General features: G+C 42.3%; 41 protein-coding genes (2 of these 41 cut by a window edge). 35 read left to right on the top strand and 6 right to left on the bottom strand.

The window, feature by feature from the left end:
• Positions 1-489: the 5' end (the start) of a DUF418 domain-containing protein gene (locus NQ117_RS00395; RefSeq protein WP_258276058.1), read on the bottom strand. It extends 681 nt beyond the left edge of the window; only the first 489 of its 1170 coding nucleotides appear in the window; the start codon lies at positions 487-489; its stop codon lies beyond the left edge, outside the window.
• Between the two features lie 185 nt (positions 490-674).
• On the opposite strand from NQ117_RS00395, the gene NQ117_RS00400 reads away from it, so the two are divergent.
• The 26 genes from NQ117_RS00400 (at position 675) to gntK (ending at position 40917) form a co-directional block, all read left to right on the top strand.
• Positions 675-1355 (top strand): response regulator transcription factor, encoded by a 681-nt coding sequence (locus tag NQ117_RS00400; RefSeq protein ID WP_258276059.1) that lies wholly within the window; start codon positions 675-677, stop codon positions 1353-1355.
• Positions 1352-3181, top strand: a complete 1830-nt coding sequence (locus tag NQ117_RS00405; protein WP_258276060.1) for a sensor histidine kinase — start codon at positions 1352-1354, stop codon at positions 3179-3181. The genes NQ117_RS00400 and NQ117_RS00405 overlap by 4 nt, the downstream gene beginning before the upstream one ends.
• A gap of 225 nt (positions 3182-3406) precedes the next feature.
• Complete coding sequence (locus NQ117_RS00410; protein WP_258276061.1) at positions 3407-4843, top strand: spore germination protein; 1437 nt, start codon at positions 3407-3409, stop codon at positions 4841-4843.
• Between the two features lie 11 nt (positions 4844-4854).
• On the top strand, positions 4855-5964 hold the full coding sequence (locus NQ117_RS00415; protein WP_258276062.1) for a GerAB/ArcD/ProY family transporter: 1110 nt from the start codon (positions 4855-4857) through the stop codon (positions 5962-5964).
• A 42-nt stretch (positions 5965-6006) separates the two neighbouring features.
• A complete protein-coding gene (locus tag NQ117_RS00420) occupies positions 6007-7113 on the top strand; it encodes a Ger(x)C family spore germination protein (RefSeq protein WP_258276063.1) in 1107 nt (368 codons plus the stop codon).
• Positions 7114-7236: 123 nt separating this feature from the next.
• A complete protein-coding gene (locus NQ117_RS00425; RefSeq protein ID WP_258276064.1) occupies positions 7237-7458 on the top strand; it encodes a cold-shock protein in 222 nt (73 codons plus the stop codon).
• A gap of 192 nt (positions 7459-7650) precedes the next feature.
• A complete protein-coding gene (locus NQ117_RS00430) occupies positions 7651-10794 on the top strand; it encodes a GNAT family N-acetyltransferase (RefSeq protein ID WP_258276065.1) in 3144 nt (1047 codons plus the stop codon).
• 3 nt (positions 10795-10797) lie between these two features.
• The gene (locus NQ117_RS00435; protein WP_258276066.1) at positions 10798-11658 is read left to right on the top strand and encodes an amidohydrolase family protein; all 861 of its coding nucleotides are present in this window, start codon (positions 10798-10800) and stop codon (positions 11656-11658) included.
• Between the two features lie 274 nt (positions 11659-11932).
• Positions 11933-13357 carry an aspartate ammonia-lyase gene (aspA, locus tag NQ117_RS00440; protein ID WP_258278115.1) on the top strand — a complete coding sequence of 475 codons (1425 nt, stop codon included), beginning with the start codon at positions 11933-11935 and terminating at the stop codon, positions 13355-13357.
• Between the two features lie 217 nt (positions 13358-13574).
• Entirely contained in the window at positions 13575-14330 is a 756-nt protein-coding gene (locus tag NQ117_RS00445) for a DUF4184 family protein (RefSeq protein WP_258276067.1), read from the top strand.
• Between the two features lie 145 nt (positions 14331-14475).
• Positions 14476-15189 carry a GTP pyrophosphokinase gene (locus NQ117_RS00450; RefSeq protein WP_258276068.1) on the top strand — a complete coding sequence of 238 codons (714 nt, stop codon included), beginning with the start codon at positions 14476-14478 and terminating at the stop codon, positions 15187-15189.
• A 476-nt stretch (positions 15190-15665) separates the two neighbouring features.
• Complete coding sequence (locus tag NQ117_RS00455) at positions 15666-16994, top strand: lysine N(6)-hydroxylase/L-ornithine N(5)-oxygenase family protein (RefSeq protein ID WP_258276069.1); 1329 nt, start codon at positions 15666-15668, stop codon at positions 16992-16994.
• 1 nt (position 16995) lies between these two features.
• On the top strand, positions 16996-17325 hold the full coding sequence (locus NQ117_RS00460) for a cupin domain-containing protein (RefSeq protein ID WP_258276070.1): 330 nt from the start codon (positions 16996-16998) through the stop codon (positions 17323-17325).
• A 17-nt stretch (positions 17326-17342) separates the two neighbouring features.
• Entirely contained in the window at positions 17343-18887 is a 1545-nt protein-coding gene (locus tag NQ117_RS00465; RefSeq protein WP_258276071.1) for a class I tRNA ligase family protein, read from the top strand.
• A gap of 38 nt (positions 18888-18925) precedes the next feature.
• Positions 18926-27043 (top strand): non-ribosomal peptide synthetase, encoded by an 8118-nt coding sequence (locus NQ117_RS00470; RefSeq protein ID WP_258276072.1) that lies wholly within the window; start codon positions 18926-18928, stop codon positions 27041-27043.
• A 73-nt stretch (positions 27044-27116) separates the two neighbouring features.
• Positions 27117-28859 (top strand): ABC transporter ATP-binding protein, encoded by a 1743-nt coding sequence (locus tag NQ117_RS00475; RefSeq protein ID WP_258276073.1) that lies wholly within the window; start codon positions 27117-27119, stop codon positions 28857-28859.
• A complete protein-coding gene (locus NQ117_RS00480; RefSeq protein WP_258276074.1) occupies positions 28849-30627 on the top strand; it encodes an ABC transporter ATP-binding protein in 1779 nt (592 codons plus the stop codon). Before NQ117_RS00475 ends, NQ117_RS00480 begins: the two co-directional genes overlap by 11 nt.
• A gap of 17 nt (positions 30628-30644) precedes the next feature.
• Positions 30645-31652, top strand: a complete 1008-nt coding sequence (locus NQ117_RS00485; RefSeq protein ID WP_258276075.1) for a BtrH N-terminal domain-containing protein — start codon at positions 30645-30647, stop codon at positions 31650-31652.
• Entirely contained in the window at positions 31652-31891 is a 240-nt protein-coding gene (locus NQ117_RS00490; protein ID WP_258276076.1) for an acyl carrier protein, read from the top strand. Before NQ117_RS00485 ends, NQ117_RS00490 begins: the two co-directional genes overlap by 1 nt.
• A 13-nt stretch (positions 31892-31904) precedes the next feature.
• Positions 31905-33173 carry an APC family permease gene (locus NQ117_RS00495; RefSeq protein WP_258276077.1) on the top strand — a complete coding sequence of 423 codons (1269 nt, stop codon included), beginning with the start codon at positions 31905-31907 and terminating at the stop codon, positions 33171-33173.
• The gene (locus tag NQ117_RS00500) at positions 33170-34225 is read left to right on the top strand and encodes an NAD(P)/FAD-dependent oxidoreductase (protein WP_258276078.1); all 1056 of its coding nucleotides are present in this window, start codon (positions 33170-33172) and stop codon (positions 34223-34225) included. The genes NQ117_RS00495 and NQ117_RS00500 overlap by 4 nt, the downstream gene beginning before the upstream one ends.
• 49 nt (positions 34226-34274) lie before the next feature.
• The gene (locus NQ117_RS00505; protein ID WP_258276079.1) at positions 34275-35858 is read left to right on the top strand and encodes a discoidin domain-containing protein; all 1584 of its coding nucleotides are present in this window, start codon (positions 34275-34277) and stop codon (positions 35856-35858) included.
• A 258-nt stretch (positions 35859-36116) separates the two neighbouring features.
• Entirely contained in the window at positions 36117-37013 is an 897-nt protein-coding gene (gene gnd / locus NQ117_RS00510; protein WP_258276080.1) for a phosphogluconate dehydrogenase (NAD(+)-dependent, decarboxylating), read from the top strand.
• Between the two features lie 141 nt (positions 37014-37154).
• The gene (locus tag NQ117_RS00515) at positions 37155-37832 is read left to right on the top strand and encodes a GntR family transcriptional regulator (protein WP_258276081.1); all 678 of its coding nucleotides are present in this window, start codon (positions 37155-37157) and stop codon (positions 37830-37832) included.
• A gap of 93 nt (positions 37833-37925) precedes the next feature.
• The gene (locus NQ117_RS00520; RefSeq protein ID WP_258276082.1) at positions 37926-39287 is read left to right on the top strand and encodes a GntP family permease; all 1362 of its coding nucleotides are present in this window, start codon (positions 37926-37928) and stop codon (positions 39285-39287) included.
• 82 nt (positions 39288-39369) lie between these two features.
• Positions 39370-40917, top strand: a complete 1548-nt coding sequence (gntK, locus tag NQ117_RS00525; RefSeq protein WP_258276083.1) for a gluconokinase — start codon at positions 39370-39372, stop codon at positions 40915-40917.
• A 193-nt stretch (positions 40918-41110) separates the two neighbouring features.
• On the opposite strand, the gene NQ117_RS00530 is transcribed toward gntK, so the two are convergent.
• On the bottom strand, positions 41111-43180 hold the full coding sequence (locus NQ117_RS00530) for a DUF5693 family protein (protein WP_258276084.1): 2070 nt from the start codon (positions 43178-43180) through the stop codon (positions 41111-41113).
• Positions 43181-43468: 288 nt separating this feature from the next.
• On the opposite strand from NQ117_RS00530, the gene NQ117_RS00535 reads away from it, so the two are divergent.
• From NQ117_RS00535 to NQ117_RS00560, 6 genes are all read left to right on the top strand, one after another.
• A complete protein-coding gene (locus NQ117_RS00535) occupies positions 43469-44722 on the top strand; it encodes a glycoside hydrolase family 5 protein (RefSeq protein WP_375163041.1) in 1254 nt (417 codons plus the stop codon).
• Between the two features lie 40 nt (positions 44723-44762).
• On the top strand, positions 44763-45746 hold the full coding sequence (locus NQ117_RS00540; RefSeq protein WP_258276086.1) for a polysaccharide biosynthesis protein: 984 nt from the start codon (positions 44763-44765) through the stop codon (positions 45744-45746).
• Positions 45743-46816 (top strand): undecaprenyldiphospho-muramoylpentapeptide beta-N-acetylglucosaminyltransferase, encoded by a 1074-nt coding sequence (locus NQ117_RS00545; RefSeq protein WP_258276087.1) that lies wholly within the window; start codon positions 45743-45745, stop codon positions 46814-46816. Before NQ117_RS00540 ends, NQ117_RS00545 begins: the two co-directional genes overlap by 4 nt.
• 68 nt (positions 46817-46884) lie before the next feature.
• Positions 46885-47496, top strand: a complete 612-nt coding sequence (locus tag NQ117_RS00550) for a flavin reductase family protein (RefSeq protein WP_258276088.1) — start codon at positions 46885-46887, stop codon at positions 47494-47496.
• A 131-nt stretch (positions 47497-47627) separates the two neighbouring features.
• A complete protein-coding gene (locus tag NQ117_RS00555; protein WP_258276089.1) occupies positions 47628-47843 on the top strand; it encodes a hypothetical protein in 216 nt (71 codons plus the stop codon).
• Positions 47844-47945: 102 nt separating this feature from the next.
• Positions 47946-48500: an NADPH-dependent FMN reductase gene (locus NQ117_RS00560; RefSeq protein WP_258276090.1), complete on the top strand. Its 555-nt coding sequence runs from the start codon at positions 47946-47948 to the stop codon at positions 48498-48500.
• 82 nt (positions 48501-48582) lie between these two features.
• On the opposite strand, the gene NQ117_RS00565 is transcribed toward NQ117_RS00560, so the two are convergent.
• The 3 genes from NQ117_RS00565 to NQ117_RS00575 form a co-directional block, all read right to left on the bottom strand.
• Positions 48583-49674, bottom strand: a complete 1092-nt coding sequence (locus NQ117_RS00565) for a GerAB/ArcD/ProY family transporter (RefSeq protein ID WP_258276091.1) — start codon at positions 49672-49674, stop codon at positions 48583-48585.
• A 276-nt stretch (positions 49675-49950) separates the two neighbouring features.
• A complete protein-coding gene (locus NQ117_RS00570) occupies positions 49951-51114 on the bottom strand; it encodes a Ger(x)C family spore germination protein (protein ID WP_258276092.1) in 1164 nt (387 codons plus the stop codon).
• A gap of 4 nt (positions 51115-51118) precedes the next feature.
• Entirely contained in the window at positions 51119-52621 is a 1503-nt protein-coding gene (locus tag NQ117_RS00575) for a spore germination protein (protein ID WP_258276093.1), read from the bottom strand.
• 432 nt (positions 52622-53053) lie between these two features.
• Here NQ117_RS00575 and NQ117_RS00580 point away from each other — a divergent pair, with 432 nt between their 5' ends.
• Positions 53054-54718, top strand: a complete 1665-nt coding sequence (locus NQ117_RS00580) for a glycoside hydrolase family 19 protein (protein WP_309137837.1) — start codon at positions 53054-53056, stop codon at positions 54716-54718.
• Between the two features lie 166 nt (positions 54719-54884).
• Here the strand turns inward: NQ117_RS00580 and NQ117_RS00585 are convergent, their stop codons facing one another.
• A complete protein-coding gene (locus tag NQ117_RS00585; RefSeq protein ID WP_258276094.1) occupies positions 54885-56093 on the bottom strand; it encodes an acyltransferase in 1209 nt (402 codons plus the stop codon).
• A 214-nt stretch (positions 56094-56307) separates the two neighbouring features.
• Between NQ117_RS00585 and NQ117_RS00590 the strand changes: the two genes are divergently transcribed.
• The gene (locus NQ117_RS00590) at positions 56308-57525 is read left to right on the top strand and encodes an ABC transporter substrate-binding protein (RefSeq protein ID WP_258276095.1); all 1218 of its coding nucleotides are present in this window, start codon (positions 56308-56310) and stop codon (positions 57523-57525) included.
• A 105-nt stretch (positions 57526-57630) separates the two neighbouring features.
• Positions 57631-57671: the start of an ABC transporter substrate-binding protein gene (locus NQ117_RS00595; protein WP_258278116.1), read on the top strand. It continues 931 nt past the right edge of the window; 41 of the gene's 972 nt are visible here — the first part of the coding sequence; it begins with the start codon at positions 57631-57633; its stop codon lies off the right edge, out of view.

Here is a 57671-nt window from a genome sequence, read left to right on the forward strand (position 1 = left end):
CAGTGGTTTGTCTACGATATCGAGTGGCCTGAGTAATAGGGATATGATAGGCGCAGACAACCAGATGAGAAGTGAGCTCACTAGCAAAATCTTAGGTTGACATTTTAAAAATAGAAGAAGGAGAAATCCAGATGCCCCATACGTAGCTAATATATCACCTTGCCATAAATAGAGATAATGGATAAGTCCTAATCCAAATAAAAAGAGAAAACGCCGCAAAAAGGTTAGTTCTACACGTAATCCTCGTCTCTCCAAACTGCGAAACAAAATAACAAAGCCTACCCCGAACATAAAAGAAAATAAAGGACGATAGCTGCTGCTGGTGAAAATTTGCACGAAATCAGTTAGTACTTTATCAAAGTTGCTTAGCTTTGCGATTTCCTCTGGTGTTGGGTACTGAAACATAATGATATGCAGCAATAAAATACCGAACAATGCAAATCCTCGTATCGCATCTAATACTGGCAAGCGTTCCGTTCTCAATCTCATCACTCTCCACTCCAAATAGACTCTCTCTATTCTCGAACACTATCATCATAAGTGCTGTCGATGTCTATGATGTGTCAGTCAACAACTAAAAAAGACACACAAAAAACACAACAATCGATTACAATATTTTGGAAGGAATATAGAATAAGCCCTTTCATGGCTATCACAAAAGGGGAGAACATAAAATGGGGTATCGTGTATTAATTGTTGAAGATGAGAGTCGGATTCGGGAAATTGTGACCGATTATTTTGAACAAGAAAATTGGATCGTTCATGAAGCAGAGAATGGGAAGGAAGCGATGAATATGCTCCTTACCTTGACTGTGGATTTAATCATCGTCGATATTCTCATGCCTGAAATGGACGGGTGGAGTGTATGCCGCCAAGTTCGCAAGCGCTCGGCTGTGCCGATCATTATTTTGACAGCGCGAAGTGATGATGATGACAAGTTAATGGGATTTGAGTTGGGAGCAGACGATTATGTCACAAAGCCTTTCAGCCCTAAAGTACTCGTTGCAAGAGCAGAAATGTTAATGAAGCGAGTTGAAGGTACGGTAGGTATGGAGCATCAAATGATTAAATTCGGCAATATTTCGATATTTAAGCAGGGCCGACACATTGAAGTGGATGGCCAACAAATGGAGCTAACGCCGAAGGAATTCGATATTCTCATGTATATGTACAAGCACAAAGGGATTGTAGTTGCTAGAGAGACGCTGCTTGATCATATATGGGGCTATGAATACGATGGGGAACTGCGCGTTGTGGATACACATATTAAGAAGCTGAGGGCAAAGCTAGGAACAGGAGCTTCCCATATACGTACCGTGACAGGCTCTGGCTATAAGCTTGAGGTAAAGGGATGAAAAAGCGTAGCATTACGTTTAAGCTATTTGCGCTCACCTCTGTGATTTTTGTGCTGTTCTACGCATTACTCACCGCAGGACTATTTATATTTTTTGAGCAATTTTATGAAAAACATAACATTAAAACGGTGAAGGACAGTTTGTATTCGTATATTAAAGAATCATATGAAGAGGAAACCGGTGAAGCTCAATACGTATTGAAGAACGATGCTCTTCTTGCCATACTTGAACCAGACGGCAGCAACATTTACACTAATCCCTTTGTTATTGAAATTCTTGTAAAAAATAAAGGGAGTTATCTCGTTCCTCTTTTTATGTTCTACAACAATAAAGAGCTGCTTGAATCGGGTATGAAAAATGGAGATTTTGTTACGCTGACAGGGCTGCAGGGAGAAAATGCTACGGTTTCTGAAAAAATGAACAGACGCTTGTTTTATCCATACATCATTACTTATAAAGATAACGTTATTAAAGGCGGACCTGAGGAGAAGGTAGACACAAGCGGGATGACGCAATTGTCGGGGGTGATTACAGGAATCCAATATCCCGATCAACCGTTTATAGACGCACCATATGACGAACGTAATCAGATTATTGCAGAAGCGATTGATAGGTTGTTCCCATTAACGGATGCTCAGCTTAGTCTGCTCGGATCAGGCGAATCCATGGAAGTTACATGGTTGGACAGTAAGACTGGGGTCGATAATCTCATTGAAATTCAACCTATTCTACAGCATGGAAATTTAAATGAACTTATATTTTCCGTTTCCGCTCATCAAGAAATAGGAGAGAGCTTCGATGCGCTGAAGACGTATTATATCTACATAGGCATTGGCGGATTCGTTGTTATCATATTGTTATCCTTTATGTTCTCCAAAATTGTAAGCCAGCCGATTTTGAAAATGAATCATGTTGCTTCCCGGATGGCACGGCTTGATTTCTCTGCGGTCTCTGAAGTTAACAGTTACGATGAGATTGGAAGCTTATCCGATAGTTTAAATAGCCTTTCCAACAACCTTCAGCGTTCCATGAATGATCTTCAGGACGCGAACGAACAATTGCAAAAAGATATGGAACATAAACAAAAGATGGAACAGCTTCAGAAAGAGTTCATCGCCAATGCCTCTCACGAATTAAAAACGCCGCTAAGTATTGTGAAAAGCTATGCAGAAGGTTTATTGGACGACGTAGTCGCACATAAACGGACTCGCTATACAGAAGTTATATTGGATGAAGCAGGTAAAATGGAGACACTTGTAAACGATATGCTGGAACTAGCTAAACTGGAGTCACCCGTAACGAGATTGAAGTTGGAAAGCTTTTCACTTATCGATTTGCTGCAAGAGATTATCGACAAACTCACCAAACATTTGAGGGAGAAACATTTACATATCATCATCCATACCCATGATGAGGCAGAGCAAGCTTGGGCAGATTTGAAGCGTATCGAGCAGGTTCTTACCAACATCCTTGTCAATGCGATTCGTCATTCGGATGCCAGTAGCACAATTTCGGTGACGCTCAAGCCTGAGCAGGTAGATGGGAGCCAGCATGTGCATGTACGAATTGATAATTATGGAGAACATATTCTAGAGGATCAGTTGGCATTTATTTGGGATCGATTTTACCGTGGAGAGCAATCCCGTAATCGTAAAATGGGCGGAACGGGCCTAGGTCTCGCCATTACGAAACATATTTTGGATTTGCACGGTAGTCGATACCTGGTGTTCAATACAGGCCATGGAGTGGCATTCACATTCACTATTCCAGCCGAGCATAAAAATGATAATACCTCACAATTGATGATTAGGGACGGGAACATGTAAGTGAGGAGCAGGTAAGAAATAAATAAATCAAACAAGTAAGAAAGCATCTTAAGTGTGATAAGAGGTTCCAAATTCTTATCTGACTACTAAGATGCTTTTTTATATGTAATCACGCAAAAGCAATCCGACTCATTTTATTGAGGTTGAGGTGCCTTTTTACTCATTCATCAATATTTTCTAGCCGGGGAGCCCATAATAAGGGTACAAATGAAAGCGGTGGTGAAAATGAGCATACTCAATCGTCTGCATGATGTATTTGCGGAAAACTGCCAATGGACATGCAGATTCTTTAGTATTCATGGCAAAACGGTTCATGTCATGTTCTTAAACAACGTGGCAGATGACGAACTGTTAAGCGAAGGAATACTAAGGCCGTTGCAAAAGCTTGATGTAAAAGCTGTAGAACAGTTGACGCCAGACCTTTTGCTTGGGCAGCTCCCGCTCAAAAAAGGGGAATTATCGCACGATCTAGATCAAATCTGTCATAAGCTCATGCTAGGTTGGAGTTATGTATGGATTCAAGATTGTAGTGAAGGACTCTTAATGTGTACAGCAGCCCATCACGAACGTACATTGAGCAAAGCCGAGATCGAATCTGATGAGTATGGACCGCAAGTCGCTTTTGTTGAGGAATTGTCCACCAATCTGGCTTTATTATATAAGCTGCTTCCCGATTCCAAGCTCTGTGTCAGTTCTTTGGAAATGGGAAATGTATCGAAAACAGTGGTTAATATCGTTTATTTAAAAGAATACGCGAATGAAGATCAAGTGGCCCTATTGCGGTCTAGGATTTCATCCCTTCAACATATTAATGGCATGCTCGATTCGCTGAAGCTAGCGCAACTCCTTGATGATAATGTAGCTACACTATTTCCAACGATGCTGCATACAGAACGTCCTGACCGGGTATGCCAAGGCCTGCTGGCAAATAAAATAGCACTCTTTGTAGATGGCAGCCCATTTGCCGTTCTTTGTCCTGTTACGATCTATGAGTTTTTTCATGCTGGCAGCGATATGTACCAGCGTTGGATCGTAGGCGTGCTGCTTCGTTTGCTGCGCATGTGCGCCATCATTGCGTCGGTATTCGTGACTTCCATTTATGTAGCAGCCATTACGTTTCACTATCAAGTCATTCCACCTGAACTGTTGAAGACGTTAATCGAATCCCACAGTAGAGTCCCATTTCCACCTATACTGGAAGCGCTCTTGCTGGAAGTCATGATAGAGCTGCTTCGTGAATCCAGTATACGGATGCCAAGCAAAGTGGGACAGACGATGGGGGTTGTAGGCGGTATCGTTATCGGACAAGCTGCTGTGGAGGCGGGATTTATTAGCAATATTTTGCTCATGATCGTAGCGTTAGGCACCTTGTCATCTTTTGTGGTTTCTAACTTCGCTATGGGTAATTCGCTGCAAATTATTCGCTTCCCACTTATTATACTTGCAGGTACGTGGGGAGGTATCGGAATTGTCGTGGGAGCTAGCTTCATTATTATTCATTTAGCTAGACAAACTAGCTTAGGTGTCCCGTATTTGCAACCTATGAATGTATTGGATAGCAAAACAGATGAACATTCGGTGCTGCGGATGATATGGAAATTAATGAAGCGTGAGAAAAGCAGTTATCGTATCCGTAAGCCTAAGGAAGATTTTGCAGAGTAGGGGTTAAACATATGAGCAATAAAGAGGTGGAAAGTCCGGCACTCCTTCACCCCATGTTTACAATGGTGTTTATGTTCGTGACCCAAATATCCATTGGTATGTTGGCTTTTCAAAAATATGTGTACCGTGAATCCGAGCATGATGCGTGGATTTCTGTCGTCGTTGCGGGATTATTTGCTCATATCATTCTGTTTCTCATCATGAAAACGTTAAAGCGATATCAATATCAGGATTTGTTTCACATCCATGTCCGCTTATTTGGAAAATGGTTTGGCGGGGCATGCAATTTAATTATTATTTGCTACTGGTTCAGTGTCTCCGTCTATATTTTACGTAACTATATTGAGGTACTGCATATTTGGATTTTTGCAGAAGTGCCGGTTTGGGTTTTTACCGCCATATTTTTTGCGTTGATTATATACGCGCTGTCAGGTGGATTAAGAGTGATTGGTATTGTATCCCTTGTAAATCTCCTGTTAGTAGGTTGGATGGCGGTACTGCTTTATTTACCAATAAGACAAGCAGAGTGGAAGCTTCAACTGCTGCCTATTATGCAGGCAAGCTTGGGAGAAATCATGATGGGGTCTTTAGCGATGGGTGCGACGTTAGGCGGATTTGAGGTTGTGTACTACGTGAGTCATCGCATGAAGCAGCCGCATCGAATAAGTACATATGCCCAATTGGGATTGCTGTTCGTTAATATACTATATGTCATTGTCATGCTCGTATCCATCGGATACTATAGTGAGCACCAAATTTTGAATAACTCTTGGGGGACGCTATCTTTGTTTAAAATTGTGCAATTTGCGTTCCTTGAAAGACTGGAGTTTGTGTTGATTATGCTGTGGCTGCTTATTATTGTGGCAAATTTGCTTGTGAACTATTGGATTATGACGCAGGGGCTTCATCGAGTGTTTCACGTAAAACGCAAATATGCTTGTATCGTTATTATGTTAATGGCCTTAGTTTGCAACATGCTGCTGAAGACAGGTGATCAACTAGCTGTTGTCTCTGGACTCGTCGGTAAGTTCTCCATTTTGTTTTCGTTTGTTTATCCAGTCGTTATTTATATCATTGCTCACATCGTAGAGGGTGTAAGATCTCGGGCAAAGGAAGCGTGATGACGTATCAAAAATAGAGAGAGGAAAGGAATTTGTTTCGTAGTGTTTACGCTGCTTATCCTAATGGTGGTGACGGGGTGTGCAGAATCAAAAATTATTGATAAGTTGGGCATTTTAGTTGCCGTTGGTTACGATTTGACGGAGCAGGACAGCAATGATCGAATACGCACTACCGTTTTATCTTATAAGCCGGGTGCTACATCTACCAATACCGTTCCGACTAGTGCTTCTAATAATACAAGTAAAGGGGTTCGTGAAAAACTTAGTCTTCGCACATCGACGAAGGAAGTAATTGGACAGCTGCGGGTAGCTGCTTATGGGGAGCCGCTTGTGAGAGAGGGCATTATTACGCTTACAGATACATTCCAACGAGATTCTGAAATTGGGACCAGTGTCTATCTTGTCGTGGCAAAGGATTCCGCAGAACAATTGTTGAACGCTAAAAATAAGCAGCGCGCGAGTACTGGCGATTACTTATATGAATTAATTAAAAAAAATATAGAATCGGGCATTGTACCATCACCAACGCTCCATAATTTTTTGAATGCGTACTATCGAGCAGGTAAAGACCCAATATTGCCATATATCGAGGTGAAAGGAGATGAAATTCTCATCTCCAAGCTGGCTTTAATGAAAGATGATCGGATGATTGGCAGCTTGAACTTGTCGGAAAGCTTTCTCGTTAAAGCGATGATGGGGAGCAATCATTTTTTGACACACGAGATTGAATTGAATACGGATCGCCTTCGTAAATACTATGAGCCGACGTTCGATAAGCTCTATGTTACTCTTTCTCATATCGTGACGAAATCACGTATTAAGCTTATCCATAAAGACACTCCTGAGTTTCACATCCAGATTCAGCTGAAGGGAGAAATGGAGGAAATTAGTGATCTGGTCAATCTTGAAAAAGCAGAGGTTATTCATGCATTGGAGCGGGAAGCAGAACAAACGCTGAAATCGGAATTTGAAGATGTTATGAAGAAGCTTCAGACGAAACAAGTGGACCCAGTTGGATTTGGCAGCCATTATCGATCTTCAGTACGGGTCAAAGATTTTACTGCTAAGAAGTGGCGGGAAATGTTGAAAGAGGCAAGGTTCGAATATGATGTAAAAGTAACCTTTGTTAATGTTGGTATAACAAGTTAAGTATAGGTCGTTGTGCTTAGGGAATCTTATAAAAGACCTAGGAAATCTTTTGACTTCTAGCGTGAAGAAATGATATATTTATCGATATTATTTTATTCGTTAGTTGAGAAGGGATGTACGCAAGTGACAGCAAGTGAAGACATTAAGCCGGTTTTAACACCTACTAAAATCTTAAAATGTAGAAATGCTGAATGCAAAGTATGGGTACGTGATGAATTTGCAACTACGGAACAAACTTGTCCGATTTGCAAAGGGCCAATGATTAAAAGTATTAAACATTTACCTGCTGTACAAAACAAAATTAAACGTCAGCCACGCAAGCCGAAGTCGGAATTTGATTTTTAACATTTGCTTGCTGCTAATAATTAACGAGCATCTATATAATAGATGGCTCGTTTTTTTAATATTCTATTAAAGCTTTTCTACAAAAGTACATCAAATAATTGAAAGTCTACTAGATTATCATAATATGGAAACTATATTGAGGTGCATGCGTATTACTATTATTTCCACCTAAACAACAGTGGGGTGAACGTAATGTCTAGTATAGTGAGCATCGCTGCTTATCATCCAGATTATGCGGATAGTATCGCGGAAATGTGGAATCGCAGCCAAGAGCATTGGGGAGGCAATACTTCCATTTATACGGGTGCACAGATAAGGAACGAGGAAGAAAACTCCGACGCACTGATTGTGTTTTTAGCCATTTGCGATGAACAAGTGATCGGTTACTGTAGTGTATGTGAATATCGAGAAGATACAGGCGCATTATACATACACATTCTTAATGTTCGTCCTGATTATCATGGCCACAAGATTGGCAAGCAGCTCGTACTTCGTGCTGTGGAAGAGACGATTCAACGCGGTTGGCCACGCATTGATCTATATACTTGGGAATCGAATATGAAGGCTGTACCGTTGTACAAAAAATGCGGTTTCTTTTGGGAGGACAGAGAAGATACGACACACTTCATGAACTTCATTCCTCAAATTATGAATTGTGAAGCTCTTGCTCCTTATATGAAAGGAATCGATTGGTATAATGACTCGACACGTACGATAGAAGTTAATCGTGATGGACAAGAAAAGAATGGATTCCAAACGTATACATATTCTTGGAGTAAGGACGAACGTAATGTCCGTGTTGATATTGAACGAAGAGGCAGAGGCATTTGCCTTATAGAAACCGATGATTATAAGATATCTGCGGAAGCCGAGCAGGCCAAGCCTGTGTTCGGAAAAGCTTACAGCATTCAATATAAGCTTGAGAATAAGTCAGGTGCACCTTTGCATGTTGAACTTGCAGGAGAGAATGATCGCAATATCCAGTTTAATTGGCAAGAAAATGTCCATGTGGCGACCGAGCAAAGTTTGACAGCTTCTTATTTTGTCGGGGCAATCGAGGAAGAACAGAGTGATTGGCGTACATGTCCGACGGTTCGGACTCGTATTCGCATTAACGGTGCTGAGGCCATGCTGCAAGTAGGTGTTGTACCAAAACACCCTGCCAAAATCGTACTGAAGGCACCTGATATCCTTCATGCCGTAGGTGGAACATATACGTTCTATCTGGATATAGAAAGCCATATGCCAGCACCAGCTGTGTTCTTGTTTGAGCTGCCGGAAGTGTCATGGTTAGGCTTAGAAGAGAGAGTGTTTCGTATCCGACTCGATGAAGCCGAACGGGCATCGATTCCAGTCCCGTATCGCCTGTTGGACTATGGGTTTTATGAAACGAAGCTAATGATTCGAGCTATTCCCGACAACGGGCCAGAAGTAGAGTTTTACCGTGAGATAGGTGGAAAGTTCAGCGGCCCTGGCGCGATGATTACCGGGATGGATAACGAGGGACATTGGGCTGTAAATGGAAAACATGTGATCAAGTATGACAAGGAGCATAGTCATACCTTTATAACATGTATTGGAAATGCTAAGGACCGTATCCGTGTTCTATTCCCTAGAATAGGCAAGCCTTATGCGAGTGAGTTTTCCAAGAAGAGTCCATCGTCTACGGAGTGGCTGGAAGAGCGTGGAGCTGTAGGTATTAAGCATACGTATCATTCTGACGCATACCCGGGCATCATTTTATACAATTATGCGCTCGTGCATGGAGATGGGACGGTTAAGTTGTGGCAGGAGTTAGAGAATGCGGGTGATACCGCTGCCTCTACTTCATTTTCATTGTCGCAGCGCATTTCTCAAGATATGCATCGAGTCGTATTGCCTTATGAAGGGCGCTACATAGAGACTGCGAATTCCCACAGCAGCGACTATGATTATTGGGATGGAAGCAAAATTACAGAGCCTTGGATATATTCGAGAAGAAGCTCTACTAGCATAGGTTTGTGCTGGCCTGATACTTATCAATTGAATCTTGCAGATTGGCTCACAGAACTTGAGTATGAAATGGGCTGTCTGGCACATGGAGAAAAGCGTTCGAGTGAAGCGATCACGCTCTCTATTGGCGGATTCGACAATTGGAAAGCGTTTCGTGCTTACGCACTCAAAAGCAGCGAGGATGACAGTTTACTCCAATTAACACCGGATATTGAATATGTAACGAATGGTGGTAATTCATTCATCGATCCTGATTTGTCAGAAATGCAGGTCAAGTTTAATGATGTGAAGCAGAATGTGTGGGATGGCGAAGTAAGTGTCGGGTATTTGAATAAGGGGGAAACTAGTCAAGTTCTTGCTATTTCTGTACTATCAGACGAAGATGAAGAGTCCGAAGTGGAGATGAGCATACCCGTATTTACTGACAAAGCGCATCTTGTACAGTTGAGCGCTAAGCTAGGCACTTTGCAATCCCAGTTTTATTCTGTCTTGTTCCCAGTCTCTGCCGAACCTGTCCGAGAACGAATTTACAGTCGAGATGGTTACTCTCTGCATGAATGCTTTAATGGCCGAATCCGAATCGAAGCAGCAAGTGATTATTATCCCGGCTTATGTAGAGTGGAAGTAGACGGTCAATCGTGGCTTGTTTCTGCTTTGCCAAACTATGAACCTAAATCTTGGTGGAACCCGTGGCTAGGCGGAATGAGCGATTCATTTGAGGATCTGCATGTGAACGCTGTGTTGAAGGCTGAACGTGGAACTTCGTTTGTGAAAATGAAAGATAGCGTGGGCAATCTTTGGTCAGGCATTCGAGTGTCCTTCAAGCTTAAAGAGCATGAGGCGTATAAAGGTCTAACTTGGATTGGGTACTATCTTATGCTGCCTAATGTACCTGTGTTGGCTTATATATCAGACATTCATCAGGAGACGGGTACATATTGGAATGGCAAGGGGATTACAACGGATCTATGGCTAAATACGAATGCAGAGCAGTCTGCCTGGCTGCGTACGTTCCAAGTGGATGGGGAACCGATATACTATCGTCTTGGTGCAGGAGAGCTAGACGTGAATGAATATGAACATTACGCTATTGGCATGGGAGAAGGCAGTAATATCCTGCATGTGGTGACGGATGAATCGCTTCTCAAGCCTCATATGTATTCCAATCATGATGTTACGGTTTTATCTTTTGCGAGAACTGTGAGTATAGCGAATGGCAGCTTACAGCGAAGTATGCCTGTGTTTCTAGCTTTCCATGATCAACTGCTTCCACGTAAAGCGCTTGAGCAGCTGAGAAATCTTACTTTTCCACAACGTTGTGAGCTAGACGATAAAGGAGTGTAGCAGATGAAAATCATCGATGCCCATATGCACTTATCACATATTGATTCTTTTCGTACGACTGCATTGGAGCGTTCTCATGTCGATTATTCGGTATCAGGATTGCTGCGTGAATATGAGGAGAATGGAGTTGTTCTTGGGATTGGTATGGGAGTAACAGAGACCGCTGCTGGCGGATTCCCAGATCGAGAAGCGAATACGCCGATGAGATTGGATATGCTGGAACAATACCCTCGACAATTCGCATACTGCCCAGGTGTTAATCCTTTTAAGCTTGACCAGTCCAATCTAGATGCATTGGAGCGGGACTTACAGCGGCCAGAGGCGGTAGGGATCAAAATTTATTTAGGCTATTATCCGTTCTTTGCTTATGATGATGTGTACCAGCCGATATATGAATTGGCGAAGCAATATAAAGTACCTGTCGTGTACCATACAGGGGATACGTATTCAGAGCGCGGTTTATTGAAGTATTCCCATCCGCTGACGATTGATGAAGTTGCTGTTCAGCATCGCGAAGTTAACTTTATGATGGCTCATTTTGGTGATCCGTGGGTACTGGACGGTGCTGAAGTCGTTTATAAAAATCGAAATGTATTTGCGGATCTATCTGGTCTGATGGTGGGGGACGCGGCAGAGTGTGCGCGCCTGAAGGACTCGCCGCTCTTCTTCTCTCATCTTCGCCATGCGGTGACGTACTGCGACCATTATGAGAAGATGCTATTTGGTACGGACTGGCCTTTGGCTCCGATACAACCGTATTTGCAATTTGTACAGGAGCTAATTCCAGCAGCGTACCATAAGGCAGTATTCTATGAAACAGCACTGCAGGTATTTCCTAAGATTCAGCCTATTGTGGAATCATAGATCGTAACATAGACGGTGGAATAAACAGCGCTGTGCAGCGTGTAAAATACAACAAAATATCCTACTTCGTGAGCATGGCAGGTTGTATGTACTCTGCCATGTTTTTTTATGAAGCATACAAATTTGATAGCTAAAAAATTAGCTAATAAATATTAATTTTTGGATAGATATTTACGATCATTAGATATATAATGAAGTTGTAATTAACATGATTTTATATTTTTAGCATAGTAAGCGTTTTACAATATGAGAGAGAAAGAAAGGGATTCCCATGATGATTACGAGTCAATCCAGAGTAGAACGAGATTCTCTAGGGGAAAAGGAAGTCCCACTGAATGCTTATTACGGCATTCAAACGTTGCGTGCAGTTGAAAACTTCCCGATAACAGGTTACCGCATTGACGAGGAATTAATTCGTGCTTTAGCTATTGTGAAGAAGGCAGCTGCCATTGCAAATATGGAAGTTAAGCAGCTTCAGCCGAATATGTGCGATGTCATCGTTCAAGCAGCGGATGAAATCATTGCAGGCCAGTGGCACGATCAATTTATCGTTGATCCGATTCAAGGCGGAGCAGGCACTTCTATTAATATGAATGCCAATGAAGTTATAGCTAACCGAGCGTTGGAATTGTTGAACAAGCCTAGGGGAGAGTACGCATCGTTAAGTCCGAACAACCATGTCAACCGTTCGCAGTCTACGAACGATGTATTCCCGACAGCGATTCATCTTTCCGTACTTACTCATTTAGATAAATTGCTTGTCACGATGCATGAACTGCATAAGGCAATGTGCTTGAAGGCAGCAGAATTCGACCATGTTATTAAGATGGGTAGAACACATCTCCAAGATGCGGTTCCGATTCGACTTGGCCAAACATTTGAAGCTTACAGCCGTATGCTGGCACGAGATATTAAGCGTATTGAACGTACGAAAGAACATTTATATGAAGTAAATATGGGAGCAACCGCAGTAGGAACAGGTTTGAATGCCGATCCAAGATATATTGAACGGGTTGTGGCACTGCTTGCAGAATTGTCTGGCTTCCCAATTGTACATGCAGAGCATCTCATTGATGCGACTCAAAATACGGATGCGTATACAGAAGTATCTGCCGCGTTAAAAGTATGTATGATGAATATGTCTAAAATGGCGAACGATTTGCGCTTACTAGCTTCTGGACCGCGCGCTGGCTTTGGTGAGATTCGCTTGCCTGCTCGTCAGCCGGGTTCCTCTATTATGCCAGGTAAGGTAAATCCGGTTATGTGTGAAGTTGTGAATCAGGTGGCGTTCCAAGTTATTGGTAACGACCATACGATCTGTCTTGCATCCGAAGCTGGTCAGTTAGAACTGAACGTGATGGAGCCGGTTCTTGTATTCAATTTGCTGCAATCGCTAAGCATGATGAGCAATGTATTTACTGCCTTCCGTACGAACTGCTTGGAAGGAATTGAAGCGAACGAAGAGCGCTGCCGTGAGTATGTGGAGAAGAGCGTGGGTATTATTACAGCAATCAGCCCTCACCTTGGCTACGAAGTGGCTGCTCGTATTGCAAGAGAAGCTACGGAGACAGGCAAATCTGTTAAAGAGCTTTGCTTGATGTATAACGTACTGACAGAAGAGGAATTGGATATTATTCTGAATCCTTACGAAATGACGAAGCCAGGCATCGCTGGTGCTACATTGTTTGATCGCGAGTAGTTGTAATGGTCTCATTAATTAGCTTGCAATAAGTGCTGTATCGTGCACAGAATCCAAACAAGAGCTGTTCCACACATGTATACATGTTGCTGGGACAGCTTCTTTTTCTTACATATCCAACATTATTGAAATGCGAAGAAGATGAATATCCGTTATACTAATTTCGGAGTTGTAATAAACAAATTTCGAAATAGATTGTCGTGATCGGAGTATAGGAATGCCTTTTACTTTTGCCCATGCCGCCGCAGTTATTCCTTGTTATAAGCGGACTTCTAAGTTGAGCTTTACAGCGCTCGTACTTGGGAGTATGGCGCCAGATTTAGAATATTTTATTCATTTCAAACCTCATGCCGTATATGGACATACATTTATCGGCTTCTTTATTTTTAACTTTCCACTCGTGCTCGCGCTTGCTTATATTTTTCATCGTATACTGAAGAAACCGCTTATAGGCCATTTACCGAGACCATTTTCAAGTTGGTACAACAGTCATGCAAAGGAAAACTGGGGGATTTACTCGGTAAAAGCGTTTTTCGTGTTTTTCTACTCCGCTATACTGGGGATGACAACACATGTGGTGTGGGATGCATGTACACATAAATACGGATATTTCGTTATGAGATTGCCATTGCTGCAGCAGACGCTAGATGTTGGGGGATGGTCGATTCCGCTGTACAAAATCGGACAGCATGGAAGTACCTTATTTGGTTTGTCTGTCGTTGGACTATTCCTCTATAAACAGAGGGACCGCACAAGCTGCCGCGCGGAAGTTGAATGTACAAAGCTTAAGCGGAAGATGTACTATTGGTTAGCCATTATCGTGTGGTCCGTATTGTTGTTTGTGAGTCGATATATGTTAGTTGACGGCATTCCGCTTGCAGCTTATGGAGAATGGATTGTATCGTTTATAAGCTGTACATTTATGGCGCTCGTTCTGGTTTCCATCTGGTTTAGTAAAGGGATGGCACGATGAGAATAGAGGAGTAAAGCCTATATACACACTTATTTTGGATAAGCCATACGATTTAATAAATTTATTTGCTAATTTTCAGGTTCTCTTCATCTTGAATAGTTATGATAATTGTAACAAACACTATTACTCATCACGGGGGACATAAATGTTGACTACAGAAAATATGGCTGCGGATCATTTAACTACAGACTTAACTACGGAATTGGGCATAACTGCAGAAATAACAAAAGAAAAAAGCAAAAGCGAAATTTTCGAATTACTTCAAAAAAACTGGGGTGGCTATTTCCGCCAATACCAAATGGCATTGAATGAATTAACAAGTGACTTCCAAATTATTGATCTGGATTGGAAATCAAGATACGGTTATTCACCGATTGAACATATGAAATCTCGCATTAAAAATCCGCTGTCTTTATTGAAAAAGATTGAAAAGAAGAACATTCCGTTCAATCAAAAAGCGGTGCAAGAGCAAATTTTTGATATTGCAGGTATGCGCATCGTAACGACATTTATCGACGACGTTTATATGATGAAAGAGCACATCGAGCAGCGGGAAGATATTCGCGTTATGCGCGTGAAAGACTTTATTCAAAATCCTAAACCGAGCGGATACAAGAGCTTGCACTTGGTTGTTCAAACTAAAGTTATTTTGGCAGATGAAATATTGTGGGTGCCAGCGGAAATCCAGCTGCGTACTTCTTCCATGGATTTCTGGGCTGCGACAGAGCATAAATTGAACTACAAATATGAAGACGGCGAAGTGCCAGCAGATGCGAAACAGCAGCTTGTTGATTTGGCGGCATCTGCATTTCAGATGGACAAGCAGATGTCATTATTGCGCAATCAATTGTTGAAATAAAATAAGGGCATATAGAACAGGACAAGGTGGAATGAACTCATTTCAAATTCCTTGTCCTGTTTTACTTTCACAAAATGCATAATTATGTAGTAGATTGATGTAGATATGTATAAGAAATCGTTGATATTTGTTATTTACTTCACTATTCCCTTACTTTACAATCACATTATGTTTTTAAACGCAAGTTCACTTACTCCATAATCCATCACAATTCAACCTTCACTATTCACACTCACCATGAAATGTTCAAAAATTACAATAACTCATTCACCTAGAACGATTTTGTTATCGATGAAGCATCTTTATGCACTTTTAGCGTTATGTTCAGCACCTTCAATATCCATAACCTTATTTACTTTTAATTCCTAGTTTTCCAATGAAAATTTATATTTATTTAAAAATATCAAAGTAGAGCGTGTTCCTATTTATGTTGATCCTACGTAAGTTAAGTAACTTAGAAGAAAAGGGGTATGTAATTGGAGCATTTACCGAGTAATCAAAACGTAAAAGATGTTGTGGGTATCGGATTAGGACCATCGAATTTAGCCTTGGCTGTTGCTGTTGATGAACAGGGGGGCAACGAGAACGAATGGCTGTTTTTAGAGAGAAATAAAGAATGCATGTGGCATCCTGGCATGCTTTTAGAAGGAGCTCGTCTTCAAATTTCATTTTTGAAAGATTTAGTAACTCTACGGAATCCAAGAAGTTTTTTTTCGTTCATTAACTATCTCAAAGAAAATGGACGGCTTGATGAGTTTATTAATTTGTCTCATTTCAACCCGACACGGATCGAATACGTTCATTATTTGAATTGGGTTAGAAGGCATTTACCTCAACATATGATGCAAATGGGGGCAGAAGTAATCAATGTTGCTCCTATTGCAGGCAGTAATGGGGATGTCAATCGACTGCAAACCGTATACCGAAATAAAGATGGCGAAGTAAACTCTGTCATGTCTAAAGATATTGTAATAGCTGTCGGAGGTACGCCATTTATACCAGAACCCTTTACCAAATCCTCAGTGAAACCTATCTTTCATTCCAGCAACTTCCTTCATGAAATCACATCCTTTTCTTCGAAAAAATCGCATCAGTTCTGTGTCGTAGGCTCGGGACAGAGTGCAGTAGAAATCATTTTGTACCTAGCCGATCATTTTCCTGACAGCACGATTTTATCCATTCAACGAAATGCCACTTTCAAGCCAGCAGACAACAGTCCATTTGTTAACGAAATCTTCTTCCCACGAAATGCAGACTTCATGTTTGATTTGCACAATCGTCATAGCAGGAAGCGTGTTATGAATTTTTATCATGATACGAACTATTCAGCCGTCGATATCGATTTATTAGAAACTCTATATCACAAAATCTATGATGATAAATGGCGTAATCAATCACAGATTCAGCTCTGCTCTTATACCGATATCGTAGAAGTTAGCGAGCATGGACATAAAGTCAATCTGCTCACTAGAAATAATTTAACCGAAGAGCCGTTAACGAATTTCGAAGTAGATGCGGTTATTCTAGCAACAGGCTATGAACGAAAAACGATGCCATCCTTTATGGATAGTTTGTTGCCGTATTTCGTTTATGAAGATGACGAGTTAGTCATAAACCGAAGCTATCGAGTTCAAACCAATGCTGAGATGAAATCTAACATTTATTTGCAAGGTATGTCCGAAATGACACATGGAATCTCGGATACGTTGTTGAGTATTTTGCCAATTCGCGCAAATGATATTTTACAAGACATTACAAACCAGTTTGCAACCAATAAAGAGAAGATAAAAGAGGCGGTGTACTAGCATGTATATACAAGCATTAAAAAAAGAATGTATTACCGAAGAATACGGAGTTCAAATGAGAAGGGTGTATCAAGTCAACACGGAGCCTTTCCATCCTCCGTTCGGATCTGCGTGGGCCATTGTGAAGCCTGGAGAAACATCTGCACCACATGTGCATCATGAGCATGAAACGTTTTATATTACAGCAGGTGCAGGGACGATGATTATTGGCGAAGAGGAACAAAAGGTTCAGACTGGTGACGTGATTTACATACCGCCGCATGAACAGCATGCGCTGCGCAATGATAGCGAGAACGAAGACTTGATCTTTATTACGACATGGTGGGAATAGAATAGGAGGCATTTACGATGTGTAAAAAGTTTATTGTGACGGCGACTCCCCCTACAACGAATGGGGATTTGCATTTGGGGCATGTATCAGGGCCTTATTTAGGTGCAGATATTTTTACGCGGGCTCAACGATTAATGAATCATGAAGTACTCTATATTAGCAGCACAGATGACAATCAAAGTTATTTGCTTACAAAAGCGATACAAGAGAAACGCTCTCCAAAAGATGTAGTTGAAGACTATTCTGCAAAAATAAAAAAGTCGCTTCAGCTTGCTCAAGTTCGTCTGGACGAGTTTACTAGCCCGGATCATCCTATACATGTTCAAGAAGTTCAAAAATATTTTATGGACTTATACAATCAGGGTTATTTAGTTGAAAAAGAAATGGACTTCTTATATTGCGAGCATTGTCAGCAGCATCTGTATGAGGCTTTTGTAAAAGGGATATGTCCTACCTGTACGGCTCCATGTGGAGGAAACTTCTGTGAGGAATGCGGAAATCCTAACGATCCGCTTCACATGCTAGAGCCTGTATGTTTAAGATGTGAGTCAGCTCCGTCTATTCGCAGCAATCGGGTCATTGTGTTCCCTCTGGAAAAGCTTCGTTCTCAATTGGAGGTTTATTACAACCAAAACAGTTATAAGTGGAAATCGAGACTCAGAGAGTGGTATAGACAGTTTCTTTCCCGTCCATTGCCAGAGGTTCCTGTATCCAATGTGTGTGAATGGGGCGTGCCGGTGCCTTTGGAAGCTTTGAGTAATCAGGTCATCAATGTATGGTTCGAAATGCTTCCGGGTCACCTTGCGACGATAAAGAGAAGATATGAGCATCATTCAAGCGAGAATGGGCTGCAATGGGATGGTAATGAGGATGTAAGCATTGTGCAATTTTTCGGGTTTGATAATAGTTTCTATTATACCGTTCTTCATACTGCAATGATTATGGGACTTGCCGAGCAGCAGCCAGCCGATTCCTTTATCATTAATGAATTTTATTTGCTAGAAAATAAAAAGTTCTCTACCAGCCGTAAACATGCGGTATGGGCGAGTGAGTTTATTACGCCAGAGAACTCGGATTTGGTTAGGCTTTACTTATCGATGACTGGACCAGAACATAGACAAACGAACTTCGCTATAGATCAGTTTCATCGTACAAGCCAATCTGTATTCAACGAGCTATTCCTTCCGTTTTTGTCCCAGAACAGTGAAAAAGGACAAGTGGGTGCAATCTCGAATGAGAACGTTATCCAAACATTCAAGGGATTGTTTGAACAATTGTATAGTGATCCGTTCTTCTCGCCGAGTGGAGCCGTTCATGCGTTAAAGAGCTATGCTGCTCAAGTACGTACTTATGATGATGTGAGCAAAGGACAAGCGCTGCTAGGGTTATGTTTGTTCGCGTACCCGATCATGCCGACGATTTCTGCGCAGCTTTGGATGGCGCTTACAGGGAAATTAGAACATGAAATGAGCTGGAATGATCTCAACCTAGACGATCTGAATCTCCAAAAAGCTCTTGATGTAGTGGAAAGTCGATTGCTTGTGCAGTCAAGTGTTGGTTAACGAATGCGATCCCATTCAATAGCGAGGTGATAGGACGAGTGTCTTATAATCAACAATTGGAATCTGCAGTTCAGGTTCAGTCTCATTCCATGGGCGACTCACTTATGGAACGATTCAGCAAACAAGTTCAAGCGCGGCCGTTTGAGCCCGCGCTTATTCATAATGATGATGTTCTTAGTTATGCATCCTTGAACACGGAAGCCAACCGAGTGGCTCATCAGCTTCAGGCTGCAGGTGTTGTGAAAGGAATGCTAATACCTCTATGCATGGAGAAGAGCCTTGAATCTGTAATCGGAATGATTGCTATTTTGAAGCTTGGCTGTGCTTATGTTCCTCTAGATCCAGCGTGGCCGCTTAAAAGGATCGGAGATGTTTTGTCGGAGTTGGACAGTCCGGTCATTCTTGTAAGGAAGCTTGGACCTAAGTACGCTAGCATTTCGATGGAGTCTGTCTCTGTACAATACTCTGTTTTGAACGAATCGCAGAATGAGCTTGTTGAAAACATCCATACAGAGGTTTCACCAGAAGATCCGATGTATGTATTGTTTACTTCTGGTTCTACGAGTACACCTAAAGGGGTTATTGTTCCTTATCGCGGTATTCTTAATCGTCTGGATTGGATGAACGAAGAGTTCGGGGCCCATACTGCCCAAGCTGTGCTGCAGCTATCTAAACATACCTTTGATGTTTCCATTGGGCAGATCTTTTGGCCATTAACGACAGGCGGTACAACGATTGTACCGCCTGATGGAATGCTGATGAATGCAGAGCGAATCGGTCAGTTGCTTGATAAATACCAAATTAAACTGATTAGTATGGTACCGTCTCTCATGTCAGAAGTGGTTGATGATTTAAGTAGAAGCGAGCTGGTGCTTTATTCTTGGCGGGGATTAGAATACGCATGGATTGGCGGCGAAGAAATTGTTTCGTCTGTCGTTCACCATTTTCATCAACTTCTGGCTAATGTCCAAGTATCTAATCATTACGGTCCTACGGAAACAAGTATTGCATGCTTGTACTATAAAGTAGAACGACACAGCTCAGAAACGATAATTCCAGTTGGTAAACCTATATCTAACTTACAAGTGTACATTATTAATCCTAATGGGGATGTTCTTCCGGATGGAGAAGTTGGGGAGATTGCTGTTGCTGGAGTTGGCTTAAGTCTTGGCTACTTGCGCGATCCAGAGAAGACGGACGCTGCATTTATCAAGATTCAGTTAAACGGAAGAACAGAACGAATTTACAAGACAGGCGATGTGGGTAGAGTTCAGCATGATGGAAACATCATGTATATGGGTAGGCTTGATCATCAAATAAAGATACGCGGACAGCGTGTCGAGCTATCGGAAATTGAATCCGCGCTGCGATCTTTAGAGGGCATTCGTCAAGCGGTTGTATGTGCTTCTACAGATCGGTTGGGACAAACTAGGCTTATTGCTTACTATGTAACAGCATGTACCTATGATGCAGTAGCTTTGAAAGCAGCATTAGCGGATCTTCTCCCGGAAATTATGATACCGAGTCAGTTTATTGAACTGAGTCAGTTTCCACTAAATGCAAATGGGAAAATAGATCGCAAACGGTTGCCAGATCCGTCCGTATCGATGGCTAAAGATCAAGAGGTTCATATCCCACAAACAATAGCAGAGAAAACGATTGCGGCAATTTGGATGGATATTTTGTACATCGACACGATTTCGACGACGAGCAGTTTTTTTGATCTTGGAGGCAACTCTTTAAAGGCGATGAAACTAGCGGCGAGATTAGAAGCTCAATTTGGGGTTTCGGTGCCGATTACCTTTGCTTTTCATTATGATCGGATACAACAGCAGGCAACGTATATCGAACAAATGCCATCTCGACCTGCTGTTCCAGCAGTTGTTCCTTCCGTAGAAGTACGTAGCCATTACTCGGCTTCTTCTCATCAAAAGCGCTTGTTCATCATCCAACAGCAAGAGGAAACAGCTACGACGTATAATGTTCCGGGCGCACTTTATTTGGAAGGGAAGTTGGATGTAGAGAAACTGCAGCGCGCGGCAGCGATTCTTGTCGCTTCTCATGCTGCTCTTCGTACCTCTTTTGCTTTAGAGGATGGAGAAGTCATTCAAATTATCCATAATCATGTTCCATTTACGATTGAATATGAAGAATGGAGTGAGCAAGGCTTAGATGAAACGATTGCATCGTTCATTCGTCCATTTCAATTAAGTGAAGCACCGCTTTTCCGGTTTAAGTTACAGCAAATAGACGTGAATAGGCATTTATTTTTGTATGATTTTCATCATAGTATCGCCGATGGGATTTCGATTGGCATCCTAATGAATGAGTGCTTTGAATTGTACAACGGCAATGTCATTTCTCCTTCATCCGTGGAGTATTATGATTACTCCGATTGGCAGAATCGACTTATAGATTCTGAGTATATGAATCAGCAGGAAACGTATTGGCTGAATCAGTTTAGCGAGGCTGTGCCGGTGCTGCAATTACCAACTGACTTTAGCAGACCACCATTGCAAAGCTTTGATGGGGGACAGGTGACAATTACGCTGGAGCCTGATTTAGGACAGCGCTTGTTCCAATTTTGTTCTGGGCAAGGCGTAACGATGCACATGGTTCTGCTTAGTGCATTCTATATTTTGCTGTCCAAGTATGCTCGTCAGGATGATATCGTTATTGGCACACCTGTATCCGGTAGATCCAATGCTGCATTTGACAAAGTGGTAGGCATGTTCGTAAATACATTGCCGCTGCGCAATTATCCAGAGAAGTCGAAGCCATTTACGAGCTTCCTTGAGGAGATTCGTCAAAGTGCACTTGATGCGTATGACAATCAAGACTTTTCGTTGGAAACGCTGCTGAACCAATTGCATTATACACGTGATTTGAGTCGCAATCCTTTATTTGATGCCTTGTTTGTACTTCAAAATATGGATGCTAATGAGATTATGCTTATTTCTCAAAACCGCCATGTTAGAGAAGCGGAGAAGAGCGGTCTTCGTCTCCAATCTTGTGATTTTAAGCACGGGATTGCAAAGTTTGATTTGCTGCTCGAAGTAGTTGAGCATAAGAAAAGTCTTTTTCTTAACTTGGAATATGCAAGTCAATTGTTCGCGAAGCATACGGCAGAACGGATGCTCCAAGATTATTGCACAATTTTACAGTCGGTGCTTGCTAACCCTAATGCCACAATTGCAGAAATTAGTTTGCTGCAGGAGCATGATCGAGCACTAGTTGTACACACATTTAACCAGACGGATGCAGAGTATGAGCGCAATAGTACCCTTCACGAATGGTTTGAACGCCAAGTAGAGAAGACGCCCGAACATATTGCCGTAAGCTATGGAGCCGAGCAATTGACGTATAGGGAATTAAATGAAAGAGCAAATCAGCTGGCACGTGTGCTGCGCTCAAAGGGTGTAGGGGCAGATGATCTCATCCCGATCATGGTTGAGCGTTCCGTGGAGATGATGATCGGATTGTACGGCATTCTAAAAGCAGGTGGAGCTTATGTGCCGATTTCTCCAGACTTTCCGGATGATCGCATTCAGTACATTTGCAGCGATTGTAAGGCGAAGCTTGTACTTATCCAGGAGAAAGGGATACATAAAGTCGCTGGAAAATGGGCGTATATTGCGATTGATGATTCGCAGCTTTACGTTGGGGATGGCAGCAATTTGTCGCCTGTTAGTGATGCACGTCATTTGGCTTATGTCATTTACACGTCTGGTTCAACAGGCCGTCCTAAGGGTGTTATGATCGAGCATTATTCCGTCATTAACAGGCTGGTATGGATGCAGAAGCAGTTCCCAATCACAGAAAACGATATTATATTGCAGAAGACACCATTTACGTTTGATGTGTCAGTCTGGGAGTTATTCTGGTGGAGTATGGTTGGCGCCAAAGTCGTTATGCTCCCGCAAGGGGACGAAAAAGAGCCAGCACGTATTGCTGCAACGATTGAACAAGAGAAGATTAACGTGATTCACTTTGTTCCTTCTATGCTTCATTTGTTCTATGAATACTTAGAAGCACATTCAAGCGAATCTAGCTTTAACTCCTTGCGGTATGTCTTTACAAGCGGTGAAGCACTTTATAAAAATCACGTTATTCAGTTTAATAAGTTAATTCGCTCTCATGCTTCTGCGACATTAATCAATCTGTATGGTCCGACAGAGGCTACCGTTGATGTGACCTGGTATGATTGCTCGCGAAGCAATATCGGAGATTATGTTCCAATTGGTCAACCAATTGATAATACAAGAATCTACATTGTAGATGATACTGGTAATCCGGTTCCTGTAGGTCAGCCAGGTGAGTTGTGCATTGCAGGGGATGGAGTTGCACGAGGCTACTTGAATTTAGATGCGTTGACAGCAGAAAAGTTCGTACCGGATATCGTAGACTCAAGCTCGCTCATGTATCGTACGGGAGATTTAGCGCAGTGGATGATGGACGGTAATATCCGATATTTAGGACGTATCGATGATCAGGTGAAGCTTCGAGGTTATCGCATCGAACTAGGTGAGATTCAATCGGTTCTATTACAGTTCGAAGCTTTGAAAGAAGCGGTTGTCGTTCTACGTGAAGATGCTGAGGACCGATATCTTTGTGCGTACTTTGTTGCTGCAGATCAAGTGACGGCTGAGCAAATAAAGTACTATCTGGCTGAACAACTGCCTACTTATATGGTGCCAAGTTACTTTATTGAACTCGATGTGATGCCGTTAACGACATCAGGAAAAATAAATCGCAGCGCGCTCCCTGCTATAGAGCAAAGGGCCAATCTGCAGCAGTTAGAACTTCCAACCAGCGGCGATGAGAAACTGCTGGTAGCGTTATTCGAGGAAGTGTTGAATAAAGCGCCGCTAGGAATGAACAGCCATTTCTTTGAGGAGGGCGGACACTCTCTTAAAGCAGCTAAATTAAGCAATTCGATTTATAAGGTGTTTGAACAGCATGTGCCAATAAGTGTATTGTTCAAAAATCCTACTGCAGCAGCGATTCATCAATATTTGATGCTTCATAAAGAGGAACAAACGGAGAAATCGATAGCTAAACAAGATGATCGTCCCTTTGCTTCACCTAACCAGAAGCGACTATTTATTCTCGATAGATTAGAGAAGCTAGGCGTCACTTACAATATGCCAGCTTGCTTTATTCTAGAAGGTACTTTGGACATGATTAGGATGCAGCAAGCACTACAGCAATTAGTAGACAGGCATGAGTCGCTGCGCACTTCATTTCACATGATCGATGATGAAGTGGAAATCATTGTCCATGATTCCCTAGAGTTGGACGTCTCTGTAACGGTGTTGACTGAAGCAGACGATGTGCAGGCAGCATTTGATACATTCGTTAGGCCGTTTGACTTAGTAACCGGACCTTTATTCCGAGCTTGTCTATATAAGCAATCCGATACAAAGCATTACTTGCTGACGGATATTCATCATATCGTTTGCGATGGCATCTCTATGAATATTTTCATACGTGATTTGTTCGAGCTTTACAAGGGAGAGGTATTGCCTTCACTGACCAAGCAATTCAAGGAATACGTGCATACAGCTTCTCATTATTTGAGCCCTACTAAGATCGAACAGGCCAACCATTATTGGACGGATACTTTCAAAGATGAGGTACCTGTGCTTCATCTTCCAATTGATAATGAGCGTCCGCCCATCCAGAGTCATCAAGGTGACTATATTTTATTTGATATCAACGCCGAGCTGGCTGTAAAGCTGAAGGAAACATCTGCTCGGTATGGATGCACAATGAATATGATGATGTTGGCAGCCTATTTTGTTTTTCTTCATAAGTATACAGGGGAAGAAGATATTATCATTGGTTCTGCGATGAGTGAGAGGGTTAGCGACGAATATTCAGACGTCATTGGCATGTTCGTCAATACGGTTCCGATACGTGTTAGGTTATCCGGGGCGCAGCCTTTTGCCCAGCATCTGAACGTTGTTAGGGATGAAATGCTGCAAGCCATGGATTATCAACAATTCCCGTTAGAACGAATCATTGAACAAGTTGGCGTTCAAAGAGATGTTAGCCGAAATCCATTATTCGATACGATGTTTATTTTTAATCAAGATGATGAACGTGGTAACCTATCTGCTTTAGAGCTGGATCGTGTCACTTTCCAGCCGATGTTTACGAAGACGGCCAAGTTTGATTTGACGTTTGAAGTATATGCTTCGAGCGATAATGAGATGAGCATACGAATCGAGTACGCCTCTGTATTATTTGCTAAATCGAGAGTTGAACAAATGGCTGATCATTTTGTATCTTTGCTGCAACGTCTATGTGATGAGGCAGAGACACCATTATCTCAAGTTGATCTCCTCCTGCAAAATGAGAAGTCAGAACTTGTTCAACGGATAACTGCACCACTGGAGTTTTACCTCGAACATCATACAGTGCAGGATTGGTTTACCAGCCACGTTCGGAGCAGACCCGATCAGATCGCTATTCGATTTGAAGACGATACACTTACGTATAAGCAGCTAGACGAGAGATCCAATCAGCTGGCTCGGTATTTACGCGAGAGCGCTCATGTTCAAACGAATGAGCTGGTCAGTGTCATGATGACGAAGTCATTGAATATGGTTGTGGCGTTATTAGGGATTATAAAAGCTGGTGCAGCGTATGTGCCTATTGATCCCGCGTTTCCTGAGGAAAGAAAGACGCTTATTTTCCAAACTAGTGGCAGCAAGCTCGGTCTAGTAGATGCTAATAGCCAGGACATGAGTCGCATCGAGTCAAATGCTCGGGTTATTCCATTCGATTCAATATCGCTAGAACAATATGCCTCACATGAGTTAGATGCATGGAATGGGTCTGAGGATTTGATGTATGTCATCTATACTTCCGGATCGACAGGCGTTCCTAAAGGAGTAATGGTCACGCATGGAAATGTGCTCAATTTCATAGTCGGTATGAATCAACGATTGCAGTCCGTTCCAGAAGATGTCTTTTTATCCGTTACAACGATATCATTTGATATTAGTGTATTGGAACTATTTTGGACGTTGTCCAATGGAATGGAGATCGTTATACATTCCGATCAGCATTCACGGCTGAATTTTAATCGCTATATTCAAGGGCTGCGCTCCATTACGATGATGCAAAGTACGCCTTCTCGTTTAAAAGCGCTCGTAGAGGATTCTAATTCCAGTGCGTTCTTATCGAATTTGCAAGTGCTGCTGGTAGGCGGAGAAGCATTCCCGACTGATCTTGCCAATGAGCTCAAACTCAAGACGCAGGCCAGACTGTACAATATGTATGGACCAACGGAGACAACGATTTGGTCGACAATGCATGAGATTACTTCACTCACTGAGAAGGCAATCCCGATTGGCAGCCCCATTGTAAATACTCAGGTCGTCATCGTAGATAAATATTTGCAGCCGGTCCCAGATGGAGTTGTCGGTGAAATATGTATTGGCGGCAAAGGCGTGACACGAGGTTATTTAAACAATGAGCTGCTCACGATGGAAAGATTCGTTGAGCTTAAATCGTTTGGACATAAACTGCATGTTTATCGTACAGGTGATTTAGGACGAGTCTCCTCAGATGGTGTGCTGCATTATTTAGGGAGAATGGATCATCAGGTTAAAGTAAACGGCTATCGAATTGAACTGGGTGAAATCGAAAATATATTAACGCAGCATCCAGCTGTAAAAGAAGCGGCCGTTATCGTTAGGAGTGGGAATGGTCTCACTGACGATAAGTACATTGCTGCTTATATCGTTTGGAAAATTGAAATGAGCACTTGGGAGCTTAGAGAGTTTCTAGGTGACAAGCTTCCCGTATACATGATTCCATCCGTATTTGTTGCCTTGCAATCGATGCCTCAGACACCGAATGGAAAGATAGACCGGAAGTTGTTGCCTGATCCAATTATAGAAACCAATGAAGAGCAGGCGATCCAGCCGCAAAACGAGATTGAAAAGTGTATTCTTGAAATTTGGAAAAGGTTGTTTAATCGGGATGATATCGGAGTAACTCATGATTTCTTTAATCTAGGAGGCCATTCACTGATGGCGATTCGGTTAGAAGTCGAGATGGAGAAAAATGGACTTTACTTAGACAATTTTGATATATTCCGTTATCGAACAATAAAAGATTTGGCATTGCGAGTTGAAGATTAACATCATGGAGATGTGGAGCAAAGGGATCGCGTAATGATCTCTTTGTTCCATTTATCTGGATGGGAGGGATGATATGGCTAAACCAGTGCGGAATCAAATATGGGGTTTAATGAAGAATCATATCCATTGGGTGTATCTCGGGGCTATCTGCTCCGTTATTCAAGCTTTTTTTGATGTCATCCGGGCTATTTTGTTGGAGAAAATGTTGGATACCACCCTCGTTCAAGACCGAGATTATGTCATTGGTACAGCGTTGGCTTTGCTTGGTATCGTCGTTATCGGAATCGGATTAAGCTATTTTATCAAGTTTGCTTCTTATCTTTATGCGTACCGATTTGATAGATCTGTTCGTGATAATCTGATTCATCAGTTGATTCGCTCACCTATATCTACTCTGCATCGTTTCGATAGCGGCGATCTTGTCACTCGACTGAATGGGGATACGAGAGTCATTAAAGAATCTTTTTCCTTAAAACTTCACGAAGCCATATACTCGCCAATTGTATTTATACTTTCTTTTAGCTACTTGCTGTCTATTCATTGGCAGCTGACACTTGTCAGCGTTGTGCTGATGCCTATATCCATATACCTAATCAATCTGATCAGCAAACCTATAACGCGACTCATGTCAAATATTCAAGTTCATTTTGGTGTGATTCAATCGATTTCCTCGGAAGTGCTTGCTGGTGTCGAAACAATTAAGTCATTCGGACTCGTAGAGCTAGTACGTAGTCGTTATAATAGCAGCATCCAAACGATATATGAAAAAGAGAAAGAAATTGAACAAAAAGTAGCGCGAATTGAACCTATTAATATTTTGCAGCGCTGGGGTACGTATTTAATCTGCACGGTTTATAGTGCGTATTTAGCAACGATCGGCGATATTACAGCAGGGGAACTATTAGTCTTTCTTATTCTAGTTAATTATCTGATTAATCCCATCACAACGCTTCCAGGTATTATCGTTCAATTTCGTACAGCAAAAGCGGCTGCAGAACGAATTAAGGAGGTACTCTCATTTCTCCCGGAAAATAGCGCAGAAGCAGCGACGATTTTGACCTCACATGATACCGCTATTGAGCTTCAAAATATTGCTTTCAGCTATGATAACAACAATCATACCCTTTCAGACCTGAACCTCAAGATTCCTAAAAATCAAATTACGGCAATTGTAGGACCAAGCGGGTCAGGAAAATCAACTTTGTTTAGTCTGTTGTGTGGTTTTTACATGCCTCAAAAAGGAAAGATCAGCTACTTTGGACAAGCGATGGATGAACAGAAGCTTGCAACGATTCGGCAGCATATTGGATTAGTTTCGCAAGAAACCTATCTATTTCCTGGTACGATTTTGGAAAATATCACTTGCTTCGAACCAGGTATACCATTTGTAGATGTATTAACAGCAGTCAAACAAGCGGATGCGCTTTCGTTCATTGAGCAGCTGCCGCATGGCTTCGATACAAAGATTGGCGAGGCAGGCATAGCTTTATCCGGCGGGCAGAAACAACGCATTGCCATAGCAAGGGCCATATTGAAGAATGCTTCCATACTGCTGTTCGACGAGCCAACTTCGGCCTTAGATTATGAAACAGAAGCAAGCATTCACAATGCAATGGTGAACCTTTCGAAGGAAAAAACGATCGTCGTCATTGCTCATCGGTTATCATCTGTAGTTGATGCTACCCAAATTGTTGTTATGGAAAAAGGAAGACTGGTTCAGCAGGGGCCGCATGCACAGCTTCTGGCGGAAGGTGGATTATACAGAAAGTATTTTTATTATCAGATGTCAGAGGAGGGGGAGCTGCATGAACAGTAACATTCGTAACTCTTTTCGTCAGATCCATCAGCTTCTACAGTTTCTAGCATCTGTTCGGAAAACTTATTTTATAGCCCTAATCTTATTTTGTGCTTCTGAATCGGCGCTGCCTATTGTGGCTGCCTTTGTTTATATTGATATTTTCAACGCAGCTGCAACTAGTGATATGTCGCTATTTTGGCGAGGAACGATTTCTTTTCTTGTGGCTTTAGTATCCGTTATGGCGATATCGACGATATGCAAATACATTTACATCATGTGTGTGAAAAAAACGATGGCTAACATTCGTCGTGTCGTAACGGCGCAAGTATCTATATTGCCATGCAGTACCTACGACCGTATTCATTCTGGTGATATTTTATCAAGATTGACGAACGATTTGAATAATATAGAAGCGGTATACAGCTGGCATTTTCGTTCGATCATTCAGACAGTGCTGTATAGTGTGGCCTCTATTACTATTATGTTGTTTCTTCATTGGCAATTCGCGCTCTTTCTAGTAGGCATGTGTTTATTTTCCACTTATATCATTATGCGCTTCTCGCAGCCTATACAATCGATTGCCTTTGCCATTCAGACGCAGTTAGGACAAATTACAGAGCGGGCCGTTGATATGTTGGCTGGAGTAAAAGTAATTAAAATGTTTCATTTAGAGGAAAAAGTAAAGAAATTGAACGAAGAGCAGAACCACAACCTCAGCAAAGAGGGGATACGCTTTGGTGTGAAAAATGGCCAGTTAGAAAGCTGGAGCTATTTTTTAAATTTCATGAACTATTCCGGTGTTATTGCGGTAGGTGTGTTTCTCGTCTTAAATGGTCAATTAGGTTTAGGGATTCTTATTGCGTTCGCACAGCTTCAATGGAATATGTCGCAATCCATATTGCAGTTAGGGAATACGGTGGTCAACATGATGTCATCTCTTGTTAGTGTGCATCGAGTAAAGGAATTGCTGGATGAGCCCGCTGAGCCTGTACGAATTTTGCCGCATGAAGCCATCTCTCTAGGCGATGGAGGAAGGGTATCTGGCAAGTCCGCTTCCGCCGCTATTTGTTTTTCCGACGTATCCTTTTCGTATACGAGTGATTCAACTGCCTTGCATCGTCTAAATTTTAGTATTAACAAAGGACAGAAAGCTGTGCTTGTTGGGCCTAGTGGCTCGGGAAAGAGCACGTTATTTAAATTGATTCAAGGATTTTACGCGCCGAATGAGGGACATATTTATATTGAAGGAAAATCAATCTATGAAACGCCCTTAGAGCAGTGGAGAAAGTCAATATCCTACTTATCACAAGAGCCGTGGCTATTTTCTGGAACCGTCTATGAAAATATAGCGTGCGGGCGAAGTGATGCAACTGAGGATGAAGTAATACAGGCGGCAAAATTAGCGAATATTCATGATTTCATTATGACTTTGCAAGATGGGTACCAGTCTCAGGTCGGAGAAAATGGAAGGCTGCTATCTGGCGGACAGCGTCAAAGGATCGCGATTAGCAGAGCTTTTTTGAAAAATGCTCCTGTCTTACTGCTTGATGAGGCAACTTCGGCTTTGGATGCCGAGTCGGAAATACAAGTTCGTCAATCGTTGGAGCTATTAATGAAAGATCGCGCAACGATCCTTATTACCCATCGACTCTCCGTATTATCTGAAAGAGATATGATTATGGTGCTGCGCGATGGTCGCATATCCGAGATTGGCACGCATCAAGAACTAATGAAGGGTGAAAATTTCTATAAAGAATTGATAGTCTCCAGTCGTCCTGCCGTGTAACAAAGAAGGGAGCAGCTATGGAAAAATTTTATGATGTGAAGCCGTTTAATGATTTGTTTTATAAAAATTGTTTTTTTAGCGCCTTGTTTCCTGTTATTCAATATTTCGGGCAGCCAATTGAGTACGTGTTGGCATATGATCGGATTTGGTACGAACAAAATCATAACGATGAGCTGTGGCCTGTTAAACTTCAAATGGAATCCGTACACTCGATTGACCGAATTGTAAATGAACTTGGACTACAAATAGATACCGTGTTTCAGAGCGAGAATATTATCGCTGACCTTACAGAAGCATTGCAGCAGGGGAAGCTGCCTTTATTGAACATTGATTGTTATGCGCTGCCAATGAGAAAGGATCTATATCGACAAGAGCATTGGCCTCATGTACTGCTCATTTGTGGGGTAGATACAGCAAATCAGGTGTTTTATGTAATTGAGCACCGTGAACGGGAAAGTATGACGTATGAAAGAAGACTGTTATCGTTTAATGATTTAGAACAAGCCTATGCGGGATTTGTAGATCACTTTTTACCGAGTTGGTCAGGGGCATCCATGTATTACATCTCGGAAACAGGTGCGAATCATTCAACGATATCTAGTTCAGCAGTATGGGTGAAACAATTATCGGAAGATAAGCAGATGCTTGAGGGAAGTCATTTGATCAACGCAGCTGAAATGGTAGATTGGCTGCAGAACATTTGTATGCAGGAAGAACAGTTGCAGAGACATACGCAGGAACTGATTAAAGGCTTAAATGAGACGATCCTAATAAAACAAGCGGAGCAATACCGGCTTAGTAAGATAATGCCTGAGGCGCAAGCAGCTCTTGAACGACTAACCGCACAACTGGAGGTCTTGCAAAAATTAAGAAGAGTGATTGGCAAATATGCGATGACTCATGTATATCCGCATAAAGCGTTTACTGATAATTCGATATTTACGAATATTCTGTATCTAGAGCGGGAGTGTGTGTCACTATTGTGCCTTGCAGCGGAAGAGCATGGGATAAAGGAGAACGTGTAATGGACTTATCACAACAGATACGAGAATTAATTCTCGAAGTAACGAAGTTAGAGCAAGATACTCCATTCTCGCATGATTTTCCCTTAAGCGAATTAGGTCTGCATTCTATGCGGGTGGTTGAGTTGATTGTAAAGCTGGAGACAGCGTTTGATATCGAAATATCTGACGATGTGACCGTTGAAGATTTTAAGACGTTGCAGCACATTACCAGCTTAGTAGAAGGAATCTTAAACGAATAGAGTGATGCAGACGATGAAAGAACGAGACCAAGATACTAGACTTATTGACGCTAAGGGATTAATGGTATATTACGTAACCTCGATTATTGGAGTTGGCATTCTTATCGTTCCCGGAATCGCTTACGGAATCGCGGGACCAGCTTCCTTGCTTTCTTGGATCATCTTGGCGTTGTTGTCCTATCCTATAGCTCGCTCGTTCTCCAAATTAATCGTAGAACGCCCTCATTCCAGCGGACTTATGCTGATGGTGGGGGATGTATTTGGAGAAAAAGTAGGTCAAAGTCTCAATTTGTTACTGGCGTTCACGATGATTATCGGTAATCCCATCATGGGTATTGCTGCTGCTCGATATTTGCAAAATATTGTCGGTTTTGATGATTATTTTGTTCTGCTGTACGGTTTTTTCTTTATGCTGGCATCCATCTTGTTAAATCTGCTCGGGGTTAAGATGAGTAACAGAATTCAGTTTATTTCCTTCCTCGTGCTATCTATTATATTAAGCGCGATTATAGGGATTGCGCTCTTCCATGCAGACTTTGAACAGACAGCTTCATTTGCTCCGCATGGTTATACGGCAGTCTTATCTGCGATAACCGTCTGCTTCTATTCCTTTCTAGGCTGGGAGAATGCGACGAATATAGCTGGCGACGTGAAGGATCCCAGAGCTTCGTACCGGAAAGCAGTTCCTATCGCTGTAATGATTGTGGGTGCATTGTATGTCCTGCTTGCAATTGCCTTAATCGTAAGAATTCCGGCTGGAGCTTATGAAGACACGCAAACGGTGCTTCCATTGCTGCTTGAAGGTATCGTTCCTGAACAGGTCGGGTATTTGTACAACGCGTTGGCTATTTTCCTCATTATGATGGCAACCAATGCATGGGTATTTAGCGCATCGCGAGTTATTGTTTCCCTTGCGGAAACGAAGGTGCTGCCTGCATTATTTGCACGAACAACACAGAAAAATGTACATACTTCTGCATATCTTCTGTTAGCGGTATGGTATGGCGTTATTTTGCTTATATTAGCATCGTTCGAACTGGATGAAGTTTATTTGATTCAAATGACCAATTTTAATTTCTTTATCATTTACTTATTTATTTATGGTGCAGCTATTAAATATTACAAGGCAGCTCGAGATCGGCTGTTCTATGTTGTCATGTTGATGCTCGTATTGTTGATCTTACCGTTTTTCGAAGGATCTGCTATTTTCTCAATCTGTCTAGGGATACTCTCCTTTATATTGATTGCTATTAAACGGAGTCAGGAGAAATCAGTTGGATGAAAACGATGGATGTAGTCGTCATAGGTGGCGGAATTATTGGCGCTTTCGTTGCTTGCAAGCTGAACAAAAGCGGCTTCAAAAGGATTGCGCTGCTTGAGAAACTCGAGATCGGGAACGGTGCTACTGGGCAATCAGGAGGAATTGTACGTGTGTATCATTCGGATCCATTGCTTTCAAATTTAGCACTGGAAGGTTTTAAGGAATATCAGGCTGAGTGTGATCTAAGCGAGCAGGAATGCGCATTTACACGCACTGGCTTCTTGTATATGGAGTCTACCGACGAATTGTCTCATTTGCAAAGGGAGTGCTCAAGACTCTCGGCCAATGGGGCTGCTGTCGAAGTTCTATCGATACAAGAGGGAACAAGAAGATTTCCGGAGTTCAAGTGGAGTGATTTGAAAGCGGCTGTCTACGAGCCTGATGCTGGCTATATGGACCCACTGCTAGCGACCAAAGCGCTTACTAGAAAGTTGGCTGATCGAGGTGTAGAGCTGTACGAAGGTATAGAGGTATATGAAATATTGCAAGAACATGGACAGACGATAGGCGTTAGAACTTCTGCTGAGACCATCTATTGTCCTCATGTAATCATTTGTGCAGGAGCGTGGAGCAGCACATTACTTACAGATCACATTATCTCGGAGAAGATAAGAAGTAAGAGTATTCAATTTCAAGTCGTTAAACTTCAACATGCACCGCGAACTGGCTTTATTGATTCAGCTATGGATCTATACAGCCGACCTTATAGGAATGGGCTAACATTAGTAGGACTTCCAGTAGATGAATGGGATATCGATATAGAGAATCGAAAGTCGATCGACCTTGATCAAGAGCGACGTGTCTTGCTAGCAGCTCAGCAGCGCCTGAGCCATTGGGGAGAAGTCTCCACATATGGAGGGCGAAAAAGCTTTGATGCCTATAGTTTGGGTGGATGTGGAATCGTTGAAGAAGTGCCTGGGCTTAGAGGGACAATAATTGCAAGCGGATTTAGCGGCAGTGGAGTAAAGATAGCCCCAGCAGTTGGGAATCGAGTTGTGCAGTTATTGACATGAAAAGTATAAAGAAGTGTATAGACTTCTGGATAGAAAGGAAGGTTTTCGTATGGAGGTTGTATCAACCGCACTATTTTATAGTTTCGTAACATGCAGGAAAGCACAAGTGTTTCGCTATTTGGATAAGCATGTGGATGTACGCTCCCATTTTTGGAATGCATATGAAAGCATTGATAAGATCTATAAGGAAATGATAACAGCAGAAAAAGCCGGATGGGACTATTCATGGGAAATTGAGCCGAGCAATGAAATGCTGGGAACCGTAGAGAAATCAATTACGTTTGACAGTTTTCATGCTGCGAAAGAAACGATCATTCAACGGCTAGCCAATGGTGAGGAAGTATTTATTTGGGTCAGAAATAAGTATATTCCTCACATGCAATTGACTCAAATGAATTTAGATGGAATTCATTCACTCGCTCTAACCGCCTATAATGAGGTGGATGATTCCTTTACGATATTTGATTATCCATTTGAGAAAATATACGAATCGACACTTCTTGAGCAAGCTTTTAATAGCGCGGAAGTGTTCATGGTAGATTATTACTCGATTGCAAAAGTGGCAGATGAAGCTGGCGAGTACATCGACTCGCGATTTCGTCAGAAAATGCTGGAGTTGGGTGACGAGGGAGATCGTTTTGAGCAATTGAAACAGGCTATTACGACAACCGATATTAAGCTGGAATCATTGCTCTCCTTTTTCGGGGTGTACGCTTTGTCTAGGAAAATGGTAGCGGGTTATTTAGAAAAAAATCATTACTCCGAGCATCTTGTTGAAATTCTACATAAGTCTTCCAAAGTTTCGGAAGTTATCAAACAAAGGATAGCGAAGTTCTCTATAACATCAACGGATTTGAAGGCTTGTTGGAGCCGCATTGAAGAAAAATACGATGAAATGAAAAAGTTGGAACAGCAATTTATTAAGGATGTACAGCAAGAAATGATAAGTGGGGTGAAGCCCGAGTTTACACGATTACCGCCCAATGCCCCAACAGACTTGAAATTGCTGTATTCAACCGATACGAGCGCATGGATATCATGGATAGACGACAAAGGAGAATTGGAGTCTAATTGCTATCTTGTATTTGTTAATGGTTCCGAGATTACGAAATGCTCTGCGACTCATTATATTATTCCTAATCTTGAACCGGAGACGAAATATGAAGTGGCTGTTAAATCGATGAATACAAACAATGAAGAAAGTGTTGGAGATTGCCGTTTAGAAATCGTCACGAAGATGGTTGAGCTGGAAGGCACTCTTTCGTTACACAAACCCGTTTACACCTCATCGGATCAAAGTGAACTGCTTAGCAGATATAATCTTGTTGACTCGCAGCCATCGACTAGATGGAGCAGCGATTATAACGATGATGAGTGGGCGTGCGTTGATTTGGGGATGTCGAAGCCGATTAAAAGCATTTTATTGCGCTGGGAAGATGCTTATGCAACGGAATATAAAGTTCAGTTATCTGCTAACTTAGAAGATTGGCAAGATATCCATCATGAAAGGGAAGGGTCAGGCGGACGCGTACAGTTTGAAGTAGCGAATGCTAGTGGCAGATACGTTAGAATGCTGGGTATGAAAAGAGCGACCATGTATGGCTATTCCTTATACGAATTCACAGTGTGCTAGTAGTAACTATGTTCAACTTTGCATGGGACGTCACACGATAAAAGAGTATAGATAATATAGGTGAAATATAGGAAAAAGACCATGCCTAAGTTTATTTTTTAAACGGAGGTATGGTTTTTTCTTGAGTTAAATTGTGACGGGAGACGTTGATTAAAATAAAAAAACTATTTACAACTCTTAAAGAAAGCGTTATCATACGTTTACGAAGTACAACTTGTATACAAGTATACTTGTAGTTCTAGCAAGGGGGAACAGGTAGTGAAGGTAGGCATGATAGGTCTTGGCAAGATGGGATTCAATCTCGTTCGCAATATGATGCGTTACGATCATGAAGCTGTCGTATATGATGTGAATTCCGAACCTAGAGAGAAGTTGGCAACAGAAGGTGCTGTTCCAGCGGCGACGATTGAGGAACTCGTACATAAGCTCGAAACTCCACGTATCGTATGGATGATGGTCCCAGCAGGAGAGATTGTGGACAATGTTATCGATACATTGCTTCCGATTCTGTCTCCAGGAGACATCGTCATTGACGGTGGAAATTCGCACTACAAGCAATCGATTGCTCGCGGTGAGAAGATGCAAGCGCAAGGCATCCATTACTTTGATGTTGGAACATCTGGTGGAACAGATGGAGCTGAGCATGGAGGCTGCTTCATGATTGGCGGCAATGCAGAGGTATTCGGCAGTTTGGAGCCATTGTTCCGTGATATGGCAGTTGATCAAGGATACTTGTATGCAGGTAAGCTCGGAAGCGGTCATTTTTTGAAAATGATTCACAATGGTATCGAGTATGGTATGATGCAAGCGATTGCAGAAGGCTTCGAAGTGTTGGAAAAGAGCGACTTTGACTTTGATTATGAGCAAGTAGCTCGTGTGTGGTCGAACGGTTCCGTAATTCGCAGCTGGCTAATGGATTTGACTCAGAATGCGTTTGCGAAAGATCCGAAGTTGGACAGTATTCGCGGTGTCATGCATAGCTCTGGAGAAGGAAAATGGACGGTAGAGACAGCACTTGACTTGCAAGCGAGTACGCCTGTTATTGCCATGTCGTTAATGATGAGATATCGCTCACTTGATACAGATGCTTTCCATGGCAAAGTAGTTGCAGCACTGCGCAACGAATTTGGTGGTCACGCTGTTGTATCGAAGTAACCGAAGTTACCGAAGTAACGATGGAGTAACCTATTTTTATACCAAAATGGATTGGGTTAGCCAGCATATGATAAAATAGAGCTGACTTGTCGATAGTTTGGACATCGACATCATCTATTTCATTAGGAAGAGTTGAATCATATGCACTATCCATCAACATGGCTTCAAGGAGCCTCATTAGGTGAATGTATCGCATGCGAATTGCGTTTGCAAATTATTAAAGGAACGATTAAGCCAGACGAGGTTATTTCCGAGAATCGGGTAGCTGCTGACTTTGGAACGAGTCGTTCCCCAGTTAGAGAAGCATTGAAAGCGTTATCCAATGAAGGACTTATTCGTCTCGAACGAATGGGTGCTGTAGTTATCGGGTTGACGTTGGAAGATGTGAAGGAGTTGTATGATGTTCGATATTTGATTGAAAGTTTTGTGCAGCAGCGTCTTGCTGATGTTGATCAGGAACGGTTGATTATGCAACTGAATCAGATTATTGACAAGATGGAGCTCGCGGTCAAATATAACGATGTTGTCGAATTTGCTTATCAGGATATTTCATTCCATGAAGCAATTATTGCGGCAGCAGAGCATCGTCGAATTCAACATCTTTGGAACAGTATCCGTCATATCGTATTGACAGTCCTACTTATTACGACAGAGGAAGTATTCTCGATGGGAGAAGAGAAGCTTCACAATGTGATTGAAAAGCATAGAGAACTGTTGCAGGGACTGCAGTCGAAGGATATCGGAGTCATTAAACACGGCGTCGAACAATATTTTGCCGATTCACGTCAAACCCTTGTTACAAGCCTTCCTCCTGAATAAACGGAGGCAAGGCGATAATAAGGTGCGGGCAAAGTTGTCGACTAGTATACAAAAATAATTCAGATTGATTGTACATCAAGGGAGGACATTCTGATGAGCACGATTTTCGGTCTCAGTCATGAAGCAACATTGCTTATTTGGACATTTGTATCCATTGCATTCTTGATTGTCTTTATTGCGAAGTATAAGTGGAATCCTTTTGTTACTTTACTCTTGTCTGCATTAATGCTTGGTCTTCTTTCTGGTATGAATCCGTTGGATGTCGTGAAGTCCGTTATCGGCGGAGTGGGCGGTACGTTAGGTAAGATCGCCATTGTTATCGGTCTCGGAACGATGCTTGGTAAGATGATGGCAGAGTCCGGCGGTGCAGAACGAATTGCGACGACACTGGTTGATAAGTTTGGTGCGAAGCGCGTTCACTGGTCCATGATGTTTGTAGGTTTCATCGTTGGTATTCCGGTATTTTTCGAAGTTGGTCTTATTCTATTGATTCCAATTGTGTTCACAGTGGCACGTAAAACGAACATGTCACTCTTGCAAATCGGTATTCCAATTCTTGCAGGTTTGTCTATTGTACACGGTCTTGTACCGCCACATCCGGCACCGATGATTGCGATTGATGCTTTCAACGCTGACCTTGGTATGACGATTCTTTATTCCTTGATCGTAGGTTTACCAGCTGCAATTGTTGCTGGTCCTATCTTCGGAAAATATATTGGTAAGCGGATTCAAGTGCAACCACCTGCAAATCTAGAAGAGCAATTTGCTGTAAAAGGCGATATTAAGCTGCCTGGATTCGGAATAACGTTGTTTACGATTCTTTTACCCGTTATTCTAATGTTAGCTGGTTCTGCAGCGCTAATTCTAGATCCAGAAGCAACAAGCAGCTGGACGGTATTCTTTGAGTTTATTGGGCACGAAGTAATTGCATTACTTATTTCCGTAGTATTCTCCTTCTACTCACTTGGCTTTGCTCGTGGATTCACGAAGGAAGATATTTCTCGCTTCAGCAGCGAGTGCTTGGCGCCAACAGCAACGATTATTTTGATTATCGGCGGTGGCGGAGCGTTCAAGCAAGTGCTTATCGATAGTGGAGTAGGCGGAGCAATTGCACAAATTGCAACACAAGCGAACGTAAATATTATTCTATTTGCTTGGTTAGTGGCAGCACTTATTCGCGTCGCTACTGGTTCCGCAACAGTTGCGATGACAACGGCAGCTGGAATTGTAGCTCCTGTTCTTGCCATGAACCCAGGCGTAAATGTCGAGCTTGTTGTATTGGCAACAGGTGCAGGTTCTATCGTATTGTCTCACGTTAACGATGCAGGTTTCTGGATGGTTAAAGAATTCTTTAACATGTCGGTTACACAGACGTTGAAGTCTTGGACCGTAATGGAGACGATACTTTCTGTTGTAGCACTTGGCCTTATTCTTGCGCTCAGTATGTTCGTTTAAATAGAGGCAGTTCAAAAAGTCCGTTAACACCGGACTTTTTGAATATGCAATAAAGGTAGTGGATGGAAAGAAGGGTAATGTTATGAGCAAAGTTCTATATACGATCGGTATCGATATCGGTACAACGAGTACGAAGGCAGTTCTGTTTCAGGAAGATGGAACAGTCATAGCAAAAGGCGGGGAAGAGTACCCTTTATTTACGCCTAATGCCACGATTGCTGAGCAGAATCCGGAACAGATTTTTCAAGCGGTCATCCAATCGGTTAAACAAGTGATGTCGATTAGTAAAGTATCGCCTTCAGATGTGCTGTTCGTTTCCTTCAGCTCTGCGATGCATAGTGTCATTGCCATAGATGCGGCAGGTGAACCATTAACGCCGTGCATTACTTGGGCAGACAATCGCAGTGCTGCTTACGCCACACGATTGAAGCAGGAGATGAATGGACACGAGCTGTATCGTCGTACAGGGACACCGATTCATCCGATGTCACCGATTACGAAGCTAATGTGGTTGCGTGACGAAGAGCCGGAGCTATTTGCGAAGACAACCAAATTTATTTCGATTAAAGAATATGTATTTGCAAAGTTGTTTGGCAAATATGTAATTGATTACTCCATCGCTTCTGCGACAGGTATGTTTAACTTGCAGCAGCTCGATTGGGATGAGGAAGCGCTGCGGATTGCTGGGGTTGGTAGAGAACAGCTGTCTGAGCTTGTGCCGACAACTCATCAGATGAAAGGGTTGGAAACGGTTTATGCACGTGAGATGGGGCTCGATTCGCAGACAACTTTTATCGTCGGGGCAAGTGATGGCGTACTGTCCAATCTAGGTGTTAACGCGATTGAGCCAGGAGTCGTAGCTGTGACAATCGGGACGAGTGGAGCGATTAGAACGGTAGTCGATCGTCCGGTTACAGATCCGAAGGGACGTACATTCTGCTATGCGCTAACAGACAAGCATTGGGTCGTAGGCGGGCCTGTAAACAATGGCGGCATGCTGTTCCGCTGGGTGCGCGACGAGCTTGCAGCATCGGAAGTAGAAGCAGCGAAGCGCCTTGGCATCGATCCGTATGATTTGCTGACGCAAATCGCAGAGCGGGTGCGACCGGGATCAGATGGATTACTGTTCCATCCGTTCTTCACAGGTGAGCGTGCTCCGCTCTGGAATGCGGATGCGAGAGGCTCCTTCTTCGGCTTGACGATGCATCATCGCAAAGAGCATATGATTCGTGCGGTATTGGAAGGGATCATCTTCAATCTGTACACGGTGCTCTTAGCCATGGAAGAGCAGATCGGCAGACCTCATCGTATTCATGCGACTGGAGGCTTTGCTCGTTCAGAGCTGTGGCGTCAGATGATGGCAGACATTTTCGATCAGGAAGTGGTCATTCCAGAAAGCTATGAAAGCTCCTGTTTAGGTGCTGTCGTATTGGGACTCTATGCAACGGGTAGAACAGATTCGTTGGATATTGTTTCGACGATGGTAGGTGCATCCCATGAACACAAGCCGGTGAAGGAGCATGCGAAGCTGTATCATCAGCTGCTTCCGATCTTTATTTCCCTTCCTCGCAGACTGGAAGAGGAGTATGCGGCGATGGCAAAATTCCAGCGCAATTTGTTGGAGGAGTAGCCTAGCAAATTAGTAGTAATGTCAGATAGATGTATCGTTAATTCAACATATACGTAAAAATAGGGCTGTCTCACGTGGGATCTGTCCTCCAGAATGTTAGCCAGTTTGGATAGGTACTAACAAATGGAGGCCCCACGAAGAGACAGCCCTTGTTGTTGAGAGAAGCATGGTTCTAGCTCTTGACTATAGCTTGTTAATTTGTAAGTGTCGACCAACGTTTCTTCCCATAGTTCCAAATCAAACAAACGATATGCCAAGCCGCTATAGCAAGCAATCCCATCATTATTCCCAGCGCCATTCCTAAGCCTACACGAATAAAGGAAATGATAAGCGGTGTATGCAGATGAGCGAATGTGTTGACGAGAGAAATTTGACCAATGATGCTAATCGCGAAAATGATAATGCCAGCCTTCACCCTGCTTAATGCTAAATAAGCACCGAGGAAGAAGAGTGGATAGGCAAATAAAAATTCTTTTAGACGTGGACGGACGCCAAGCGTTTGCTCTAACAACGCACGGAACAATAACTCGATCGGTGAAACGACGCCAGAGTTTCCTGTGCGAATAAAATAATAAAGAAGAAATACAGAGCAGGCTGCTGCAATTACGCACCAAAGTATGGTGATCGGCGTTAGTAAAATACGCTTAACAAATTGAGCTTTTTCTCGTAAAGACAGCTCGTTTTTATCGAAAAATATTACATAAAGTGCGACAAAGCCTATTGGAATAATACTTGCCAGCCCTACACCCTGGAACTGATCGACTTTTAATAGAAATACGATGTCATTTAGTAAACTGAAGATTACCATACCGCCGATAAGAGATATGATCGAAGTACGGATAAATAGAGTTACACCTGTTACAATGCGTTGTGCAGGAGATAGGGAGAAGCTTTGTTTCTTGCGCAGTGTGCGGATGGCCAAGATGAGAGCAACTGTAGGTGCAGCGGTGCAAGCGCCTAACGCAATTATTTTATACAGCCACAATGGCGACAGTATATAAAGTCCTGCAGAGGCAACAACGCCTAACACTAAACTTGGCAGAAGGAGGGCGGGATAAAAGCATCCTACCAGTAAAGCAATGATAGCAATACCGACCCCAATCATAAGCCACTTCCATAGCAACTGCATAGGAACTTCTTTTGCCTCAAATACAGGGGCCTGTCCAACTTGAATGCTGAACTTTTCTAGTCGGGCAGTCACACTTTCTTCTCCATTCAAGATTGAATACAACGGTTCTAGTGGATTGTCATAGGTTCCAGTACTTGCGCTAACAGCTGGTTTGGCGGAGATAAGGATGGTGCGGATATTGCGATCTTTTACAGCTAGAACAAGTCGATCTGTAAATCTTGTCTTGAGTGCTTCAAGCTGCTTGTCATTAAGCGTGCCCATCAGTTTACCCGAATCGAAATCACTGAAAATATGTGTGCGGATAATCTGATTATCGAGTTTGGAAGCGAGTGACTGCAATCCGATGGGCTCGGTTTTTTGCAATTCGGGCAGGGCCAGTTTTAGGCCGTGTTTAAGCATTAGCTCAGCTGTAAGCTTAATATTGTTATCCTGTTCTTTGATAGATTTCGAAACACCAGGGACGGCTTCTCCATCGATGACAAGTGTGGTTACTCCATAATTACGCAGCATCGCTAGGGACTTGTCGAGCGCATTAGCATCAAATGGACGACGGTTCGAAATGTAAGCAATCACTTCGAATTGCTGATGCTTTAGTATTTGCAAAGTAGTAGGGTCATAATCGAGCGGCATAATAGTAGCATCTTTGATGGGCATTTCTAAAATGAGTCCATCTTGTTCGTTAAACGTCCAAGGATGGGTCTTGATATTCAATCGCTGTGCTTGTTGTTCGATGAACATCATCGTATACGCTCGTGTGTACGGATCTGTAAAAAGGATGTAGGTGAAGTTCTCTTGAGGTGAAATCGGTTGAGAGGTCAATACGCTGACTTCGCGTGAGGAGTACATATCTATTCTGCGGCTTAAGTTCAGCTCTTGAAGTGTGCTTTCATGTATCGCAATAGCGTTAATGCCAGCCTCCTTCATGTTATTCAGCTGTTCTTGGATAAACGAAGTAGGGTGAAGCTCTGAATCTGACATTTGCAGCAGATCTCGATAATGCATAACGAATTGAACGTTGCGTGACGTGTTTTCCGTTGCCACACGCTGATAAGCTAAGGGGATACTAGCCAGCATGCCAATGATGACAAAACACCATATCCATCGTGTTAGCCTATCATTTCGAGATAGGTTCATATTATCAACTCCAATGCATGATGAGGTTGTTCTACATTTGGATTGTAATGAATATCAGCTAAGATGTCTACATTTACCATAATTATTGTTGTTTATATATAACCGCTCGTTCTCCCGCATTCATGTGAAAATTGCAATAAATCAACTTTTGAGTAGATGTCACATTGGTGTAACAGAAGCGCATTATGATGAATGCGAGGTGAAAATATGAAATCTACTAGCAAATCAAAATGTAGCAAATTGTTATCGTCGATAAAAATGAAAAAGCACACATTCGCTTTACTAGCGATATGCCTTATGTTTACCGCAGGATGTACGTCTACGGCAAAGCCAACAAGGCCTGTTCCAGCACCAGACAACCAAACGGAAATACAAGTGGAAGAGCAGTCCGGGAAAATTACTTTTTGGAACGAGCAGCGTAAAGGTACGAATTTTATGAACTCTAATTCGCTTCCGGATAATTATACGGCTGCCAAAGAAAGCAATATCGAGTTCGTTCGTCTTGCACCAGACAAATGGGGCAAGGACCCGGACATTTTCTTTAAGGACCAGCCTGACCCTGAACCAGAGAAAGATTTCCTCATTGGCAGCGCGAACGGATATGAAGGCATTGTAGAAGAGGACTTTGTTAGACTGAAAAAAGATCTGGATGATGCGGCAGCGCGTGATATGAAAGTGGTAGTTAGCGTCTTGAGTCTTCCAGGTGATCGATGGCGCCAATTCAATAATCGCTCCAATGATGATCGCATTTGGCAGGATGAAAAATATCATGAGCAGGCAGCTCAGTTTTGGAAAGCTCTCGCGACCCGTTTGAAGGATCACCCAGCTGTTGTCGGCTATAACCTGATTAATGAACCGCATCCAGAGACGGCAACGAAGTTCCATGATTTTTGGACACAGAATTATAAGGCGTGGTACAGTAAAGTTGAAAATTCGGCTGCTGATTTAAATAAGCTATATGATACGATTTTGAAGTCCATACGAACGGTAGATACGCAAACGCCTATTATTTTGGATTCTGGTCTTTATGCCACACCGTGGGCATTCTCTTACTTAAAGCCAATCGATGATGAAAAAGTACTGTATGCTTTCCATATGTACGAGCCGTATGAGATGACGAGCCAAAATAAGCGTAAGGGCTTTACTTACTCTTACCCAGGAAAAGTAAAGGTAGGGGAAAATAAAGAGGAAAAAGAGTTTAACCGTGAGTCGTTGAAGCAATTTCTAGATCCCGTTGCGAAATGGGCAGCTGAGCATCAAATTCCGGCTAACCGTATCATTGCTGCTGAATTCGGCATTAACCGAATGGTAAGTGGTGCTGACCAGTACTTGGCTGATTTGATTTCTATTTTCGATGAGTATGGATGGCACTGGTCCTTCTATGCATTCCGTGAAGATACATGGGAAGGTATGGATTACGAACTTGGTACTGACAAGCCTCATTGGAAATACTGGGAGGCACAAGAAAAAGGGGAGCCCTATGTATACGGAAACGATGATAGCCCGATATGGGATGTACTTAAACAGGAACTGAACAAATAGTAAGTAGACATAGAATTCGTACTGGTGCGGAGGAGAAACCATGATCAATAAAACGATTTTAATTACAGGTGGCACGGGTTCTTGGGGCTATGCGCTTGTGAACAAACTATTGGAGATGAATTCGGGGGAAATTCGCATCTTCTCACGTAATGAAGCATTGCAAGTGGAAATGAAGCAGCATTTTCGTAATTCGTCCCAGTTGAAGTTCATCATTGGAGATATTCGGAACAAAGATGAGTTGATGCTAGCGTGCCAAGGTGTAGATTACATTTACCATACGGCTGCGCTCAAACATGTTCCGATTTGTGAACAGCAGCCAGATATGGCGTTTAAAATAAATGTTATCGGTACACAGCATGTTATTGATGCGGCAATTGCGAATCAAGTTAGCAAAGTCATATATGTATCAACGGATAAAGCATCAAATCCATCTAATACGTACGGAATGACGAAAGCACTTGGAGAACGTCTTATCATTCATGCGAATGAAAAAAATACGGCAACGAAATTTATATCCGTACGAAGCGGCAATGTGCTGGGTTCGACAGGAAGTGTAATTCCTATCTTCAAGCGCCAGATCGAACAGAACTTGGATGTTACGATTACCGATATGCGTATGACACGATTTTTTATTGCTTTGGAAGAGGCAGTAGACATGCTGCTAACGGCAACAGAGCATGGATTTGGAGGCGAGATATTTGTTTCTAAGATGCCTGCCTGCAAAATTTCCAACATCGCGGAAGTGTTAATGGAGCAGCAAGAAAAGTCAGATTTACAACTTATAGAGACAGGTGTTCGTCCAGGGGAAACGCTGCACGAGATGCTTATATCAGAGTGCGAAAGTGAAACATCGATTCATTTCGATGATAAGTACTTTGTCATCCTGCCGAATTTTCCAATAATGGGGCTGCAAGAACATTATGAACGATTTGAACGGGTTTCCTTTGACAAATACGACTCGGAACATATGCTTATGAGCAAAAGAGAAACGGAAAAAATGCTACGTTCAGGCGGTTTTCTATGAAAAGAAAACGAATCCTATTTACCGGTGGCGGGACAGCAGGGCATGTGACTGCCAACACGGTACTTATGCCGAAATTTAGGGCCAATGGCTGGGAACTGCATTATGTTGGCTCTGAGCACGGCATTGAGCGTAAGATGATTTCAGAATATGAACATGTGAAGTATCACGGTATTTCCACAGGCAAGCTAAGAAGATATATGTCTTGGAGCAATATTACGGATATTTTCAAAGTGCTGAAGGGCATTGTTCAAGCTTATTTTATTGTTAGAAAAATAAATCCTGATATTGTGTTCTCGAAAGGAGGCTTCGTATCGGTGCCTGTCGTCATCGGTGCGCGTCTCCGAAGGGTGCCCATCGTTATTTATGAACCGGATGTGAACTTGGGATTAGCCAATCGTATTTCCTATACATTTTGCACGAAGATGTGTACGACATTTGAGGAAACGGCAGTGCAATATCCATCGAACAAGACGGTCCACGTCGGTGCTATTGTTAAAGAAGAGCTGCAGCAAGTTAGTGCTGAGCGTGGGCGAACAGCTTGTGAGTTTACGAAGGACAAGCCAATCTTACTTGTTGTTGGCGGCAGTCAAGGGGCTCAGCGCATAAACGATATCGTGCGAAGTACGCTGCCGTATTTGCTTCTGCACTTCCAAGTGATTCATATTTGTGGCGCAGGCAAAGTGGACAGCACAATAAACCACAACGACTATAAGCAGTTTGAGTTTGTTGGTCAATTGTATCCCGATCTCGTCGCGATGGCTGATGTAGTCGTGTCCCGGGCTGGCTCCAATACGCTCCATGAACTGTTAGCACTTAGGAAACCGATGCTGCTTATCCCTCATACGGTAGGTGGGGCGAAAACGGGACAGTTGATCAATGCGAAGCATTTTTGTGATAAAGGGTACGCCGCTATGATACGTCAGGAAGAAATGACAGAAGAGCAATTTGTCCGTGCTGTGCTTGATGTGTATGAACAGCGTGAATGCTATATAGAAGCAATGAGGCAAAATGTAACAAATCAAGCGGTGGATAAGTTAATAGCTCTGATTGACGATGTGCTGCAGCAGTAGCAAGTTGACAGAATCGTCGCTATGAATTATCTTTAATTCAAGATAATTTAAAGCGAGGAGATTTTGTTATGATATCGATAGATGCAACACAACTTTCAGATAAAGATGCTTACAAGCTGCTAATTGGCAGTGTTGTGCCAAGACCAATTGCTTTTATTACGACCCTGTCTCAAGAAGGCGTATTGAATGCAGCTCCGTTTAGTTATTTCTCCATCGTATCCAGCAATCCGCCGATGCTTTCTGTATCGGTCCAACGCAAAGTGGGCGTGATGAAGGATACAGCGAGAAATGCGATTGAGTCTGGCGAGCTTGTGATTCATATCGTCGACGAAGCAGTCGTAAAAGCTGTCAACGAGACTGCGGCGAATTTGCCACCAAACGAGAGTGAAGTTGAGCGTGCTGGCTTAACTCCGATTGAGAGCGAATCGATTCGTGTTCCTGGGATTGTTGAATCTAAAATTCGCATGGAGTGCGTGCTGGAGAAGTCCATCCCTCTGGGTGGTACAGATGAAACTCCTGCATGTGACCTGCTAATTGCGCGTGTCGTTCGTGCGCATGTAGCGGATGATATCTACGAGGACGGACGTATTGATGCAGAGAAGCTGCAGCCTGTGAGCCGCATGGCCGGAAGCTATTATTCGTCGTTAGGGAAACTGTTCTCTATAGAGCGTCCGCAGTGAATAATTGATAATACCTTTTAGAAGGCCAAGTGTTTGATATACTTGGTCTTTTCTTATATTCCTAAACTTAGTTATGGTATCATAGCTTATGATGTCTAATACACAGCAAACTAATTTCTAAGAGGTGGCACATGTCGATAGAGAGAAACGGTCATGTTTTAAAATACGAGGATGGGCGTTATTACATAGAAGAGGCGCCATATGCGACGGAAAAGCTTGATGAAGCGAAAATATATACGAAGTATTTTGACCTAGTGGAGGCACAGGGTGCTGCGCTTCGCCATACAGGTGAAGCAGTCAAAATCACTGCGGTTTCCTTTTATGTATGCAACATAGCTGAAAAGTAAGCTAGTACAATAAGCAATGGCCCTTTATATAACTTGATATCGAATAAGAAAATCCTTCAAGGAAATAGTAAAGAAATAACATTTCAGGAAGTGGGGCTTATCATGTCTAAGAAGATTGGGCTTATATGCGGAAGTTTGCGAAAACAATCATACAATCGCATCATTGCAAAAATGATTGCGGATTTGAATGTTCCGGCTGCTTTTCATTTGATTGAGATTGGTGATCTCCCTTTATATAACGAAGATTTGGAAACGGGTGAGCTACCAGCATCTGTAGTGACGTTTAATAATGGGATCCGAGATGCGGACGGAATCGTGATTGTCACACCAGAGTACAATTCCGGCATTCCCGGGGTCCTCAAAAATGCGTTGGATTGGGCATCACGCCCGCCAAGATCCGGAGCTTTACAGGGCAAGCCAGTAGGCATTATTGGAGCGACACCAGGTGGATTAGGTACGGCATTAGCGCAAGTACAGCTTCGACATACGCTTGAAGCGATGCAAGTTCCTTGTCTGCCATTTCAAAAAGTACGTATTTCACAGGTACATGAGAAAGTAAATGCCGAGCTGAAAGTCGTATCGGATGAACGTACGAAGCAGAACATTCAAAGTTACATCGAGCATTTTGTAAAATGGATTGAACATCGCTCCAATTAAAGGCTCATAGTCACAGGCAAGACACGACTAAGACGAGAAATGAAAAGAGGCATCGACTAGCATATAACATGCAGTTGATGCCTTACTTTTTTGCTCGTTTTTTTACAATGGTCATGATCAGCAGGATCAATGGAATGATCGTCGTTGGTATAAGACTTGTGTAAGGATAGGTTGTATAGTCAAATTCAATAATACTGGCTGAGCCATTGGCAAAGCTTTTTTCGCTCAATCCGAACAAGAGTAATGCTGTCGGTATATGGAGCCATTTCGTATCAGGCAAAGAAAATAAATATTGAATGCACCTCATAGCCACATATAATGCGAGTATGCCTTCAAATATAACGAGCATGGTCCAAAAGCCTATTGATACAATTTCAAATCGTTCAATGTCATCCCCGATTCGAACCATACTAATAGCCGTAAAAAATGGATACGTTTTAATCGAAGCTAAGTAAGGGTTAATAGAGCCTATTGTTAAATAAGTGGCGCTGAAGAAATAGATCCCTGCCAAAATAATGGCGATCATCGAATTTCGTGAAACGGCTTCCTTGTCTTTGACACGAGCAAACACAGCCGCGAACACAATAACTTTGCTAAATGGAAACGCGTACGTGCTTAATGATGTATATGCGATCTCATTCCATGAACGTTGAAACATAGGCAAGAATGGGTTTATATCGATGATGCTAGCTATTAATACACATACCGCAGTTAGTGAAATAACAGCTAGTGGCAGTATAATTTGAGCGGCTCTGCCTATCGTTTCAAGTCCTAAATAAGCAGCATAGGTTGTAACGATAAAAATGAGCAGATTAAATACATAGCTCGGTGTTTTTGGCATAATAGCCGTCGTATAGAAGACGGTCAATGCTTTACTCGTTAGCATACATAACTCAAAGCAATAGTAGAGGAAAATGATCATTAAACCTTTCCCAATCCATTTCCCAACCAATTGCTCGGTGTATTCAAATATCGTTTGTTCTGGGAATTGTCGTTGTATGTATAGCAGAATCCCTAACAATAATAAGCTGCCAAGCGTCGCAAAAAGAATAGACATCCAAGCGTCTGTACCCAACATTTTAATTTCCAGCATATATAGCGTAGCAAATCCTGATAAATAGGTGAAAATCAAATACCCGAGTTGTAGTGACGAAATTTTACCATTGTCGCCCATGAAATGTACTCCCTTAAATTAATGTCCTAATACATGCTGTCTGATGTAATCCGAGACAGGACGATATAGCAATCGATCTATGCTCTCGGGGGTAGGCATTGGCCAATCCGCAATGATGGCGACCGTATACATGATTCCTAATAGAGAAAGGGCTGAAAAAACAAACAGTCTGCGATTCTCATGCCTCTTCCGTAAATGAACAATAGCTCCAACCATATAAGAGACAAATAGGATCAGCATGATGTACAGCAGGTTCACAAACTTCGCTCCATTCTACTACTGAACATTACCGGTATTCCATATTGTTAGATTGACCGTGACATGTACAGGCATTTTTTTAAATACATCATTCCACTTCGGCTGTATTTGTTTCCATCTATCAGGATGATGCTGATAAATGTGGTTCCCGAAACCCAAATAATCTACATTCACTTTACTTTGTGCCGTTGTAATGACGCTTTGGATGTCCTGTTGTATCGTTTTCTTGATAATATTTTCTAAAGTGGGTATGTTCATTTGATTTGCAGTTTGATTATGCTTAAGTTCATTAATCATGCAGGTAAAGTCAAAATGAATATCCATTTCTGGTTGATCACCAACAAAGTAAGAGCGAATTTTCCTCGACTTAATGGCGACCTGAGCCGTAATGCTGTCAAAATCATAATCCTGATCCTTCACAACAAAGGTAGCTTGAACTTTGTCTTTGTCCGGATCCGTCAATAAACGCACGATTGCAGTTTCATCGCTAGAGAGCCAGTTAACGAACGTTCCCTTTTGTAAAAGAGCCGATCCATGCAACGCCAGTACGGGTTCTGACTTTTCTCTAGGCGTTCTCGTAACGACTCGCCCTGTTATATAGCCTTGTGTTGTATTTGCATTTTTGTTTATCAAATCTTTTACGGAAATACCTAAGCTGTTGCCCGTTTCATCTTGATTGCGTATCATACCAAACAGTTCATTAACGACTAGATCTTGCGTTTCCGGCTTCGTTTTCAATATTTGATCTGCATTCACGTCACTAATCAGAACAAGGCTTGTACTTCGAATTTCTCGATTGCGTTGTAAAAAATCAATAATTTCGGGCAGCGAATGACGAGCCGCATCTCGACTGATGATAAAAATGCGATTATGGAACCAAAACAACTTTTTACTAGCCCGATATCGTAAATGTTGGGCACTTTCCATTATCGAGTCACCCGTAGCTGAGCCGAACCATTCGTTGAGTGAATCTTGCTGCGTTGCGTTGGTTCCTTTACTCGTAGGCTGAAGCGTATATACGGTAATTCGATGCTTGTTCGTATCTTTATCCCAATCGATTCCGGTTGCCATGACGATCGAAACTTGATTCAGCTCACGAATGTCTGAGGAGCAGCTAGGCAATAAGGTGAGTAAGCACAAGCAGAATAAAGCATAGGCAGCGAAACGGCGATCCCATAGCATAATGTTACTCCTTACTTTTCGAATACTCGTCTAACTGATTCGTTTGGTATTCCGAAAGCGATGTGGTGCTGTCCTTCCATTCTCTTAATTGGTAAGGAACAATAAATATGTTCTTGAACCAGCTTTTCCAGTGCATAGGGGCAACTGGAGACAAGAGAGGTGCTCCAAATGAACGCAGTGAGCTTACATGTAAAATAAGCATAAGACTGCAAATGGCAATGCCAAACACCCCTGTAGCAGCCGCAATAAACATAATCGGAAATCTCATGATTCGAAAAGCAATTGCCGCATTGAACGCAGGAATCGCAAACGAGGCAATGCCTGTTGTAGCAACAACGATAACCATTGGCCTTGATACGATGCCAGATTGAACCGCTGCTTCCCCGATAATTAATGCTCCAACGATACTTATCGTCTGTCCTACCGTACGAGGCAAGCGAATGCCAGCTTCACGCAGCAGTTCGAACGCAATCTCCATAATTAACGCTTCAATAAACGTCGGGAATGGGACGCCGGACTTGGCCGCACTGAAAGTTAGCAGCAGCGGTGTCGGGAGCATTTCCTGATGAAAGGTTGTAAGCGCCACGTACAAAGAAGGCCCTAATAAAGAAATGACAAGCGCAAGAATCCGTAAAGCTCTAGTTATATTTGCAAAATAAAAGCGTTCGTAATAATCCTCACTTGCCTGTAAAAAGTCTGTAAACAGTGTAGGGATAATAAGGACGGAAGGTGTCCCATCTACCAAAACAACAATTCTACCTTCATTCAATGCAGCAACAATCCGATCAGGACGCTCTGTCATCGCCATTTGTGGAAATGGTGTATACACATGATCCTGTATCTGTTCTTCTAGCTGAGCACTCTCGATTAACATATCCAGCTTGACTTGTCCGATTCGTTTTTCAAACTCCGCGAGCACCTTTTTATCTACAAGATGATGCAAATAAACTGCCTGAACTTCCGTATTGCTGTTGCTGCCAATGATGTATTTTTTCGTTTTTAAATAGGGTGTTTTTAAGCGTCGATAAATCATGGCAAGATTCGTTTGAATTTGCTCGGTAAAGGATTCTCTCGGTCCTCTCACAACAGGCTCTGTTTTCGATTCTTCGATGGATCGTGTTTGGTAGCCTGGGATAGGTATGCCGTATGCTTCTTTTTTTCCTTGTACAAAGCAAATGAAACCAGCGTTAAACAAGAAGGACGCGATAGATTGATGATCAGTAAACGTCTGTACGGTACCCATAGCTGACAAGCATTCCATAATCGTGTCTTCGTTTATCGCGTCTATGTTCAGTTGGAGCAGCTGTGTGTTCAAATGTTTCTCGTCGATCAGAATATCCAAATAGCATATAGCTAGGGTTGATTCTGTATCCATAGCTTGCAGGATACGGTACTTATAGTTGGAGTTGTCCGTAAAAAACGTAGACAATGCCGCTAAATTGACATCGACTTGTTCGTCAACGTTCGTTTGCTCTCGTACTGCTTTCACATTAGCTTTGTTAGGCATATTTGGATCACCTCACCAAATATGGTTCTTCAAGCACAGTGGATTTATGCAAATGTAAGTCCATGCCAGCGATTTAAACAGTGGTGAATTTGTGTGAAGCGGACAGAATCATCATTTCTTATAGAATGAGATTCTCTTTTTTTCTTGTCGAATCGTTTAGTAGAGCAAAACTATAAAAATGCATCAGTTTACAAAAAAATTAAATAGTGACAACGAGCCGTCTATCAAATTATAATACAGGTGTTAACTAATATATGGAAATGAGGGATATGACGTACGCTTTATCTCGTTTTTAACCGTATTATTGTAAGCGCTCTATTTATTGGCGATCAGATTCTAGCATTCGACTTTTTCAACAGGTATCGCAGTTTTATTCTGTACGAAACCATCTAGAATGTGCGAGAGAAACCAAAAATGTAGAGGAGGCTCATTATGAAATCGAAGAAACAATCATCACAACGTAAAAATATGGTGCGTAATATTAGTGCAGTGCTTGGTGCAGCTATGATCGTATCCACTCCAGTTGCAGGAGCAGCAGAGTATGTAGCATCGAGCAATTCCTTCGCTGTAGCGCAAGTTACGGCACCTGCATGGAATGCGAGTACGGCCTACAGTGCAGGCGCTAAAGTAAGCTATAATGGTAAAACTTATGAAGCGAAATGGTGGACGCAAGGCGAAAATCCCGAAAGCTCTAGTGCTTGGAAGCTGGTTACTACTGAGCCAAACCCAGGCGGTGGAAATGATACAGTAGCTCCAAGTGTACCAGGGGGACTTGTCTCATCGAACCCAACCGCAACATCCCTCACATTGTCTTGGACAGCAGCGACAGACAATGTTGGCGTAGCCAAATATGATATTTTTAGAAATGCGGTCAAAGTAGGTTCTTCAACGACTACTTCTTATACAGATACAGGCTTAACGGCTAGCACGGCATATAGTTATTCAGTTAAAGCATTAGATGCCGCAGGTAACGCTTCGGCTGCAAGCGCAGCGCTTTCCGCAACAACATCGGCACCTGGAAATGGAGAAGGTCCATTACTCCCTGTAGGTGGCAGCCGTGTCATTACAGATCAGCAAATCCAACAAACATGGGGCGGCATTGATCCACAGTATTCACCAGATCAAGCGGCTCAAGCTGTAAATTCTGCTCTTCCTAAAACCGAATATGAAACGTTGTTCCCACTGCGCACAGGTACGCCAGGATGGCATCAAAAAGCAGCAGGTAAACCATATTACAAGCCTGGACAAACGGACTACTACTCTTATGATAATTTGATCGCGGCTGTTCGCGATGTAGCTAACATTAAATATAAAGAAGTTTACCGTGGACCTAGCAACTGGACAAAGCAAATTTGGCGTTTGGATAAGACTACGAAGACAGAAACGCTCTTATTTGAAGAAAAAGAGTTTAACGCGGAATGGAACATCGGTAAGCCGACACGTTCAAGAATCGTTGATTTTGGTACGTTCTTAAAAGAAGGAACAGAAGTAAACCGTAAACGTGAGCTTGCTGCTTTCTTGGCGAATATTTCGCATGAAACAGGTGGCGGATGGCCAGGTGCCCCAGGTGGAGAACTAAGTTGGGCGCTATTCTTTAACGAGGAAGTTAAATATGTAAACGGTCAAGGCGGCATTGGATATGTGCAAAGCAACAGCGATTATCCGCCAGTGGCTGGTAAATCCTATCATGGTCGCGGTCCAATCCAGTTGAGCTGGAACTACAACTATGGCTTGATTGGCTCTATTATTTTCGGAGATAAAAATGTGCTGCTGAATAATCCAGAGAAAATTACGGATGATGGCAGACTCGGCTTTATGACAGCGATTTTGTTCTGGATGACGCCGCAAGATCCTAAGCCTTCTTGTCATGACATTATGGTTGGTAATTATGTACCGACAGCAGCGCAGCTTGCTAAAGGACTCGTACCTGGCTTTGGTGCTACGATCATGGTTATTAATGGAGCACAAGAAGGTAACCGCGATGAAACTGATGTTCGTGTAGGCCGCCGTGTAGCTCACTACATTGAGATTACAGGTCGTGCAGGTGTTAATATTCAAGGCGAGAAGTTGAATACATTAGGTATGCAGGCATTTTAATCTATCATTTATAGTATCGAGAGCGACGGGGAAACCCGTCGTTTTTATTTTGACACGATAAGTTGGTCGTTTATAAAAGGGAGATATATTTGCAATAAAATAAGCGAGGAAGCCGCAGTTGGCTCCTCGCTTACGCTCGTTTATTTAAATAGAACGCTTGATTACATTATTGCGAAGTAGAACTGCGTGCTGCAGTTTTTGATTGAGGTTTTCTTAACCCCGTCATAATATGCCCCATAGGTAGTTTGGACAGCACATAAGTGAGCATGACGGATAAGAACGAAGCAAATATAAAGGCAATAATGGTCCGCAGCGTTACATTGATATAACCAGTGAAATAGTCAGGCAGCCAGTAGGATAGTCCCAGCACAAATGCATGTACGAGATACGCACCATAAGAATAATGACTAATAAACGTAACGATACGACGAGTACGATTGTTCGCAATGCTGCTTATACGCATGCAAAATAAATAAGTAGCAAATACAGAGCTTACCAAAAATATCGCCGTGACAGGTCGCAGCAGAAGCAACTGGCTGTATTCTGTCTTCAGCGCTGGAAGCAGCTCGAAACTCGAAATGGTACGATACGCCATAACACCACTCATCACGATAAATATGGAATATATCCATTTAGCGTGGCGATTTAACCATGCTCTCCAGTTTGTTATCGTCAGACCAGCCAATGCACCAAGGACAAAGTAATAGAAGAAGTTAAGTGCATTTCGATCCGCATATTTCGTTAAAATAGGTGTAATCAACGGGATGTTCCAACGAGCAGCCGTTACATGAATAGGATAAGTCATCAACACGATATAAACGATCCCGAGTACTGCGAAAGCGGAATACACAGCGATTGGTGTACTAATCCATCTCTTTGCTTGCATAATGATGTAGCGGTATATAGGAAACGTAATATACAGCTGAATAATCATAATGACATACCAAAGATGATAAGATGCTTTCCCCGTCAGAAATACTTCTCCGAACCTGTTAACTGCAGATAGGACGTCCATATGATTTTGAAATAGTAAATAAACAAATGACCAAAATAAATATGGCATCATAATATCGCTAAACCGCTTCTTAATAAATGTCCAGTAATTCAGACGACCATCGTAATTATAAAATAAAACGAGTCCTGTAACGAAAATAAACATCGGGACGGCAAACTTAGAAAGAAGCAGTAAAAATGTGAAGGCCACACCATCTGCTAAGTTGGCTTCAGGGACAAAAATGTAATGTCCGATTGCGTGCTGTAGGACGACAGCGAGAAACGCAAATGCTCTAATATAATGGATTTCTTCGATATGTTCTTTTTTCATTGTTACATTATAACCAGAAATGATGGTGGACACTAGTCGAATTTTCGTCAAAAATGATTCCTATTTTGTTGCTGTATATACCTAATAATTGTGAATATCTTTTGAAAGTACACAGATGTGAGTGCTTATAGAGGCTGTTGAAGATTGACGAAAATGGGGTAGTATGATAGGTTAAACTCGACAATGATAATCATTATCAATTAGATGTTATACATTCGCTTTTTTAATCACGCAGTTGATCAAATTGATGCAGAGGTGGTTATACATGAGTTTACAAATAGAGCTGCAACTAAATAAAAGCACGGTTGCTTTAGGTGATAGCCGCAAAACCAATTTAGCAGAAGTGAAGGCATTCATTGATGAGCACTATGATGAGGCGATCTCGATTGGTATGCTTGCTGACATGGCTAATGTGTGTCCAAAGTATTTTGTTGATCTGTTCAAAAAGACATTTGGGCAAAGCACAATGGATTATGTAACGAATGTGCGAATCAATCATGCGAAACGACATTTAGTAGAAACGGACTGTTTGCTGCGTGATATTGCAGTCAAAGTAGGTTATAAAGATGAGTTTTACTTTAGCCGAAAGTTTAAAAAGGAAGTGGGCATCTCCCCATCAGACTTTGCCAAAAATTCACGCAGAGTGATCGCAGCCTACTCGGCTTCCATTATCGGATATCTGCTGCCATTGAACGTCATGCCTATCGTTGCACCACTTGATGCGAAATGGACGCCTTATTATTACAATGTCTATCAAGCCGAAGTTAAGTCTCATTTAAAACTTTCGGCTCCTTATCATGACAGCCATTTTGAAGAAAATGTAGATAAAGTGTTTCAAGCAAAACCTGATGCCATTATTGGAATGGATCATTTATCGGAAGAGGAAATAAACAAGCTAGATCAAATTGCTCCGGCGCTTATTGTTCCGTCACAAGAAGGATGGCGTGAGCAATTGAGAATGATAGCTGATTTCTTACATAGAGAGAAGCAAGCACAGCAGTGGATTGAGCAGTACGAACAACGAGTGGAATATGCACGTTCGCAAATTCAACCAGTGGTGGGTCAGGAGAGCGTGTTGGCACTGCGTATATTTGGGTCGAGCATCCATGTGTACAGCAATCGCGGATTAGAAGAAGTATTGTATCAAGACCTGCAATTGGAAGCGGCGTATGGAATAAACGTTAGAAATAATCAGGCAATAACGGTAGCTAAGTTGTTACAGCGCAATCCAGATCGGATATTTATAGCGGTATGCCCGGAAGCTGCTTCTCGCAGATACTGGCTTGGACTGCAGCATTCTATTGAATGGAGAAAACTAAAAGCGGTTGTTAATCGCAATGTGTACATGATTTCTGCTGATCCGTGGTTTGAATATTCACCACTTGGAATTAGTAGAATGCTGGATGAGACCTTACTGCATTTTACAGGAAATTGTCCAAATGGACTTCTGGATAATAGCCATGGTGTATTATTTGCTACTTAATATATACTCGACTTAATTGAGAATTATTATCAGAGAAGGGGATGAAGTATATTGGAAGGCTCGCTGAAAGGAAGAAATCCATGGAGGACCCGAGTATCAGCAATCATGTGTTCACTGCTCTTAGTCGGATTGCTAGCTGGTTGTGG

It is taken from the genome of Paenibacillus sp. SC116 (assembly GCF_024733555.1).
In the GTDB taxonomy this organism is placed as follows: Bacteria; Bacillota; Bacilli; order Paenibacillales; family Paenibacillaceae; genus Paenibacillus_B.

Excerpts from the sequence above, each read along its gene's own strand:
- NQ117_RS00545 (WP_258276087.1), top strand. The coding sequence starts at position 45,743 with ATGAAAAGAAAACGAATCCTATTTACCGGTGGCGGGACAGCAGGGCAT.
- NQ117_RS00565 (WP_258276091.1), bottom strand. The coding sequence starts at position 49,674 with ATGGGCGACAATGGTAAAATTTCGTCACTACAACTCGGGTATTTGATT.
- NQ117_RS00410 (WP_258276061.1), top strand. The coding sequence starts at position 3,407 with ATGAGCATACTCAATCGTCTGCATGATGTATTTGCGGAAAACTGCCAA.
- NQ117_RS00465 (WP_258276071.1), top strand. The coding sequence starts at position 17,343 with ATGTGTAAAAAGTTTATTGTGACGGCGACTCCCCCTACAACGAATGGG.
- NQ117_RS00515 (WP_258276081.1), top strand. The coding sequence starts at position 37,155 with ATGCACTATCCATCAACATGGCTTCAAGGAGCCTCATTAGGTGAATGT.
- NQ117_RS00590 (WP_258276095.1), top strand. The coding sequence starts at position 56,308 with ATGAGTTTACAAATAGAGCTGCAACTAAATAAAAGCACGGTTGCTTTA.
- NQ117_RS00505 (WP_258276079.1), top strand. The coding sequence starts at position 34,275 with ATGGAGGTTGTATCAACCGCACTATTTTATAGTTTCGTAACATGCAGG.
- NQ117_RS00500 (WP_258276078.1), top strand. The coding sequence starts at position 33,170 with ATGAAAACGATGGATGTAGTCGTCATAGGTGGCGGAATTATTGGCGCT.
- aspA (WP_258278115.1), top strand. The coding sequence starts at position 11,933 with ATGATTACGAGTCAATCCAGAGTAGAACGAGATTCTCTAGGGGAAAAG.
- NQ117_RS00570 (WP_258276092.1), bottom strand. The coding sequence starts at position 51,114 with ATGCTATGGGATCGCCGTTTCGCTGCCTATGCTTTATTCTGCTTGTGC.
- NQ117_RS00475 (WP_258276073.1), top strand. The coding sequence starts at position 27,117 with ATGGCTAAACCAGTGCGGAATCAAATATGGGGTTTAATGAAGAATCAT.
- NQ117_RS00550 (WP_258276088.1), top strand. The coding sequence starts at position 46,885 with ATGATATCGATAGATGCAACACAACTTTCAGATAAAGATGCTTACAAG.
- NQ117_RS00450 (WP_258276068.1), top strand. The coding sequence starts at position 14,476 with ATGTTGACTACAGAAAATATGGCTGCGGATCATTTAACTACAGACTTA.
- NQ117_RS00560 (WP_258276090.1), top strand. The coding sequence starts at position 47,946 with ATGTCTAAGAAGATTGGGCTTATATGCGGAAGTTTGCGAAAACAATCA.
- NQ117_RS00415 (WP_258276062.1), top strand. The coding sequence starts at position 4,855 with ATGAGCAATAAAGAGGTGGAAAGTCCGGCACTCCTTCACCCCATGTTT.
- NQ117_RS00485 (WP_258276075.1), top strand. The coding sequence starts at position 30,645 with ATGGAAAAATTTTATGATGTGAAGCCGTTTAATGATTTGTTTTATAAA.
- NQ117_RS00580 (WP_309137837.1), top strand. The coding sequence starts at position 53,054 with ATGAAATCGAAGAAACAATCATCACAACGTAAAAATATGGTGCGTAAT.
- NQ117_RS00520 (WP_258276082.1), top strand. The coding sequence starts at position 37,926 with ATGAGCACGATTTTCGGTCTCAGTCATGAAGCAACATTGCTTATTTGG.
- NQ117_RS00405 (WP_258276060.1), top strand. The coding sequence starts at position 1,352 with ATGAAAAAGCGTAGCATTACGTTTAAGCTATTTGCGCTCACCTCTGTG.
- NQ117_RS00540 (WP_258276086.1), top strand. The coding sequence starts at position 44,763 with ATGATCAATAAAACGATTTTAATTACAGGTGGCACGGGTTCTTGGGGC.
- NQ117_RS00555 (WP_258276089.1), top strand. The coding sequence starts at position 47,628 with ATGTCGATAGAGAGAAACGGTCATGTTTTAAAATACGAGGATGGGCGT.
- NQ117_RS00460 (WP_258276070.1), top strand. The coding sequence starts at position 16,996 with ATGTATATACAAGCATTAAAAAAAGAATGTATTACCGAAGAATACGGA.
- NQ117_RS00530 (WP_258276084.1), bottom strand. The coding sequence starts at position 43,180 with ATGAACCTATCTCGAAATGATAGGCTAACACGATGGATATGGTGTTTT.
- NQ117_RS00445 (WP_258276067.1), top strand. The coding sequence starts at position 13,575 with ATGCCTTTTACTTTTGCCCATGCCGCCGCAGTTATTCCTTGTTATAAG.
- NQ117_RS00480 (WP_258276074.1), top strand. The coding sequence starts at position 28,849 with ATGAACAGTAACATTCGTAACTCTTTTCGTCAGATCCATCAGCTTCTA.
- NQ117_RS00435 (WP_258276066.1), top strand. The coding sequence starts at position 10,798 with ATGAAAATCATCGATGCCCATATGCACTTATCACATATTGATTCTTTT.
- NQ117_RS00400 (WP_258276059.1), top strand. The coding sequence starts at position 675 with ATGGGGTATCGTGTATTAATTGTTGAAGATGAGAGTCGGATTCGGGAA.
- NQ117_RS00430 (WP_258276065.1), top strand. The coding sequence starts at position 7,651 with ATGTCTAGTATAGTGAGCATCGCTGCTTATCATCCAGATTATGCGGAT.
- NQ117_RS00495 (WP_258276077.1), top strand. The coding sequence starts at position 31,905 with ATGAAAGAACGAGACCAAGATACTAGACTTATTGACGCTAAGGGATTA.
- NQ117_RS00575 (WP_258276093.1), bottom strand. The coding sequence starts at position 52,621 with ATGCCTAACAAAGCTAATGTGAAAGCAGTACGAGAGCAAACGAACGTT.
- NQ117_RS00490 (WP_258276076.1), top strand. The coding sequence starts at position 31,652 with ATGGACTTATCACAACAGATACGAGAATTAATTCTCGAAGTAACGAAG.
- gntK (WP_258276083.1), top strand. The coding sequence starts at position 39,370 with ATGAGCAAAGTTCTATATACGATCGGTATCGATATCGGTACAACGAGT.